The sequence below is a fragment of the Enterococcus sp. 5H genome (assembly GCF_028128615.1).
Lineage (GTDB): Bacteria > Bacillota > Bacilli > Lactobacillales > Enterococcaceae > Enterococcus_L.
Genome location: NZ_AMDP01000002.1, coordinates 1 through 57,671 on the forward strand (window position 1 = coordinate 1; position 57,671 = coordinate 57,671).

The window sequence follows — 57,671 nt, forward strand, 5'->3', positions numbered from 1 at the left end:
TGGGGAAATTCTATATAAAAGGTCGTGTTGATCCGGATCGTAATGAAAATAAAACGACAGTTGAAGCGATGGATGCTTGGATGTTTATGGAAGGGATTTATGAAAGTAAATTAAAATATCCTGCCCCATTAAGAAGTGTCGCGTTAGAAATTGCGAATTTATCTGGTGCAGAAATCAATGGACCGTCATTAAATGCGGTTAGTAGTACATTAATTGATAAGCCAATTGGTTATACCTATCGGCAAGCGTTGAGCATAGTGAGCCAAATTGAAGGGAAATACGCCAGATTTGATCGTGAAGGTTTGTTACAAATATCAGCTTTGGAAGATCCAAATTATTTAATCTCCACAAATGAATATTACATGAAGGGCCTCGTAAAAAACGAGGTTCTTTTTCGCGTCGGTGGGATTTCTTGTAAAGTAACGACTAACGATGCAGGTGGTAATGAGGTAACAAAGACGTTACAAGCCGGAAGTGACAAAGGTTCTCAGATCGTACTAGAAAATAATGTGATGACACAGGTGTTGCTAGACAGCTTGTATAACAAAATCAAATCCATCAATTTTTACCCCTATACGCTAAAGTGGCGTGGTAATCCAGCGTTAGAGGCTGGCGATTGGATTACGATGATTGATCGTAAAGGCAATAAGTTTAAGGTGCCTAATTTTAATTACAAATTAACCTATAGTGGTGGCTTAACTGCTATTAGCTCAGCAGACACGACACCCGCATCCGATGTGGCGTACAAATATAAAGGTCCATTAAGTCAGACCATTGACAATATGGACCAACGGATTGATGCGGCTGGAAAGAATACAGTTTATGAGGGCATTGACGAGCCACCATACCCTAAAGAAGGAGACCTTTGGTTTAAACCCAATGGACCTGATAAGGAATTATGGATATATATGCTCAAAGAAGATGGTTCATATGGTTGGGTGATGCAAACGTCTACTGCTCCTAATGACGAGCTACTAGCGGAAATAAAGGAATCATCCAATAAGGCTGACGAAGCTAAAAAAACAGCAGATAATGCAGTCTCTAAAGCCGATCAAGCAATCAAAGATGCAGGTTTTGCAAATGAAAATGTTGATTTTGCAAATGAAGAAATATCCAGTTTAAAAATAACCACAAAAGGTTTACAAGTTACAGTTGCTAATAAGGCTGAACAGTCTCAAGTGACACAGCTGGCCGGTCAAATCACTTCCGTAGTCGCCGATGTCGAAGGAAATAAGAGCCAAATTACACAACTGTCAAATGATATTAACCTGAAAGTGTCTACTGGTGATGTTATTAATCAGATCAATATTAGTCCAGAAAGTATTTTAATAAGTGGAAACAGAATACAAATAACTGGTGATACTTTTATTGAGAACGGGATTATTACCAATGCAAAAATAAAGGATTTAAGTGCCGATAAAATAAATGCTGGAACGATCAACGCAGCAAATGTAAATATTATTAATTTGAACGCTAGCAATATTTCTTCGGGATTTCTCAATTCAAATAGAATACAAGCTAATTCTATTACGTCAGATAAAATAAATGTCAACTCACTAAGCGCAATCTCTGCTGATCTTGGAAAAGTTACTGCAGGTACATTAGACGCAGTCAACATTATTGGTGGTGTCATTGATTCTCCATTATTCAGAGTGCCAACAATGGAAACTATAGTAGAATCAACATGGGACAAAGATAATTACAAAACTCAAATGAAATTTACTAAAAGGGGCATCTTTATGTTGACCTATGCATGGGAATATTATTATTCAAACCCATCTAGTAAAAGATACAACATTTTTCAAATTGAACTGACTGTAATTCGATCGCAAGAAGCGTATTACGAGAAGTGGACGGGTACAGGATATGGTAGTTCAATTGATACGGCCGTACCGACAGGTGGAAATACAATTAAGAAGAGCTTTGGGAGCAGTGTCTCTAGCTCATACGCCTCCCCGCCTAAAGAGTGGTCATACGCTCGGAGTGTGTATACTAACTGATACTAAGGAGGAGAATATGGAACAAGAATCTAGAGAACAAGCGATAGTAAATCAAATGGCATCTAATTTCGCAACTAAGGTCGCTGAGTTAGAAGCAGAAAAGGCAATTCTTCAAGTTGATAATCAGATCTTAAACAGAAAAATAGAACAGTTAGAAAAAGAAGGTGAGAAGTAATGGCGTATGAAAAGCAAACTTGGGTGAAGTATGACTTGAATAAATCCGAAGAAGAGAATATCCAAAATGGAGCAGTTGGCACAGCGGAACGATTAAACCATATGGAGTCTGGCATAGAAGCTGTAGATCAATTGGCAGATAAACATATTAAAGATAAAAGTAATCCTCATAGCACAACTGCCGCACAAGTTGGACTAGGAAGTGTTAGTAATTATGGTATTGCTACAACTGTAGAAGCAACTGCAGGTACCGTCAACAATAAATATATGACTCCTTTTCTAGTTTCAGAAGCTTTAAAAAGCACAAAAGAAAATTTAAATAAAGCTCAAATGAGCAAAGTCACGGCAAACAATGGGCAAGCATTTATGACGATAACCAACGCTATGTTATTAGATTCGTTTGTCAATCAAGGTCCCGGATTTTATACCTTTGTAACAGGAGGTACGGCAGATGCACCACCGGAAGTGCCGATTAGAGGGTTCGTCAATATGACACGAGAAGGAATTGCGAATGTGTTTGCTATATCTGATTCAGGTAAATATTATTTCCGATTTTTAGAAAATAATAAATGGAAGAATGACTGGCAACGGTTGGCATCTACGAGCGAATCTCATTTATACCAATCGACATTAATTACAACCCAAGATTGGGATACTGTTAAACAACCGGGTATTTACTATGTTAATGGAGCCTCTGGTGCAAATAAGCCTGACAAAGCAACAACAATGTATGGATATTTAGAAGTTTTTTCAGATGGCAAAACAGTTTTACATCGATTTAACAGTTTTAATGATGAGATTTGTACTAGAGCTTACTCTGGTAACCCCTCCATTTGGAAACCGTGGAAGGCGAGATAGTTATGGATTTTATCAAAGGGGTAAGGAATGGCTGTTTGATGGTCATTCCTTTTTGGATTGTCGTGATTTATATAGTATTTAAAATAATGAGAAGGTGGTAATTATGGAAATGATGACTTATTTAGAAAGATATGTGGTAGATGCGGATACGAAGGCAATCTATGTTTTGATGTTAATATGTATTGCGATGATTATTGATTTTTTAAGCGGGACGTTCGCAGCAAAGATCAATAATGAAATTGAATTTAAAAGCAAAGTAGGCATTAACGGCATATTGCGGAAAATCGCAAGTATGGCCTTGTTAATGTTTTTTATTTTACTTGCACCGTTGATTCCTGGAGGCGCAGGAGTAGCCTTAGTTTATGTGCTTTACATTGGATATTTGATGATGGAACTTAAATCAATTTTAGAAAATTATAAAAAAATGGGTATTGGTACAGAGTTGTTCGAAAACTTTATCAAAAATATTAACAGTGGAAAGGATGATAGTGATGAGTAGAGATGTGATCAAAGAAGAAGTTGTAAAAATCGTCAAAGAACAAACGGAACGCGATGTTCCGAATGAAGTTAAGAAAAGAACCGCTGTGGCGACGGTTAACCACTATTTGAATGAGAACAAAGATGTAACGCTAACAATCAAAGAAATTGATGATCTAATTGAGGAGGTTGTTTCTGATGTCACCAAATAAACAATTAAGTGTTAGATGGTTTGATGAGCGAAAAGGAAAATTGACTTATTCCATGTATGGTAGCCGTAACGGTTCCGATGGAACAGCGGATTGTTCTGGATCAATTACTCAATCGATCAAAGATGCAGGTGGAAAGACTTATGCTTTTTTATACAGTACAGTGACACTAGCGCCTTACTTAACTGAAAACGGCTATGAACGAATCGCGGTCAATCAAGAATGGGATGCAAAAGAAGGCGACATCGTGATGATGAGTTGGGGCAGAAGTATGGCTGATAGTGCAGGAGCTGGCGGACATGTTGGCGTAATGAAAAATGCTTGGGACTTCATCAGTGTAGACTACTGGACAGGTGGACAAAAAGGAACTGCAGTATCTGAACACAACATCGATAACTATTTAAATGTTAATCGCCCAAGCTATTTCGAGGTTTGGCGATTAAAAGATAGTGGAAGTGCTGTTAAACCTGTAGAACCAAGTAAGCCAAGTCAGAAACGCCGTTTCGGTTACAGAGTAGATGAAGTTAAATTTATCAATGGTTTGTGGCAAATCCGTTGTAATTCATTAGCCCCTGCTGGTTTTGATTGGACAGATAACGGTATTAATGCTACTGATGTGGATATGATCGATCCGGGAACTGGCGCAATGTTAGCTGATCAGCAAACTATTAGGCAAGGTAGGTACTTTGCGTTTAACGAGTCGAGAGTATCTGATACAGGCGTAGTAGTTAGTGATCATGGTCATAATTTTCGCAAGTTTAACTTTACACAGCCTACAGGTGATGTTTGGTTAGTTCGAGGTAGCAAGCAGCAGTTAGTTTATGGATAAAAATTGACTTCTCGAAGTTGAGAGGATATAAACAGAGAATAATTTAAACCACCAACTGAAACATTTTTCCCCGAGGCAAGTGTGTTTGTTGGTGGTTTTTTGTTTCATCGCTATAACTGTTTTTTTTCACAAAGGAAAGGTCAAGAACTTGTTCTATAAATTTAGTAGTTCTTTTTTCTTTTGGTCAAATTCTTCTTTTGTAATTATATCTAAATCCAATAGTTCTTTGTATTTTTTTATTTCATCAATACTGCTAATGTTACTAGGCGTATTAAACGCCTGTTGAGTTTTTGTTTGCATAGGTGAGTTTAATTGTTTTTTTACTAAATTCACAAATCTTTGCAACTCGGACGCAGTAAGCTTTTCAAAAGTATAATCTTGAGCGCTGTCTGTGATAATTGCGGTTCCATACAAGACTTGCTGTTTGGATCTTACAGAATTGATGTTTCTTAGCAATATTGTAATTTCAGTTAGCCCCACATGTTTTCCAAAGGATATAGACTTTGCATTTAGCTCCTTAGATAGATATAAGACTCTCTTATTGGTCAAGCAAAGCACACCTTGCGGTTTTCCGTTACTTTGTATAAAAGTAATTAAATCTTCATCATCCTCAATAATATCTGGTAACAATTTCAAATCTTTTTTTGTCAATGGTAAAGTTATTTTTTGTTCTTTTTTCATTTGTAATACTTCGTTATACGTAACACTCATTTCTTCACCCCATTTTAATTTTTTATCTCTTCAGCACTAATTCTCCTAAGATAACTTGCTTTATAAGTATATCAAACAAAACGTTAAGATTAAACCGATACCCTAATTTTAAGATTAATTAATTTATAAACAGAGCCCGCCGGAAGTAGCGGGCTAGAAGGAGGAAGGGAGTTAAGGTTGTTTAGCCTCCCTTCTTTATTAATGTGCGCAATTATTCGCGAAATATTTTTTATCTCTTATTCTTTTTTACTGAAATAATTAGTTCCAAGTTGTATGCTATATAATAGAAGGAAAAATTATTCAAAGAAATCTCCATCATCAAAATAAGCATCGCAAAACTCATCGATCTCTTTTGTCGTCTCAATCTCGCCAAAGGGATCATCTTTATCCGCGCTCATATTAGACCACTTTATAAAGTCTCTAATTTTAATATGTCGTATATCCATATAATCGATATACACATCACCGATCATAACTGTGTCCATGTCAGCAAATCCACGAAACGTACCTGTCACATGAGGTTTGACTTTGCCTAAATCATCTAAAGTGTTTAATTGGATATCCAGGAGCTTATTATATTTGATAGATTGATCCAAGTAGTGATCTATTTGGGCCGTTGATTGTTGGGGGAGACGTTCTATAATTCTTTCTTGCTCTATCTTCTTTTCTACTGCTGCAGTATGCTCAGACAAAAAGAAGCCAGTCCATTTTTTAATACCACGATCTTTGTACTCTAAAAAGTATGGGTCCAATTGATCTGCCATAATAATCACCTTCTTTCATTTAAAGGTGATTTAATTATACGAACGTTAGTTCTGTTTGTCTAGAGTTAGATACTTAGCTTTTCGTTATACATTTCATTATTGTTCATAGAATTTATAGATTTTGGATTAGAAGAAGAATAATTTAAACCACCAACTGACACATTGTTCCCCGAGGGCAAGTGTGTTTGTTGGTGGTTTTTTGCGATTAAATTGAATACCATTTGAATACCAAATTATGATTATTGAGTTATATTGAAAAGTAACTGACTTTAAATTGAACCTTGTTTTATAGGTTTTTTACATCGTATTAGATCGAATTAACAAATCATTTTAGATAACTATAATCTATTTTTTAAGATTAAGATAGCAATTTACTATTATTTTTTCACATAATTTCAAAAGTGTTGAAATAAATTTTCGATAAAAAATAAAAAAAGAATCGGTATCAAACAAGAGAAAACCAGTCTATTTATCACGATATTCAAATCGCTAAAATAAACTGTTAATGACATCCTTAACCTACGAAGAAATATTGGACTAATGAAAGTAAAATCATCATTAAAGCAATTAAAGCACAAACCATAAGATGTCGTCTTTTGTTCATCACAACAATAGCAATAAATTCTCTTAAAAAAGCATTTGGCAAATAATAAAAAGCTGTTTTAGCTCCAATTCCATCAGCATTTAAATGCGCCATTTTTGCAAATAAACCAGCTCTGAATAGGTGAAAGTTATTGGTTGTAAAAATTGCTCGATAATGAGTACTTCCAAAAGCTTGTTCCATTACTTCTTTTGAAAATTGCATATTTTCAAGAGTATTTCTTGAATTTGTTTCAGCTAAAATATCTTCTTCAGGAATCCCTTTTTCCACTGCGTAATTTTTCATTGCAGTTGCTTCGGCTAGATGCTCATCGTCACCTTTACCGCCTGACATGACGATTTTAGGCGGATTTTCTGTTGCTAAAACCTGTGCATGGTAAAATCGGATTGCTTTTTCTATTCTATTTGCTAGAAGTGTGGAAACTTTTTGTCCGTCAATTAAGCCTGCACCTAACACGATAATAAAATCTTGTTTGAATTTTGGCTGGTTAAATTGATAAATAATAGATATAGTTAAAAAATTATAAAAAACGATAAAGAAATAGAACATCGACATAGGAAGAATTGCAAAGAGCGCAGATGCCCACGAAGGCAATATCCTTGGAGAAAAATAAGTGAAAATTAGGAAAATAGTTAAACCAATCGCTAGCAGTAATGTCAGTAAATTAGCTAATGAATGTCCTTCTTTTCGCAAAACAACAAGTGCATTCCAATAAAGAAAAACCAATAATGCATAAACACCAATTAATAATAGCAATACAAAAACGACACCGGTAACACCAGCTAGCCCAATTAAGAGTGGGTTATACGTTCTGACCAGCAAAACACCCAAGTACATCAATCCCACAATCAAAAAGACGTTAAATAAAAAACCATTAATTAATCTGCGTTTTTCTTTGAAGTAATAAAATAAAAAGAGTAACAGCAAGCTCAAGGGAATGAAAAAATAAAATGTCCCTAATTGAACCTCTAGAAAAATAACATAACAGATAAAGCAAATGGAAAACCAAAGTAATTCGAAAAACTTCCAATTCTGATTAACTTTTTTACGACGCCAACGTGGAATAAAAAAAGCACCAATCAAATAACTCATCCCAATAAAAATAGTAAAATAATTGCCCATAATAGAACTCCTTTAATAATTGATCTCTTGTTAATTATAACGAAGATTGAAAGAAAAAAATAGCGGATAGGATTATCAAACGATAATTTCTCCGCTATTTCTAATTGATTATAGTTTATAAAACAAAAACCGGTAATGTAATGAAGAAACGTGTACCTGATCCGGGTTCTGAAATCAGTGAAAGGTGCCAATCATATTTAGCAACGATAGAGGCAACTGCGAAAAGACCTAAACCAGTGCCTTCGTCTGCTGATTTTGTTGTGAAAAAGGGCTCAAAAATTTGTTCTTGTAACTTTTTAGGGATACCTGGACCGTTGTCTGAAATTTCAAGTGTAATAAAATGATTTAGTTTACTTAATTGTTGCTTATTTTTTTTAATTAGTTCAATAGTTTCCTTAGTTGCGGGTCTTACTTTAACTTGAATTTCTTGAGATTTTCCTTGGTTTTCTCTGGTTGCTTGATAGGCATTTGTAATTAGATTATAGATTAAGCTTTGAAGATCAATCTCTTCCAATTTTGCGGTACCAAGATTTTCTTGAATTGAAATGTTGAGTTGAACTTTTTTTGGAATAATTTCTCTAATCAGATGAGTTGCGACTCCGATAGCTGCAGAAATATCCATGCATTCTTTAATGCTGTCCTGTGTTTTAGAAAAGCGCAACACGTTTAATGAAAGCTGCTTACCTTTTTGAGCAGAGTGGAGAATTTCTTCTAGATCTGTCGTTAATATAGGATTTTCAGCGTATTCTTCCAGTAACAATTGGGTGTTTCCAATAATTGGTGTTAAGAAATTATTCATATCATGAACGATAGATGTTGTTAAAAGACCAACTGTTTCCATTTTGTTTCGTTGATATAATTCACGTTCCAGTTGGTGCTGCATTTTTTGCTGTTTTTGTTTTTCAATTAGTTTTCGGTTTTCTTCAGCTATGGTTTCTTTTTTTCTAAAGCTATGAATAAATAGTGCGCACACAATAATCAGAAGCAATAACAAAATTAAAAGGAAAGAAAGAATAACAACAAAGTTAATAATATCATCGTTTCTTTCATTATAATCGGCATTAATGGCTACAACCCATTTAGCTAAGCCCACATCAATCCATTCAAAGGCGCTGATTTTTATAACTTCTGACGGTTTATCTTCATCCCACCAATAAGATTTATAGGTTAATTTTCCAGAAGAATGGCTTAACTGATATTGCTCAAGTTGTTTCAAATCTGAGTAATCAAAATCTGGATAGATTTTTTCTCGATCATTGACGATATCCAATCCAACTTGTTGTTCAACTGGATGCATGACAACCGTCATTGAGCGGTCTTTAATCATTGGGTAACCTTTATAATCCAATTCAAAATCTTGTAGAAAATTTTTATAGAATATATCAAGTTTTAGTGGTAAAACCAGGTAACCATCAAGTTCACCTGATGCGGTATGAATTTCTTGATAAAAATTTACAAATGCTTTTTTATTAATAAAATAAGAAGCTCCGTTTTGGGGAGTTGTTGTTGTAGCAGATAATTGTTTTACTGATGGATCGTTGAGAATAAATGGCTGAATCGATTGAATATCTGCAATAGAAACAGCTTGTTGACTGGCTTCCCAGTGAAAAGCATATAAAGCTGTGCCGTCAGGATCTATGTAAAAAAGTGTATCTGCTTCATTATTAAGTGAATCAAAAAAAGTATTCAATGAAGAGTGACTATTTTCTAAATAGGTTTCAGGATTATCGCTATTTTTCAGATTTCCATCAATAGCTAGATAATTTAGCGCTTGGTGTCGGTTCTTCATAGAGAGTTGAATCACTTTCCCAACATATTCGGTAGACTGCAATAAAAAATCTTGTCCGCTGGCAGTTGTTGTTTTCCTAATAACTGAAAAACCACGAATAGCAAAGAAAACGGATACAGCAATGAATATAGTCATTGCGATTATCATGATGTTGACAATTTTATTCGTACGTTTCATTAGTCTGGCTCCTTTTAAAAGTCTGTTCCTATCATAGCAAGTTCATGTTGAAATTTAAAGATAATTCCGCTATTGTATAGGTAATGCAAATAAGGATAACGAGGTGTACACGGTGCGGAACGAAAAAATATTAGTAGTAGATGATGATCCTGCGATTCGACGTTTAATTTGGAAATCGCTGCAATCTACTGGTTTATTGATTTATCAAAGTGATACAATTGAAAAAACCTTAGATATTATGGATCGAGTAGAGTTTCAGTTATTTTTATTGGACGTTAGTTTAGAACACGAGAATGATGGCTATCATTTGGCTCAGTTGATTCGAGAACGTCAGCCGCTTACACCAATTATTTTTGTTAGCGGTAAGAAAAGTGATCAGGATATTATCAGTGGTTTGGAGTCAGGTGGCGACGTTTATCTTTCAAAACCTTTTGCTCCCAATGTTTTACAAGCACAAGTAATCAGTACTTTAAATCGAACAGAACAATTATTAACGCTCAGTCAGCATCGAGAAGAAACGTTGTTGAAAGAAGGGATTTTTTCCTTTGATAAAAACCAATATCAGTTTAGTAAAAATGGTGAAATAGTGAGCATGACATCTAAAGAAATCATGATAATTTTATTTTTTATGGAAAATCCTTATCAAGTATTTAGCAAGGAACAGATATACGCTAGTGTCTGGAGTGATGGAGATCTAGATAAAAATTTAATTACCGTTTATATTAATTACTTAAGAAACAAAATAGAAGATGATCCCAAAAAACCAAAGTATTTACAAACGGTTTGGGGTATCGGTTATCTCTTTAATCCAGAAGAGAAAGAAAGTTAAGTTTAGTTAAAGAGGGTGAACAAAACATACTTGGTTTTGCTTACCCTCTTTTTAATTGTCCATCAAAAAAAATTAAATAAGTCCTTCCAATTTTGCGAAAAAGAAACTTAATGCTAATAAATCGGCAGATCCACCAGGGCTAAGATGATCTTGTATCAAAGCTTGATCGAAATTTGTCAAAGCTTGTTCAAATTGTTGTGGTGAAATAGCTTTTGAACAATTATCCAGAAGTTCGTTTGCTCGTTTTTTTACCTTTTGCCAAGCTTTAATGCCGCCTCGATTGATTAAATTTGCATCTTCAATTGTTGCCATTAGTTTTAGCAATAATAGTAAAAAAGTTGTTTGTTGATTTTTTTTTCGATTAGTTCGTAAGAAAGGGAGAGCAAGTTGGTGAAGTGCAGGGTAGCCAGCAGCAGCTTCACCACGGATTCCTGTGATTCCATGATTTAGAAAAAGTTTTTCACCATAGCTTAAAGTTTCTTTATTGTTTAAGTTGGTAAAATCGGTTTGGACTAAGTTAGCGGTCATTGCTTTTACGTATTCAAAAATTTGTGTGGTTTCTTTATCTGAAAAAGGTATTGAAACCTGTTCTTCTTGGATTACTTTACCAGTGGCACTTAGTAATAGCGCGAATGAAAAGTTAGCGCCTTTGTGTGTATTGATCCCGTTTGTCTGATCCAGCATTGCATTTTCCGCAAGTTGTCCGTGTTTTCGAACTTTCTTAAATAGCTGAATCGCAGTTCCTGTATGATTTAAACCGAGTTCAGTGTAGTCAATGAGAAAAGGAGCTAGTGCGTCACAACTTTGGAGAAATGTTTGATAATTCATATCAGTATGTGCACCATTACTTTGTGGATCAACCAATCCGGGTTTGGGATAAAGGGAAGCTTCAAAAATAAGTGCTTCTAAAGCCGCTTCACCAAGTAGCTGTGCCGATAAATCTTTACTTTGTTGTTTCATGTAGATGTTTTTCCATTTCTTTTATAATAAACTTTTGTGAGTAATCCAAGTGTTCAGTGATTAATAATGATAATTGCTCTTCTTTTTGGTCTAACATGCATTGGTAAATTAGCCAATGTTCATGTAGTGCTTTGTCCCGACGTTCTTTTGACCGAATAGAAATATCGCGGAAATAGACAAGATATTCACGTAGCTTCATAACAATTGATTTTAAACGCAACATTTTACTTTTTTCATATATTAATTCGTTAAAATCAGAAAATTTTTGCAACACTTGATCAATTTCATTTCGTTCATTTAAGGTTTCAGTTTCTTCAAGCAAATCTTTTAACTCTTTGAAATCATCAATAGACATTTCTTTCATCGCGGTAATCGTGGCTAGAACATCTAAGGATTTTCGAATAGCATAAATTTCATGAGCATCATTAATAGAAATCCCTTTTACTATAATGCCCACACCGAGTACATGGTCAACTAAGCCTTCTTCGACGAGTTTTTGCATTGCATAACGAATCGGCGTACGGCTGATATTCATCACTTCAGAAAATTCTTTTTCATTAATCCGTTGTCCAGCAGGAATTTCTCCAAGAATAATAGTTTTGCGAAAAGCTTTATAAACAAGTTCTTTTAATGGAAGATTTTCGCCTAAATCCAGATTTTTCCCAACTGCTTCGGAAATAGTACTCATATGATCGTGCCTCCTAAACTGTGAACTATTCATAATAGTACGATTATGATTGTTGATCTTAATTTTAAAATGGATTTAATACTATAAAGTGCGGCATAGATTAAGTGTTTGCTGCACTTTATAGTAAAGTATACTAGGTTATTATTATTTTTTACTGAGGAATATAAAGCGGCATATGACCTGTTAAGATAATCGTTACAACAAAGATAATAAAGATTCCTAGCGCCCATTTAGCCGATTCTTTTTGCCATTGCCCCATGTCTAATCCTGTTAAACGAAGTAATAAGTAGATAAAGGCAACCAGCGGACTTAATAAGTGGAATGCTTGTCCCATCAATGAAGCTAATGCCATTTGCATATCCGTAAAGCCATATGCGCGACCAGCTTCAGCTAAAACAGGCAATACACCGAAATAGAAACCATCATTTGAAATAAAGAAGGTACCTGGTGCAGAAATCAACGCAATCACTAAGCCCCAGAAACCAGCTAACTGATCTGGAATAAGTTTTGTGAAACTCTGAGCTAATGCATCTGCCATTCCAGTTCCTTGGAAAAGTCCCATAAAGACACCAGCTGCAAAAACTAGAATAACTACTTGAACAGCATCCCCGCCATTAGCTCCAATTCGTGAAGATTGATCTTTTAAGACAGGGTAATTGACTAGTAAGGCAATTACAGTTCCAGTCAAGAATAGGAATAAAGGAGGTAAGCCTAAGCCAACAAATGAATCAGTAACTAGTAAAGCGATCAATAGAATCGTTAAAAAAGCATTGAATAACCAAATCTTAGGACGACGGATAGCTAAAGTTTCTTCATCAGTCACAGTAGTCATCGCATCAATTTCAGCATCTGTTAATTCTTTAACTCCTAAACGTGCCCGTTCTTTTCTTCCCATAGAAGGTGCTACGATGAAAATGACATAAAGTAGTGCAACAATCATTCCAGGAATCAAATACGCTAAAATCTCAGCTCCGACATTTAGCACACTCATTGCACGGGCTGTCGGTCCACCCCAAGGAAGCAAATTCATGATTGTATTTTGTAAAATAACCAAAACACCTAAATTCATTAGTTTCATATCTAATTTTTTGTAAATAGGAATAAAAGCCGAACAACAGATCAATGTCGTTGTTGTACCATCACCATTTAACGAAACAGCAGCAGCAACAACAGCGGTAGCAATTAAAACTTTCATTGGATCGCCTTTAGCAATATGAATCATCTTTTTCGTAATCGGATCAAACAACCCAGCATCCAGCATAATTGAAAAATAAAGAATAGCGAACAATAACATAATTCCGGTAGTAGAAGTTGTTTTAATTCCTTCCATTACAAAGTCGCCAATAGATCCTTTCTTAGAAACACCACTAAACATTGCAATTAGAGCAAAAATCAATGGAATCAAAACTAGTGCGGTAAACGGTGACATTTTCTTTTTCATGATGACAAACATAAATACAATAATCATCACATAAGATAAAACAGTTAATAACATTTTTTTCTCTCCTTCAGTACTAAATTTATTTTTTTAACAAGCAGGGTTTCTGTATTGATTTAATAAAAAAATAACAGTAAAGAATATTTAAGAAAGCCCTTTCTTGTTTGTTTAACAAAACTTAGTGTAAAGGAATAAGATACAGATAAATAGAGAATCAATGGAAAAAGAACACCAAAAAAACAGGAATGATAGCGGTTTCTTAAAGAGATGTTAATAAGATGTTAATAAAATGTTAAATGTCTGTAAACGCTGTTATATAGGCGTTTTTTTTATTTTTTAAAGAAAATACCATCAGAGAAACAGCGAAAGAACAATTTTGAGCTAAGGATTTCATTTTATTGTTAGCGTTTTTACCTATAATGAAATCATAAACAGAAAGGATGTGAATTCATGGGTCTGTTTGAACGACTGTTTAGTAGAGAAAAACAACAACGAATAAGTGAAAAAGCTGTTGTTTCAAAGGCTGAAAAAACAGCAGATGAGTGGCAAGAACTTAGTGGCTATCTTCCGGCTGAAAATAGTGAGTATCAGTTAGTATCACTAGTTGCAACTGCGATTGCAGCAGGAAATCAACCAGAAAGCCAATTTACGATTAAACGTATTTCAAAAAGAAATCCAGAAGCACAGCTAGTCGGGGTCATTGCTACTAGCATTGCATCAACAGAGCAACCCCATAGTCAATTTGTAATCAAGTCAATCAAGGAAAAAAGATCGATTTAGTATGTTAAAAGAAACTATTTATTCAATTTAGGAGGAAAAAGTATGTTACGTAAATTCAAGATCACAATTGATGGAAAAGATTATTTAGTAGAAATGGAAGAAATCGGGGGAGTACCACAAGCTCCAATAGCGCCTAGTCCTGTAGCGTCACCTGTAACAGCAACTCCAGTAGTTGAGGCTGCTCAAGCATCTGTAGCAGAACCAGAAGCCGCAGCACCCAATATTGTGCCAGCTGGTAATGATGCGATGACCTCACCAATGCCGGGAACCATTTTGAAGATTTTAGTAAATGTTGGTGATGAGGTAAAAGAAAATCAACCGTTACTTATTTTAGAAGCAATGAAAATGGAAAACGAAGTTGTTGCATCTGCTAACGGAAAAGTGACGGGACTTCATGTCACGCTAGGACAAGTGGTAAATGCTGGTGATTCATTAATTACGATAGATTAAACAGAATTTATTTGGAGGAAGTGAAATCGTGGAAACATTAATTCAAGGAATTACATCAATAACGTTTGGACAAATTTTTATGATGGCTATTGGCTGTTTACTAATGTATTTAGGAATCAAAAAAGAATACGAACCGACTTTGTTAGTGCCAATGGGATTGGGAACTATTTTAGTAAACTTTCCGGGAACAGGTGTCTTAACTCAAGTGGTTAATGGATCAGAAGCAGAAGGAGTCTTAGATGTTCTGTTTAAAGCGGGGATTGCCACAGAATTATTCCCATTGTTAATTTTTATTGGCATTGGCGCGATGATTGATTTTGGTCCACTTTTACAAAATCCGTTTATGCTATTATTTGGAGCTGCTGCTCAGTTTGGTATTTTCTTTACAGTAATTGTAGCGGTTATGTTTGGTTTTAATATAGAAGAAGCAGCATCAATTGGGATCATTGGGGCGGCAGATGGACCAACGTCTATTTTCGTATCTAACCAACTAGCACCTAATTTACTAGGACCAATTACAGTTGCAGCATATTCCTATATGGCGCTTGTACCGATTATTCAACCAATTGCGATTAAAGCTGTAACAACGAAAAAAGAACGTAAAATCAGAATGACATACAAAGCTGATAGCGTATCAAAAATGACAAAAATTATTTTTCCAATCGCAATTACAATCGTTGCTGGTTTTATCGCACCCATTTCGTTACCTCTAGTAGGTTTCTTAATGTTTGGTAATTTGTTAAGAGAATGTGGTGTATTGGATCGTTTGTCTAATACAGCCCAAAACGAGCTGGTAAATATTATTTCAATTTTACTTGGTTTAACAATCTCTATTAAAATGCAGGCAGAATTATTCCTAAATGTACAAACGTTGATGATTATTGCCTTCGGTTTAGTAGCGTTTATTATGGATTCGGTTGGTGGTGTTTTATTTGCTAAGTTACTAAATCTGTTTAGAAAAGAAAAAATTAATCCGATGATCGGTGCAGCTGGGATCTCTGCATTTCCAATGTCTAGTCGCGTGATTCAAAAAATGGCTACAGATGAAGATCCGCAAAATTTTGTTTTAATGTATGCGGTTGGCGCAAATGTTTCAGGTCAGATAGCTTCGGTTATTGCAGGTGGATTGTTGTTGGCATTCTTCTCATAGTATATAGAAAGTTTAAATTAAGAAAGGGGCTTAAAAAATGGATACAGAAGCATTAAAAATTGCTGGAGAATTGATGGTTTTTGGAATGGGCGGCGTGTTTTTAGTTTTATTTTTACTCTATTTGATTTCAAAATTACTATTAAAAGTATTTCCAGCTAAATAAAATAGGAAGTGAAGCAAGATGGAAATCAAAAGATTGTGGTTGAATCGTGATCCGGATATGTATGCAAAGTGGGCAGAATTACTTGGAAGAGCATATTTGGTGGCGGATGACCAGGTCGATTTTAGTATTGGATTTTTTGATGGCGAGAAACTGATTGCAACGGGGGCAATTTTTCAAAATATCTTAAAATGTATTGCGATTGATCCAAAATACCAAAATGAAAATCTACTGACTCAAGTTATCCAAAAACTCCGCGAGCAATTGCAGGAGGTTGGATACACACACTACTTTTTATATACAAAACCCAGTGTTAAGTACTTGTTTAAATCTTTGGGATTTAGCGAAATTATAGCAACTGAAGAACTGATTTTTATGGAGCAAGGCTTTCCAGATTTTAACGATTACTTAAATGAAATCAAACAGTTCAAGCAGTCGACACATGAGAATGCAGGAATTGTTATGAACGCAAATCCTTTTACAAACGGACATCTGTATTTAATTACAGAAGCAGCCAAAAAAAATGAAACTGTTTATGTTTTTGTCGTTTCAGAAGATCGTTCCCTTTTTGACACGGCAACACGTTTTCGTTTAGTAGTAGAAGGGGTTAAAGAGTTAAAAAATGTTGTGGTCTTGCCAACGAGAGAATATATTGTTTCAAGTGCTACTTTTCCCTCCTATTTTCTTAAAGATCAGGCTAAAGCTTCAGTTGCAAAAGTTCAGGCAAAATTAGATGCAGCGCTTTTTAAAAATAGAATTGCGCCAATACTTGAAATCACCAGCCGTTTTGTGGGAGAAGAACCATTTTCTCCAGTAACGGAAATGTATAATCAAGCAATGAAAGATAGCTTTTTGGATAATCTTGATTTGGTGATTTTACCGAGAAAACAGGCTGCAGGTGAAGTTATTAGCGCATCTCGCGTCAGATCATTGCTTGTAAAAAAAGATGAACAAACACTTAAAAAATTAGTACCCGAAACAACGTTTAAAGAATTGATGAAATATAAAAAAATAAGAGGTGTACATTTTGGAAATTAAACAAAGCGCGTCGGCTGGTACGACTGAATCAAGCGATATTTTAATTACCATCGACAAAAATCAGTCAAATGACATTCAGATTAATTTAGAGAGTAGTGTAGAAAAACAGTTTGGTCGGCAAATTCGAGCAAAAATTCAAACTACTTTGGAAAAACTCAATGTAACAAATGCAAAAATCAAAGCAATCGATAAAGGTGCGCTTGATTGCACAATTGAAGCGAGAACGATTGCAGCCGTTTATCGAGCAGCAAATCAAGATACGATTGATTGGCAGGTGATACAAAAATGGAACGATTAAGAAGAACGATGATGTTTGTACCCGGAGCAAATGCGTCAATGTTAAGAGATGCGACGTTATATGGTGCAGATTCGTTAATGTTTGATTTAGAAGATGCTGTTTCACTAAAAGAAAAAGATAGCGCTCGTTTACTTGTTTATCATGCGTTACGAACATTTGATTACAGCTCTGTTGAAACAGTAGTCAGAATCAATGGTTTAGATACTGTTGGCCGCCAAGATGTTGAAGCGATGGTTATTGCAGGCGTTAATGTTATTCGTTTACCCAAAACAGAAACAGCACAAGATATTGTTGATGTAGATAAAGTAATCACAGAAATGGAAACCAAATATGGCATCAAAATCGGTACAACGAAAATGATGGCAGCCATTGAATCAGCGGAAGGTGTGTTAAATGCACGTGAAATTGCTCAAGCAAGTGAACGGTTAATTGGAATTGCTCTGGGTGCAGAAGATTATGTTACAAATATGAAAACTCATCGATATCCAAATGGTCAAGAATTATTTTTTGCCCGTAGTTTTATTTTACATGCTGCTAGAGCGGCTGGAATTGCTGCTATCGATACTGTTTACTCCGATGTTGATAATACACAAGGTTTTCTTGCTGAAGTGGAGTTAATTAAGCAGTTAGGCTTTGACGGAAAATCAGTAATAAATCCTCGCCAAATTCCCTTAGTTAACAGCGTTTATGAACCTACTGAAAAAGAAATTCAGCAAGCGAAAGAAGTTATTTGGGGAATTCGTGAAGCAGAAGCAAAAGGCTCAGGTGTTATTTCTGTGAATGGAAAAATGGTGGATAAACCAATCGTTGAACGGGCAGAGCGAGTGATTGCATTAGCAATTGCTGCGAAATTAATTTCTGAGGAGGAAGTCTAAAATGAAAAATAACGTAGGCAAAGAAATTCCAGAAAATTATGCAGATCAATATGGTTTATTTCAAGGAGAACTAGCCAATATTCACCAATACAAAGAAGCAAGTCGCGTGATTCAGCCTGTAAGACCAAGAGACCATAAATTATTAGGTAGTTTAAGAGAAGCAATAGAAAAAACCGGGTTAAAAGACGGTATGACTATTTCTTTTCACCATCATTTTCGTGAAGGTGATTTTGTGATGAATATGGTTCTAGCTGAAATTGCAGCGATGGGAATTAAAAATTTATCAATCGCCCCAAGTTCAATCGCCAATGTTCATGAACCTTTGATTGAGCATATTAAAAATGGTGTAGTGACAGCTGTTACTTCCAGCGGTTTACGTGACAAAGTAGGTGCTGCAATTTCTGAAGGTATAATGGAAAATCCAGTTGTTATTCGGTCTCACGGTGGGCGTGCCCGCGCGATTGCAACAGGCGATATTCATATTGATGTAGCTTTTCTTGGTGCACCTAGCTCAGATGCATACGGCAATGTTAACGGTACTAAAGGAAAAGCGACATGCGGATCGTTAGGTTACGCGATGATTGATGCAAAATATGCTGACCAAGTTGTAATCATTACAGATAGCTTAGTTCCATATCCCAATACGCCAATCAGTATTCCGCAAACTGATGTTGACTTTGTTGTAGAAGTAGAAGCAATCGGTGATCCTAATGGAATTGCTAAAGGAGCGACACGTTTTACTAAAAATCCCAAAGAATTATTAATTGCGGAATATGCTGCAAAAGTCATTACTCATTCGCCGTACTATAAAAATGGTTTTTCTTTCCAAACAGGGACTGGTGGGGCAGCACTTGCTGTTTCAAGGTTTTTAAAAGAAGCAATGTTAAAAGATGGAATAACAGCCAGTTTTGCGCTAGGTGGTATCACGAATGCAATGGTTGAACTATTAGAAGAAGGCTTGGTTGAAAAAATTATTGACGTACAAGATTTTGACCATCCTTCTGCAATTTCTTTAGGTGAAAATGCCAATCATTATGAAATTGATGCGAATATGTATGCTTCTCCCTTAAGTAAAGGTTCAGTCATTAACCAACTCGATACAGCCATTCTTTCAGCTCTAGAAATTGATACGAATTTTAACGTCAATGTTATTACTGGTTCAGATGGCGTGCTCCGTGGCGCATCTGGCGGACATTCTGATACAAGTGCTGCTTGTAAAATGAGTTTGGTTATTGCTCCGCTAATTAGAGGCAGAATTCCAACAATTGTTGAAGAAGTCAACACTGTTGTGACACCGGGAAGTAGTATCGATGTTGTTGTTACGGAAGTCGGTATTGCGATAAATCCAGAACGCCAAGATTTAATTGAACACTTTAAGGCTCTGGACGTTCCGCAATATACAATGAAGGAATTACAAGAGCGAGCTTATAGTATTGTGGGGCAACCAGATGATATCAAATATGGTGAAAAAGTAGTTGCCTTGATTGAATATCGTGATGGAACAATTATTGATGTGGTTAGAAATGTCTAAACAGTTTTTCCAAGGTCAAGAAATTGATTTACTACAAATGCTTGCGGCACGTGAAAAAAGAGCCGATAATCAATACAGTTTTTTAGAAAAACATCCAAGTTGTGTACTTTTAAGTGCAACAATGACAATTCCGGGACCGATTAAAACCAACGAGCAGCTTAAAAATATTTTTTTAACTGTCGTAACTAAGATTGATGATCTCTTTCCTCCTAAACTTCAAGTTGCTCTTAAGTATTGTGATTTAGTTACAGGACCAGAATATTATTTAGTACTTAAGACAACACCGAAAGATTTAAAAAAACAGATGATTCAATTAGAAGAAAATCATTTGTTTGGAAGACTAGTTGATTTAGATGTGCTTTATATGGACAAGAATCAATTACGAACAATTAGCCGAACGGAATTAGAGCAACAGCCTAGAGGCTGCTTTATTTGTGAAAATGATGCCAAAATCTGTGGTAGACAACGCAGACATAGTATCGAGGAAATGCAAGAAAAAATCACTCAACTGATTGAGAAAGGACGGGTGACATGACAAAAGAAATTCTTTTTACAGAAACAGTTTTACGAGACGGTCAACAAAGCCAAATTGCAACAAGAATGTCAACAAGTGAGATGCTGCCAATCATTCAAACAATGGATGAAGCAGGATTTCATGCACTAGAAATGTGGGGTGGAGCGACGTTTGATGCTTGTATCCGTTTCTTAGATGAAGATCCATGGGAGCGATTAAGAGCAATCCGAAAAGTAGTCAAAAATGCCAAACTTCAAATGCTGTTGCGGGGTCAAAATCTACTCGGTTATAAAAACTACGCCGATGATGTGGTTGAAGCCTTCGTCCAAAAATCAATTGAAAACGGCATTGATATTATCCGTATCTTTGATGCGTTAAATGATACTAGAAATTTACAGACCGCAATTACAGCAACAAAAAATTTTGGCGGACATTGTCAACCGGCGATTTCTTATACGACTAGTGAGTTTCATACGAATGATTATTTTGTTAGCCTCACGACTGAATTAGAGAAAATGGGTGCAGATTCAATCTGTATTAAAGACATGGCAGGAATTCTAACACCAGACAATGCTTTTCGTTTAGTTTCAGAAATTAAAAATAAAATCCAAGTACCACTGGAAATCCATACCCATGCAACGAGTGGAATCGCTGAGATGACCTATCTGAAAGCTGTTGAAGCAGGTGCAGATATTATTGATACAGCAATCTCATCATTTTCAGGTGGAACTAGCCAGCCAGCAACCGAATCAATGGCTTTAGCTTTAGAAAATTTAGGCTATAATACGCATTTAGATATGAAAAAAGTAGCTGAAGTAGCTGAATATTTTAATCCGATTCGGGACAAGTTTAGAGATGAAGGAATATTAAATCCTAAAGTGAAAGACACAGAACCAAAAACACTGATTTATAAAGTTCCCGGTGGTATGCTGTCCAATTTATTAAGTCAATTAACGGAACAAGGTCTAGCAGATAAATACGAAGAAGTTTTAAAAGAAGTTCCCCAAGTTAGAGCGGATTTAGGCTATCCTCCATTAGTTACCCCTTTGTCACAAATGGTAGGAACTCAAGCCGTGATGAATGTTATTAGTGGTGAGCGCTATAAAATGGTACCTAAAGAAATCAAAGATTATGTCAAAGGACTTTACGGCAAACCACCTGTAGCAATCTCTGAAGAAATGACAAAATTAATTATTGGAGATGAAGAAATTATTACCGTTAGACCCGCTGATTTACTAGCTCCAGAACTTCCTAAATATGCAGCAGAAATTAAGGAGTATGCTAAATCAACAGAAGATGTGCTAATGTATGCGTTGTTTCCACAACAAGGAAAAGACTTCTTGGGAAGAAGAGAAGATCGCTTTTATGACGTTCCGATACAGGAAGTTAGCGTTACTTTAGATATTTAATTTAGACTTGAGCAATTGGACTAAAAGCCGCACGATGCGTTTTATGCATTGTGCGGCTTTTAGTAATTTGTTGAGGAGTTTGACTTTTTCACAACGTTTATTCGGATTTTCGGCGATGTAGATACAACTCCGAGAATTATGTCTACGTCCCATTTTTAGTTTGAAAATAAAAAAATTCTTTATAACATGAAATCGGTCAAAACGACATAAAAGTCTGTAAATATTACCTAACTAGTGTCATGTTCCTTTAGCAAAAATCATTATGTCTAAACATTTTATTTTAATTAAAATAAAATGTGAAAACGATGCATTTTTATTTAGTTTTTGTATCGTTATAAAATTAAATCCTTATGAATAAAGAGGAAATAATCATTTTTTCACCTTACATACTTATGACATTAACAAGTTAACTAACATAACTTTTCTCATAAACTTACATGTTTACTTTTAATTATTATGTAGGTATAATAGCGGAAATTAACATTGTACATAAACTAGACAAACGACATGGTTCTATTAATGGTTAAATCAATTAACTAAAATTGATTTGAGATGAATTTATTTTCTTAGTTAAGATTGAGATAGACAGACTAGGTCTTTTTAAATTGGGAGGGATGGTTTTGATTACTAGTAAACAATCAGCAGCAACCGTTTTTGAAATGAATAATCAAAAATATCATTATTATTCATTAGCTTCTTTAGAAACAGATGAGGATCGTTTCATTGCTAAATTACCATTTAGTATTCGGGTGTTGCTAGAATCTTTATTACGTCAAGAAAATGGTGTCGGCATTACAAAACAGCATATTGCAGATCTGGCGAAGTGGTCATCAAATCAGCCAAATGAAGGAGAAGTTCCTTTCAAACCTGCTCGAGTGATCTTGCAAGATTTTACAGGAGTTCCTGCAGTGGTTGATTTGGCTTCTTTACGTAAAACGATCGCTGATTTTGGTGGAGATCCTACAACTATTAATCCAGAAGTTCCAGTTGATTTAGTTATTGATCACTCAGTTCAAGTTGATGTAGCAGGTGTTAAACAGGCGCTGCAGCTTAATATGAAAATGGAATTCCAACGAAATCAGGAACGTTATCAATTTTTAAGTTGGGCACAAAAAGTATTTGATAATTATCGTGTAGTACCACCAGCAACTGGAATCGTTCACCAAGTCAATATTGAATATTTAGCCTCTGTTGTGACACAAAAAAAATTAGACGAACACAATGTTTTACTTTATCCAGATACATTGGTTGGTACTGATTCTCATACGACGATGGCCAATGCATTAGGTGTACTTGGATGGGGCGTTGGCGGCATTGAAGCTGAAGCAAGTATGCTTGGAGAGCCTTCTTACTTCCCAATACCAGAGGTTGTCGGCGTTCGTTTTATTAATGAGTTATCCCAAGGCGCAACGGCAACTGATTTAGCATTAAAAGTCACTCAAGTGCTTAGAAAACAAAAAGTAGTTGGGAAATTTGTTGAATTTTTTGGTTCTGGATTAACTAGTTTAAGTTTAGCTGACCGGGCAACTGTAGCAAATATGGCTCCAGAATATGGTGCAACCTGTGGCTTTTTCCCTGTTGATGATGAAACACTTCGTTATCTACGACTAACAGGAAGGGAAGAAGAAACAGTAGCAGTTGCTAAACATTATCTAAAAGAAAATCAACTATTTTACCATCCATTAACTGATCCTGCACCAAATTATACTGAGGTAATCGAAATTGACTTGAGTAAAATCGAAGCCAATTTAGCGGGACCAAAACGACCGCAAGATTTGATTCCTTTGTCAGCTATGAAAACAGAGTTTGAACAAGCAATGAAAGCACCAGCTGGCTTGCAAGGGTATGGACTTCCAGAAGAAGATCAGCAAAAAGCAGTTGCTTTAGACCTGGATGGTGAACAACATCAATTAAAACCAGGCGCGGTTACCATTGCTGCAATTACATCTTGTACCAACACTTCAAATCCATTTGTCATGCTGAGTGCGGGATTGATTGCAAAAAAAGCAGCCTACTTAGGTCTTAAAGTGCCTAACTATGTAAAAACGTCCTTAGCACCTGGATCAAAAGTTGTAACTGCTTATTTAGAGAAAGCAGGTTTACTACCATATTTAGAACAACTCGGCTTTCATTTAGTTGGATATGGATGTACAACGTGTATCGGAAATTCTGGAGCGTTAAAACCAGAAATTGAAGAAGTGATTCAAGCAAATGATTTATTGACAGCTGGGGTTTTAAGTGGAAATCGGAATTTTGAAGGGCGTATCCATCCTTTAGTGAAAGCTAATTATTTAGCTTCGCCACCATTGGTTGTTCTATACGCCCTAGCTGGAACAGTTAATCTTGATGTGATGAACGAACCAATCGGTATTGGTGACAATGGGATGCCTGTTTACTTTGATGAACTTTGGCCAACGAGAGATGAAATTCAATCTTTGATTGATGAGTATGTGACGCCGGAACTTTATCAAGCTGAATATGCGCGGGTTTTTAGTGACAATGAAGAATGGAATAATATAGAAACAACTTCGGAACCTTTATATGCTTGGGATGAGGCTTCAACCTATATTGCCAATCCGCCATATTTTACAGGTATGACTAAAGAAAGAGTACCTAGAGAAGCTTTGAAAAACTTAGCTGTTTTAGCCAAGTTTGGTGATTCGGTAACAACGGACCACATTTCACCAGCTGGAAATATTCAGAATAATAGTCCGGCTGGAAAATATTTAACTGAACATGGTGTTCCTATTCGTGAATTTAATTCTTATGGTGCCAGACGTGGTCATCATGAGGTAATGATGCGGGGAACACTTGCGAATATTCGGATTCGTAATCAGTTAGTTCCTGATATCGAAGGTGGTTACACAATTTATTTCCCAACGCAAGAGCAAATGCCGATTTATGATGCCGCAATGAAATATCAACAAGACGGAACAAAAACAATTATTTTAGCTGGCGATGATTACGGAATGGGATCTTCAAGAGACTGGGCGGCAAAAGGTGTTCAGCTTTTGGGAGTAGAAGCAGTGATTGCGAAAAGTTATGAACGGATTCATCGGTCAAATTTAGTGATGATGGGGGTTCTACCTTTGCAGTTTAAAAATGGTCAAGATGCAGATTGTTTAGGTTTAACAGGAACTGAGCGATTTGATATTGGCATTGACGAAACAAAAGGAATTTTAGATACAGTTACTGTTACTGCAACTAAAACAACTGGAGAAAAAATCGTTTTTGATACACTTTTACGTTTTGATTCAGCTGTTGATATTACTTATTACCAACATGGTGGAATTTTGCCTATGGTTATTCGTAAAAAACTTTTAAACAATTCGGGAGAAACTAAGTAATAAGCATTTTTAGTTATTGGTGTTTATTTGAAGGAGGGACTTGGATGGAGATTCATAAAGGATTAGATGGTGTTGTCGTCTCTGAAACAAAAATTAGTTCAATTGTCGAAAATCAATTGTTATTTGCAGGTTTTAACATCGATGATCTAGTGGCTGAAAATGTTCAATATGAAGAAGTAATTTATCTTCTCTGGTATTTGAGAATCCCAACAAATCAAGAATTAGCTGATTTTAAGCAAGATTTAGCTGTACAAATGTCTATTTCAGAAACAATCGTAACTTGTTTAAAAATCCAAACACGGCAAAATCTTCATCCAATGAGCGTATTGCGTTCGACGATTTCACTATTAGGAGTTTTTGATCCGAATGCTGAAGAAACAGATCTTATATCAACGTACAAACAAAGTATTGCGTTGCAAGCGAAGATGCCGACGATTATTGCGGCTTATGCACGCTTAAGAAAAGGTTTAGATCCAATTGAACCCAAAGCCGAATTATCAATTGCTGCAAATTTTTTGTATATGCTGACTGGAACAGAACCAGATGAAATTCAGATTACTGCTATGAATCAAGCCTTGGTTCTACACGCAGATCATGATTTAAATGCTAGCACATTTACGGCTAGAGTTTGCGCTTCCACATTATCAGACGTTTATTCTTGTATTACAGCGGCGATTGGATCATTAAAAGGTCCACTGCATGGCGGCGCAAATGAACGAGTTTTCGATATGCTGACAGAAATTAATGCTGGAAATTTAAGTGTCGAAGAATACTTGAATCAAAAACTGGATCGTAAAGAAAAGGTGATGGGATTTGGTCACCGTGTATACAAAACGGAAGATCCCCGCAAAAAGCATTTAAAAAAATTAGCAAAAGAACTATCAGCCTTAACCCAAAAAGAACAATGGTATTTTCTATCATGTCAGGTAGAGCGGTACTTAAAAGACAAAAAAGGTCTGATACCGAATGTCGATTTTTATTCTGCTACGGTTTATCATTGTTTAGATATTGATAGTGACTTGTTTACACTAATTTTTGCAATGAGCCGTGTGTCGGGCTGGTTAGGTCATATTCACGAGCAAAAGGAAGAAGACTGCTTAATTCGTCCACGTTCACACTATGTAGGCCCAAAGCATCTAAGTTACAGTAAAATTGATACTGAATTGCAATCAGGAGGAATGGAAGCATGAAAAGTGGTGAGAAGGTTGTTTTTGAAAATGGTAAGTTAGTTGTACCCGATTATCCGGTTATTCCATTTATTGAAGGAGATGGAATTGGACCAGAAATATGGCAGGCAGCAAAAAATGTTTTTGATGCGGCAGTAGAAAAGTCATATGGAGGAAAACGCAAAGTTATCTGGAAAGAAATTTTGGCTGGAGAAAAAGCGTTCAATCAAACTGGTAACTGGCTGCCGGATGAAACACTGGAGAACATAAAAAGTCATTTGATTGCAATTAAAGGTCCATTGACCACACCGATCGGCGGGGGTATCCGTTCCTTGAATGTTGCCCTTAGACAAGAGTTAGATTTGTATATCTGTTTTCGCCCAGTACGCTATTTTGAAGGCGTGCCTTCCCCATTAAAACATCCTGAAAAAACAGATATGCTTATCTTTCGTGAAAATACAGAAGACATTTATGCGGGAATTGAATTTCCAGCGGAGAGTATTGAAGCAGAAAAAGTGATTGCATATTTAAAAGCAGAATTTGGTGTCGAAAAAATCAGATTCCCAAAAACATCTGCCATCGGTATTAAACCAGTTTCCAAAGATGGAACAGAACGACTGGTTCGCGGAGCAATTGAACATGCTCTATCAAATAATCGTGAATCAGTCACTCTTGTCCATAAAGGCAATATCATGAAATTTACAGAAGGTGGCTTTAAAAAGTGGGGTTATGCTTTAGCTGACCGAGAATTTGGTGATAGAACTTTTACATGGGAAAAATATAATAAAATTAAGACTGAAAAAGGTAAAGAAGAAGCTGAGTACCAACTTGAACAAGCGAAAAAAGACGGAAAATTAATTATCAAAGATCGGATCGCTGATATTTTTCTTCAGGATATATTACTGCACCCAGAAGACTATGATGTGATTGCTACTTTAAACCTAAATGGTGATTATATTTCAGATGCGTTAGCTGCACAAGTGGGCGGAATTGGGATTGCCCCTGGCGCTAATTTGAACTTGCAAACAGGTCACGGTATTTTTGAAGCTACCCATGGAACCGCACCAGAATTTGCAGGTTTGAATCAGCTTAATCCATCTTCATTATTACTGTCTGGGGCATTAATGTTTAATTATATAGGCTGGCAAGAAGTAGGGCAATTAATCGTTGAAAATATTGAGTCCGCTATAGCAAATAAAACCGTAACAAAAGATTTTTACGAGCAGATGCATGATGCAAATTTATTAAGTTGTTCAAGTTTTGGTGAAGAATTGGTTCGATTGATTAAAGAAAATTGAAAAAGCTGAGTTCAGGATAATTGCATCCTGAACTCAGCTTTTATTAAATAAAAAAACCTGACGATTAATCGTCAGGTTTTGAGAATACTAAAGTTAAATTAAGCTTTGTTAACGTTAGTAGCTTGAGGTCCGCGTTGGCCTTCTTCAACGTCGAAAGTCACTGCTTGACCTTCTTCTAAAGTTTTGAATCCGTCGCCTTGGATAGCTGAGAAATGTACGAATACATCATTACCGTTTTCTGCAGTGATAAATCCAAAACCTTTGTCTGAGTTAAACCATTTTACTGTACCTGTTTCCATAATAAAAATCCTCCTTGTGTCTAAACACGTATTTTGCAATTACTTGAAAGGTGAAAATGTGGAAGATGTTTATTTGAAACAGCTACACATATATTACCGAACAAAAACTACTCTCTTACTATAGCATATTCTGGAATGTTTGCATAGTGATAACCCTTTAATAAATAAAGAATTTGTTAAGAAAAAAAGATTAATTGTCACAAAAAATTTATTTCTGTTATAGTATAGATGTATTGAGCATTAAATATGAAAGTAATGACAGAGTTATATCGCAGAAATCTATTCCGAAGGCGCAGTCTTGGAACTGCATAGATTTGAAAGTAGGAAGGGTTCAAATTGTTTAGATGAGAATGGTTTTGTCTCTACTAATAGATAGTTTTACATGGTTTTTAGCTAATAAAATATTTAATCAACTTAATTAAAGAGCCGCCCAACAATGATTGTTGGCGGCTCTTGTCCATTGTCCGATTAATAACGAAGAATCGCTACTAACGTTTTTTCATCGGGAGAAGCTTTTTGATCTAATACAAAGACTTTTCCACCAGTTGTTAAAACAGTATTTGTAACTTTGTTTAAGACTTTTCTGCGGTCAAATTCTTCATTAGACATTTCTGTTGCTTCGTCAATTAAATTGGCAGTAGAAATAAATAAATGTGAAATTTTTCCTTCTTCAGCTGCTGGAACAATGTCAGTAAATTGGTCAGCGAATTTTTTATCTAGTAAACGGTTGTAACTGTTTGTTTCAATTTCTTCCAATGTGGAATTGATTTTTTCAACGCCTTTTTCAATATCCTTAAATGATACTTGTGCTGGAGAAGATGTTACACTGGCATCATCTTTCAAATAGGGATTTTTAGCTAGTTTTTTAAATAATGTTTGGTTTTCAGGTAATGCATATAGACGTATCGGTAAATTGTCCGGATTTGCAAAAGTATCTTTAAGATAACTGTCTATTGCTTGGTAGTAGTTCGTCCAATCAATTTTGACTTCTTCATCTTTTGTATTAACACCATGATAGGCCACCCCTTCTTTGGAAGAACCGTTATAACCTGTTCCACCTTGAATAGAATAGTTCATACTGCCACCTGTTAACTCATCACCTAGTGTACTAACCAAATCAGTTGGCGCATCTTTCGGTAGGTCTAGCAGTCTTACCGAATTATTTTCAACCAGATAGAGCTTCATTGAATCGCGATTCAATGCCATCAAATAATAATTATAGTTAAATTGATTGTTTTTTATAATTCCTAATAAATAAGGTTGGTCATCAACATAATACTGATCGCCAACTGGAACATGTAATCGATGAATAAAAATATCGTTTTCGCTAAGTATGATAGACACACTCTTTGTTGCATTTCGCCAGAATGAAGCATCTGCAAGCAGCACATCAATTTTATCTTGAAAAGGTGCCCAAGATAAATCTGTATACTTTTTTTCAAAGCGAATTTTAGCAGCTTTACCAGAATTTTTAAATGCAAGAGAGTCTTTTTCAACATCTTGGTGAGCGACATGTGTGTTTAGAATAAATGTTACAAAGGGACCTTGGACTTCGTCAGAGAACAGAACAGATACATTGTCTTTTTCTTGATCTAACATAATACATTCCTCCTAAATTGAAACATTTCCTTACTACTAATAAAAGTGTAGCACAGGCAGAAAAATGTTGGAACTAAAATGGTTTGAAAGTGAAGGAACTTTATAAAGATTTATATGAGTAATTCCTCATAGTTTTTTTATGAAATACAAAATGGCTATTCATTTCTATTTTAAGTAGTGATGGTAGTATGTCTTCATGCCAATTATCCCGAATTGGTTTTTCATACTTACTCCTACCAAGAGTAAATAACAACCTTCATTTCCACCACGTGCGACGGCAGTGGTGGTTTTTTTATGTTTTTAAAGCTAATTATGACGATTTTCATTTATAATCAGCATTTTCACAGCTGATTATACGTATCTAATACTGAGACGATTTTCTTCTGACCTAAGTGTTTGATACATATTTATTTTGAGAGCTTAGGGATAAAATTACAGTGCAAAAATTAAATTACTTGGATGAATGTTCAATCCAATATTTATACCGATTTCTGTACTTACCATTAAGGTTGTTGTAACTAATTGATATAGGTCAGTCACCATCTGTCATTACTAAAAAGTGCTTAAAAACACCTCCATATTTGGTTTTAATGTTTTTTACTATGCCCCAAAAATCAAACAAATAAAACCTCTATACATCAACATAATTACTGTTAATGTACAGAGGTTGGGGAAATAATTTAAATTTTACCACTACAACTTATAAATAATCCTTTGTACTAGTTTAGTAAGATACACTATAATTAGTTTTTTTATGCCCAAAAATCAATTTATTAGGATTGTTGGTTTGAGTTAAGTTTTTCGTATCTTTAAAAGCACTCACAATAGGCTTATAGTTTGTTACTTTAGAGTCTGAGCTTCCAAAAGCAATAACGGATACATCGTTCGTTTTATTTACAGGTGTTTTCAACCAAGCACTTAAGAAAGTACCACCAAAAGAACTGTTAACTTCAAGATTGTATTGGAATGATAATTTAAAACCTTTGTATTCTGTACCATCAAATACGCGATTTTCCAAATCGGTCAAAATAACTTTATCTGGATCCAGATTAGTTATCTGAACTAAAGGAGCCCAATCAGTGCCATTCCCCATAGTGAATGAAGCAATTTCCATATCTTTTTGATAATAGAAATAAAATTCAGGCTTGATCCATTCGGCTGTAGGGATTGTTTCAGAACCTAAACCAAATTCATCTTTAAAACCATAATTTCTAAACGAAGTTTGGAATCCAACATTTTCACCAGGAGTAGCACTTAATTTATCTGAGTATTGACCGATAAATGGTCTTGAGAAACCGTTTGGATTAATGGTAACATTGAAACGGCCGATCCCTGCACCAGCGGCATTTAGCACAGCAATTTTTACATCATCGTCTAGTGATTTGATTGTTTTAGCAGATAGGCTAAATGTGCCATCAGCTTTTAAATTTAAAGCATTTCCCTGACGTCGATTATTGACATAGAGAATAACTTTAGCTGCACCTTCACCATTAACAGTGCCTTCAATTAATCGATTACCAAAAGTAAAATCTTTTAGTTGCATATCTAATTTGATCGGATTCACATTTACTGTAATACGTTTTAACTCTTTTCCGGAATCGTCGTAACCAATTACTTCAACAATGTCATCTAAAAATAGAATAGATTGTTTAGCATCTAAGGTAAACTGTTCATCAAAATCAACAACTTGCTGGTCAATAACGCTACCGTTCAATGCTAGTTCAACAATTGCTATATCAGAATCAGCATTTCCAGTTACAACTTGATCTTTCATCAGAGTAAACTCATTTGCGATTAGTGTATATGAACCTTCTTGCAATACACATTCCGCTTCATCAACAATTTCTTTGGATTTTGTTAATCCGACTACTTTGACTTTGTCATTCAAAGAATGAATACTATCGTTGATCGGTAATTCAAAGAAAAAGTTACCTTGATCCGGCACATTATCAATCACTTTGTTTTCACTAATTAAGGTGCCTTTGACCCAAAGTTGTACATAGTAAATACCAGCCGTTCTATCAATAGTTCCAGAAACAAAAATATCTTGTTTTTCACCAACATTGACTGCTTCACTCATAATTACTTCGCCATGATTTTTAAATGTTGCCATAGAGCTCACAGATGTTGCAGCATCTGCTTGTATTGTAGTTAGAGCTAGTCCGCCAGGTAAAACGATACTGCCTACGCTAAGACAAAAAACAGAATAAGCAGCCAAAACCAAATGTCCTTTTTTCATAAATATCTCCTTTTGGTAATTTATTTATTACTTATTATAACATATGATTTTGTTTTATCTATTGAAGAAACTATTATAAAAAAATACTGTTGACAAAACTTTTAGAGTTTCATCGACAGTATCAAATTTTAAATATACATAATAAACTTTTTTTATCAAAAGAGAAGTGATCTAAAGACCAAAAAATATTTTGGATTTTTTTTACAAGGCTTCGATAAATCGGTTTGTTTTGTAAAGTTTATTCTCCAAATTTGTACCGAGTTCGGTTGCACAATATTGTCCTTTACCACTAAATTTATACCGAATATTATCCGCATTTATTTTTGCCGCGACAAAAGAGACACCGAAATTAGCCTGCATTGTCTGAATTAAACGGACATAAAGCGCACTTTCGGAAATGCCAAATTTACTAGAGAGCTGGGCTAAATTCCATCCTTGTTTCAAATAGCGGAACAAGACAATATCTGGTATTAAGATGGCAGATGCGCCAATATTTGCTTGAAACTCATGCAGAACTTCATTATATGAGTAATGAAGACTGCGCTCGGTATCTGTAAAAATAGTGTTGTTTTCATTCATGTGGAACAAAAAATGAGTGATTTCATGGCTGATAGTAAAGTTTTTTCTTTTTTCACTCATATTTTGATTAAAACCAATTGTAGTTTCTAAGGGATCTTTGACAATCATACCCGAAATACGATCTCTTGCTACACCATCAAAAGGGAATCCACGCATTGAAACGCCTTTAGCTTTTACGAAATCCCAAATATACGAATACTCATAATCTTCATAACCGATAGCATTTGCAACCATAACTGCTGAAATATAATCATTTATTTTATCTGAAAAACTAAGATATTCATCAATTTGCTCTGTCATCCAATCACGCCTTGTCGTCTTGTTTTCGTTCACGTTCACGTTCGATTTCAGATCTTCTAAAACGTAAGAATCGATCTACTTCATCTTTTAATTCGTCTACTTCATCTTCTGATAGACCTTCAGTATTCATCCGAAACATAATTTGAGAAGAAAGACTTTCTTCCTGAACAGTTCCTTCAATAGAAGTGTTACTTGATCTTCCTAATAAGTAATCAGTAGAAACATCGAAGTAATCAGCTACTTTTTGAATATTTTCAATTTTAGGAGAAGAAGTGTCCCAGCGCCGAATTTGACCATTAGAAATACCAACTTTACGTTCAATTTCTGCAAAAGTAACTTTTTTCTGGTCAGCCAGCTCTTTAATTCTGTTAGTTAAACTCATGTTTTTCAACCTTTCATAAGCTTAAATGAAAAAAACATTAGCTTTTAAGCTATTTATTGTTGACAATTAGCTTTTAAGCTATTAATATAGTCTTATAAGCTAATTTATCAGTGAATAGTTAATCAAGACTGTTCTATCTGCTATTTTCTAAAAAGAAATAGAGAATATTAGAAGAGAGCTTATTTAACTATACATATATAATAGCGTAGATGCTAATAACAGTCAATGTTTTTATCTTAATTGCTAATTTATTCTTAAAGAAAGGAGGAGAGTATATGAAAATAGTTTCTGAACGGAAAATGAAAAGTAAACTGTTAATCCATTATTTAAACTTAGCTGAACAAGGTGATTTAGAAGCTGAGAAAAAAGTAAAAGAGATCAGCCATTCAATTTTTCAAGAAGATGAACTTGAGCAAACAAACGATCAAATAATTACAGTAACTTTTCCTAGTGGTAAATGTAAAGAATATCAAAATATGAAAGAAGTTCAGTACAAATTTAATTTTTCTAGCGATCAATTATTTGACTATTTAGAAACAGGGAATAGTGATAAATATGGTCGAAAATACGAGTTTAAGTAATACCGAGTTGCTAAAAAAATAAAAGGAGTCGATATATGATGTTGTTATTTCCAGAAGTTGATAGAAAGAAAACGAAAAAACAAGCGCATGAACTATTGAATAATTATAGGGCATTAGCAAGAATCGCAGGAAGAAATCATATTCCAAAAATCACTACAACATATTTTTTTGAAATGGAAAATATCAGCCGCAAAGTTGAACAAACTAATACAACTATCCTGAATCGAAAAGCATTAGCAGAAAATGAACTATGTAAAATAATGGAAGCAATGAACCAATTAGATAGTTATGATCGCGAATTGTTATATGACAAATATATGGATCGCAGCTACACAACGAATATTGCTATTTATATGAAACATCATATGAGTGAGAGTAAATTTTATCGGGAAATAGACAAAGCCCTGATTCGATTTGCTGAAGCATATGAAAACGGAGAGCTCTTAATAGAAAAGTGACGAATTATTGGGAGGAATTTGAGTCTTCAATTAACTGGAATCATCGTAAAATGTAATCACTTAGTAGTTAAAAGCTGTTCAATCATAACGTGAAATCGACATTTCTATTTAACTACTAAGCATTTAATAAAAAAGGAGGTGCTGAGGAGTAATTTTGATTCTTGATTTATTCAATAATAAGTCAACAACAACAACTATTGAAATTTTTCAACAAAAAATATAGGAAAAGAAAAGGGGTTATTACTAAAATGTTTGACTTTTTAGAACATTTTTTAGTCGATGCAGATCATAAAGCAATTTATGTTTTAACGTTAATCTGTGTGGCGATGATTATTGATTTTTTGAGCGGCAGTTTGGCTGCAAAAATTAATTCAGAAATAAAGTTTTTAAGTAAAGTTGGAATTAATGGTATCCTGCGAAAAATAGCGAGTATGGTGTTATTGATGTTCTTTGTTCCGCTTGCACCACTGATACCTGGTGGAGCTGGGGTCGGATTGCTCTATGTTTTATATGTAGGTTATTTATTGATGGAACTTAAATCTATTTTTGAAAACTATCAAAAAATGGGCATTGGAACAGAATTGTTTGAAGACTTTATTAAAACAATTAAAAAAGGAAAGGACGACGAATAATGAGAAGCGATGAATCTGTGATTAATTGGTTTGTCCCACAGACTATCCTTGAATAAACAGTGAAGGTTGAATCAAAATCTGCTTATTTCTTGAGGTTTAGAACTTCTGTCCCGGCCTTTCAAATAAATGTGATTGCAATGACTTAATTTATTATACATTTATAAATGTAGGACTTTTGTTAGCTGTAATAAGGGAACAGAGATAAATTTTAGATGTTCAAATCAGCATCACGATTCTTGAGATTTACTAACAGGTTAGAAGGAGGCGATAGAGGTGGTAAAAGCAACAATTCATAATGCAGATACTAAAAATCTAGCTACCCTTAAATTTTATAATGATGATTTGCAGGAAGAAACTGTTGAAAGCTTATCTGATATAAAACAGGCTGATCTAGATTATGAAAGTAAGGATTTTATTTCCATAGGAGGAAATAGCAGTAGTATTTTGGATGTTACTAAAGAAGGAATTAAAAATGTTCTTTCCAGATGGCGAATATAATTTAACTCAAACTATAGATCTTCCATGGCGATATGACCATAATGTAAATTTAGTGCTAAGCCCCAATGCGGTACTGAAAACAGAACAGAGTTTGGGTAGTATTCTAAGGATTGGTTTTGTAGATGTTGATTTGACCTTTGATAAATCTTTAAGACGGTTTAGCTATATTTCGGGTGGACAGATTGATTGTACTAATGTGGGTGTGGGAATAGAAATAAATGGATTGAAGCAATTGGTATTTATTAAAGATGTAAATTTATTTAAAGGTAAAGATAAGCACATATACATTCATTGCTCTAATCACTTTAAAGGAACAGGATCTGCAGATACAAAAATATCAGATGTTCACATACAAGGTCTATCATCAAATGAAAAAAATTATGGCATATATATCGCTGAAGAGTGCATGTATTGTAAAATTTCAGATGTTTTCATATATGGCTGTAATACTTCAATATATACTTTATCAGGTGGTCATTATATTACCCAATGTCACTTTTTGTAGCAAGTAACCGATGGTGCAAAGGATATGGGAGTAGATAATTTTTCAGATACAGTTGGTATTAGAATTGGCTGTAATGCTACGTTTTATTTGGATAATGTATATTTTGATACCATTGACACCTGCATTTATACAGGTGTCAATAAACCGAGTCTCTTAATCAACAATAGTTTTGTATTTTCCTATCTCGACTCAGTAGGATCAAGTTTCTTTAAAAGAGACCGATCATTGATAAACAGTCAGGAGCTAGTAGTTAACAACATATTGTTTGATATTAAAAAAGACAACTACAAGTTGATTAATGCAAATATTCCTGTAGGGTATGATACTTTTATGCGAACACAGTTTAAGAATTCTATTTTGAAAAATCATAATATATATTTTTTTGATCCATATCTATCTCAATATATTAGGGATTCGAATGATGATTTCTTAATTAGAACGGACATGCAGAATTTTGAAGACAATTGGTTCGTATTAGGAGTAATGCCCAATTTTGCTGGAGAACTGTCACTCAATATTAGCTTCTCTCTAAATCGTTCCATTAAAATCTATTGTGGATCAGGACTTTCTAATTTCACTTATGATATTCGTGATCCTAAAAACGGATTTCACTTTCAATTTGGATATGGGAAAGTAATCGTTGATAATTCTGTTTATTATGTGTTATGTATGCGTACAAAAGGACCAGCGACAGGATTTCCTGTAATAACAACTAAAAGCGGCAGCAGATGCTTTATGCGCACACCAAATGACGATATACTCTATAAGCCAATTGATTATGGCGTTTCAGAAGAGGATATCAAGATAATGGTTGATATTTAAATCATAGGTTTCTTGCAGGAACACCAACTAAAGTTTTGTTATCAAGTGCATCTTTAATAACAACCGCATTTGCTCCAACTCGCACATTATTTCCAATATTTAATTTACCAATGATCTTAGCACCAGCACCGATATAACAATTGTTTCCAATAGTTGCTACTCCATATGATTCGCCAGTAGCAAATGAATCAACACCAATTGTTACTTGATGGAAAATACGGCAATTTTTCCCCATTCTAACATCGGGATGTATAACGATACCGTTTCCATTGTGATCTATTCGTAAACCGCTTCCGATAATTGCTTTTGCCGGGATCTCACAGTGAGTAAAAAATCTGAAGATGAAATCTATTATTCTGTAAATGATCCAAAATATTTTTTTTAATACTGGAACATTGAATCTGTAGTAGATAAAATTTCCAAATCTATATACTATAATTATTAATTTACTGACTACACTTTCATTAGTATGAAAGTCCCGTTTGATACTTTCAAACATCAAATCACCTCACTCCTTTTTATCAATTATAAGTCATCACTAGAAAAAAATATATAACATAAATGAACTATATTGAAAATGATGATTGAAGAGTTGAGTTTAGTTTAGTAATTGGGATCACTATAGACAGAAAATTAAATCACCATAAAGGAGGAAAATAAAATGAGATTTTCAAACGTAACTTATAATAAAATAAAATGGATTATATTAGCAGTTTTGTTTGCTTGTGGACTGTTGTTAGATATAGCCTACGAATGGGAAGGAACTGACCGTATAATCAAAAACGCCACTATTGTTACCATAATTCTAGGATCGATTATGTTTTATAGTATGGTACATTACAAAAAATCAGACAAAAGGAGTGGTAGGGTTGGCTAGTATAGAAGCTATGATTAAATGGATGTCAGATCGGCAAGGAAAGGTAACCTATTCGATGACTTCACGCAATGGACCTAATAGCTATGATTGTAGTTCTGCTGTTTATTATGCATTAATTACAGGTGGGTTTTTACCAGCAAATACGGCTATTGGAAATACAGACAGTCTATATCGCTTAGAAGGTAAGTTATTGCAATCAATTACTCGTCAGCAAGTCCAACGTGGGGATCTGTTTGTTGCAGGTCATAAAAACGGCAGCGGTGGAGCTGGGGGTCATACAGGTATTTTTACTTTTCACGATCGAATTATTCATTGCAATTATGCATCGAATGGAATTGCTGAAACGCAAGCAGCTGGCAGAATGGGTGATGCAAGTGGACTACCTGTTTATTATTACCGACTAGTTAATACAACTTCCCAAACAAGTACTAAAACAGTGTCTTTATCCCAAAATCTTCATGGATTTACATCAGCAGATGATGCTATTCAAGGAAAAAATGTGAAGACAAGCGTCACGGCTGGTACGTATTATGTATTTAATACATTTAAAAATGCAACAAATGTAACCAAACAAAGCGGAATTCCCGGTACTTGGGTTGTCATTCCGGCTGTACAAAGTGAATCGAACTTTCAAGTAGGTCAAACAGTAACTTTGTTACCTAAAGCCACTCATTATCAGACAGGACAAGCAATTCCAAGTTGGGTCAAAAATAAGAAGTACACTATTTCCCAAGTTAAACAAGTCAAACAATCAAATTCTAAACAAGCTTATCTTTTAAAAGAGATTATGAGCTGGGTATTGGAACAGGACTTGGGTTAAAAAACTGAGAACCAATCATAAGTGATCTTCAACTATTAGATTATTTTCTCTAACAGTTGAAGGTTACTAGACTAGTTCTCAGTTTTTTCTATTTTTTCTTCATTTTAGTTGAGCGGAGCAAGGTTAATCCTAACGCAGTTAAACAAAGGATAAACGAACCTAAAAAGGTAATTCTCATCCCGAAAATAAAAATATCTGGACGTTCACTAATATAAGTAGTTACACGCTGACCGTAGACACTACTCATTGCGTTGTACAGGATTGTTGTTGCCAAAGCAATCCCTAAAACCATACCCAAATTTCGAGCGAATGAATTCATACTACCTGCTACCCCTAAATCTTCTTTGGAAACACTACTCATTACTGTCGTGTTATTTGGTGATTGAAATAAAGCATTTCCAAGCCCCATAATTGCGGTAGCTAAAATATAATACCAAATAGGTGTTCCTTGATTTAAAAACATATACATCAAAGAAGTGATGGATAACAAAACCAAGCCTGCAAAAGTCAAAAGTTTGGTTCCAATTTTATCTGTTAAATAACCGCTAATCGGTGAGCCGACAACCATCAATAAAGGAAAGACCATCATCAGTAAACCAGCTTGATTCGCTGGTAAACCTCTAGAGTTTTGAAGATAAAAAGGAATCACAACATTTACAAAAAAGTTTGAAGCAAAAATTAAAACAGCTGTAATCAAACTCATGGTAAAAATTTTATTTTTAAAAATTGAGAAAGTAATAAGTGGATTGCTGATTCGTTTTTCTACACGAATAAAAATGACAAAAGAAATTAATGCCGATGCAAATAAAATTAAAGATAATAATGCAGAAAAGCCCATTTCTTGTCCAATAAAAATTGCACCAAAAAAAGCCATAATAAATACTGCGAATAAACTAAACCCAGCCATATCAACCGACTTACCACTTTTGATAATGTCTTTCGGCAAGAATTTTTCACTTATAATAATAGTAATAATCCCAACAGGTACATTAATCCAAAATATATAAGGCCAAGAAAATTGTGAAAGAATTAAACCGCCAATACCGGGACCAGCAATTGAACCTAGCGAAACAAACGCACCAATCGAACCCAATGCTCTTCCACGCTCTTTAAATGGAAAAACTTCTGTGATGATCCCTGAATTAGTTGCCATTGTCATACTAGAACCGAATCCTTGGACAATACGGGCAAACAAAAGAAAAGCCAATGAGTGGTTAAATCCACATAATAAAGACCCAATTGTAAAAATCACGGTACCGATTCGATAAACTTTAATTTTGCCAATGCTATCGCCAATTTTACCGAACAACAATAAACAAGAACAAACAATCATTAAATAGATTGAAACGATCCACTCTGATTGATTCATCGGAACATTCATATCCTTAGAAATCGTCGGTAAGGCAATATTTACGATACTTGCATCTAATGTTGACATAAAAGTAAACATCGCCACCGAGACCAAAATCCACCAACGATTTTTTTGTACAACAGGATTTTCTTGAAAACTATTCACTGATTCCATATACTTCATCTCCTTAAAAATGTAAACAGTCCTTTAATATCATACTCTTTTTTTTGAAAAAATGTCAGTGAAAAAACACTGAAAATTAGTGGAGAACTCATTTTTATTGATAAACGGACGTCATCCATCTCTGATTGTTTAAGAACTGTTATACTAAATTGAGATTAACTGTACTAAAATCTTTGCTTTTTTGTTATACTTTTTAATAGAGCCAATTGACATGAAAGAAGTTACTGTCCTGATTAGGATAGATTTGTTTAGAATTAAGACAGATATCAATGAGATCAAGAAATTTGAAAACGCCGTCAGATAAATAGAAGGCTGTAGTAAATGTTTAGACGCATAAGGAACAACTGAAATAGGAGGACGTTATGGCTACAAAGCATGATCAAATTTTAAAGTATATAGAAGGATTGCCAATTGGTGATCGTATTTCGGTTAGAAGTATTGCCAAAAATCTTGGTGTGAGTGAAGGAACTGCCTACCGAGCGATTAAAGACGCTGAGAATATTGGTTTAGTTTCAACGATTCAACGAGTCGGTACTATTCGGATTGAGCGAAAATTAAAAAAACATATTGAAAAACTAACTTTTGGCGAGGTTGTACGAATTATTGAGGGCGATGTCCTAGGCGGATCAGCTGGTTTGGATAAAGTCTTAAACAAGTTTGTTATTGGAGCAATGACCGAAAAAGCGATGACACGCTACATTACTCCTGGGTCTTTAATGATTGTTGGGAATCGCCAAGGTGTTCAAAAATTGGCTTTGGAAAATGGTGCAGCTGTATTAATTACGGGTGGTTTTGACACTGAAAATGAAATTGCTGAGTTGGCAGATGAACTTGGAATGCCGGTTTTAAGAACGACTTACGATACATTTACAGTAGCCACAATGATTAATCGCGCTTTAAGCGATCAGTTGATTAAAAAAGATATTATGCTTGTTAGCGATATTTATACAACGCTTGAAAAAACCAATTATTTATATACAACGAATACTATTGCTGATTATCAAAAATTATCTGAAAAAACGCAGCATTCTCGTTTTCCTGTTGTAAATAAAAGCTTAAGATTAGTTGGGATTGTTACAGCAAAAGATGTTCTAGGAAAAAATGAAACATTGATGATGGATAAAGTCATGACGAAAGATCCAATTGTGGTCAAAAAAATGATGAGTGTAGCTAGTGTTAGTCATCAGATGATCTGGGACGGATTAGAAGTGATGCCAGTTGTCGAAGATGATTTATCTTTAGTCGGTTTTGTTTCTAGGCAAGATGTGATGAAAGCAATGCAACTGGTTCAGCGGCAGCCGCAAATTGCTGATACGATTTCTGACCAAATTTCAGGTGAAGTGATGCCGATTGAAGAGCGGATAGAAGGCAGCAAAGCAGATGAGCCTCATTTTAAATTTACAGTTGCACCACAAATGGTAAACAGTGTTGGGACAATTTCCTTTGGTGTATTGAGTGAAATTATTGCAAATGTGACCCAACGGACAATGATTACTAATCAGCGCAGAAATGTATTAATTGAACAAATGAGTCTTCATTATTTACGATTGATTCAGTTAGAAAGTGAATTAGATATTCGTCCACGAGTAATGGAAATCGGGCGTCGTTCGGCAAAATTAGATATTGAAGTCTATTTAGAAAATGCATTAGTTGCCAAAGCGATTGTTGTTTGCCAAGTGATGGAGCGGACTTAGGAGGAAGTAAAATGAATGTTACAGATCAAATTTTAACTGAAATTAAAGCATATCAAACGATTATTATTCATCGACATCAAAGACCTGATCCAGATGCATTAGGTTCCCAAGTTGGACTTGCTGAGATTTTGAGAACTAGTTTTCCTGACAAAGATATTTATCAAGTTGGCGGACCAGTTGAAGGTTTGGAATTTTTAGCGTTAATGGATGAGGTAGCTGATGATGTTTACCAAGGTGCATTAGTGATAGTCACCGACACCGCAAATTCTCCAAGAATAAGTGATGATCGCTATACTTTAGGAGCTAAGTTAATTAAAATTGACCATCATCCTAACGACGAACCCTATGGTGATCTAGTTTGGGTGAACACTGAAGCCAGCAGCTGTAGTGAAATTATTTATGATTTTTATAATCATCATCAAGATGAATTAGTGCTGAATGATGCAGCGGCTCGCCTTTTATATGCTGGAATTGTTGGAGATACGGGACGTTTTTTATATCCTGCTACCACTTCACACACGTTAAAAGTTGCAGCTGAATTGATGAGCTATGATTTTAATCCAACAGATTTAAATCGGGAATTAGAGCAAATTCCAATGAGTGTAGCAAAATTAGCAGGTTATGTTTATCAAAATATTGAAGTTGATCAAAATGGTGCTGCAAAAGTCATTTTACCGCAATCATTGCTATCTGAATATGGAATTGTCGATTCAGAAACGGCAGCGATTGTTTCGTTACCAGGCGTGATTGATGAAGTTCTTGCTTGGGGTATTTTTGTGCAACAACCTGAAGGATATTACCGTGTGAGATTGCGTTCTAAAGGACCAGTGATTAATGAGTTGGCAAAAAAACATCATGGTGGAGGACATCCTCTAGCTAGCGGTGCTAATGCTAAAAACCTGGACGAAGTTGCAGAAATATATCAAGAAATCCAACAATTATGCAAAAATCATAAAAAATAATTCATGAAAGTGTTTACAACGTCATCTTCGTCCGATATACTTTACTTAGTTGAATAACGGATAGTGATTGTTTCAGTACAAGCTAAACCTAGTTATGCCAGATCATTTATTTGGTATAGTTAGGTTTTTCTTTTTGAAGACGGTTGGTCTATTGTTTAACAAAAAAGGAAATGATAGAGGAGAGAATAGGATGAAAATGAAAAAAATGGTTGTTGGTGTAGCAATGATGGCGCTGGTATTGGCTGGATGTAGCAGTGGGACAGCTAATGAAGAGAAAAAAGCAGAAACAAAACCGAAAGAAAGTTCTGAGGTTGTTATTTACTTGGCTAGACATGGTAAAACAATGCTAAATACAGTAGATCGTTCTCAAGGCTGGATTGATGCACCATTAACCCCTGCTGGCGTTGAAGTTGCAGAACAATTAGGCAAAGGTCTGACGGATGTAACTTTTGATAAAGTCGTAACAAGCGATAGCGGGCGCGCTATTGAAACAGCTGAACTTGTCTTAAAAAATAATGGGCAGGAAGATCTAATCAAAGCGATGACCAAAGATAAACGTTTAAGAGAATACAATTTTGGTACGTATGAAGGACAAATGAATGAAGATATGCAAGCAGCGGTAGCCAAAGTTAAAGGTCAAAGCTATGAAGAATACAGTGAGTGGATGAAAGAAGTTGGTTTTTACAAAGGGATTATTGACTTTGCAGATATTTTATCTGATTTAGATAAGAAAAATGTTGAACCTGGAGTGAATTGGCCTGCAGAAGATAGCCAGACAATTGTAACTCGTTTAACAGAAGGTTTAGATGATCTTGTAAAGGATGCGCAAAAAGAAGGTGCCAAAAATGTTCTTGTCGTTTCGCATGGAATGAGTATTATCACTTTACTAGGTGAATTAGATGCAAAGGCTGATTTACCGGATGGTGGGTTAAAGAATGCTAGTGTCTCTAAAGTAACGTATAAAGATGGTAACTATACAATTGATAGTGTGAATGATCTTTCGTATGTTGAAAAAGGAGCAGAAAGCAAATAAACATTGACGGACTGATTTAATTTCAGGCTTTTAACTAGGGCTTTCCTTTCATCTGGAAGTGCGATAGAATGAGATGACAATAGTTTAAAGGAGAATCTAAATGGAAAATTTACCAAGTTGCCCAGAATGTGGCTCAACCTATACTTATGAGGATCGCGGCATGATCATTTGCCCAGAATGTGGACATGAGTGGTCACCAGCGGAGTCAAAAGAAGAAGTGGCGGCTGCCATTAAAGACTCAAACGGCAATATTTTAGCTGATGGTGATAATGTAACAGTCATCAAAGACTTGAAAGTCAAAGGTGCGAGCGGCGCAATCAAGCAAGGAACGAAAGTTAAAGGTATTCGTTTAGTTGTAGATGCAGCGGATGGACATAATATTGATTGTAAAGTTGACGGATTTGGTCCGATGAAATTGAAATCTGAATTTGTGAAGAAGAATTAGACTAAAAGAGTGGGACAATAATCAGAATTTTTCTGACAATTGTCCCTTTCTTGATTTTCCGCTGATTTTACGTATTTTCCCGAAACGAATGAACTCTTTTCACCCCACGCCAAAGATTCACAATCGCTAACACACCACCCAAAAACAAAGGCAGCCACAACCATTCTGGTGAATAACCTAATTGATTCAATTGCTCAGTAGAGTGGTTATCTTCCAAAGTCCACAAACCTTGTAAAACCTGAAAACTAAACGCCATCATAAAAGTGGCAATCAATAAGAGTACAAAACCAATATAGTGAAGTTTACTTTTTTTTCGAATAATAGCAAAAATAATATATAAAAACACCAGAAAAGCTGGAACACCAAACGCAAAATATGGATTTAACATATCAAAACCTCCTGACCTAAAATACAAAATTAACTACTGTAATCATACTGCAAATTGATCTAATTGCAAAATATATATTTTTGATAAGAATTCAACTTTTTGAAATGACAAACCTGTTTTTTTCCTCTAAACTAAAAAGTGAGGGAGTGAAACAAGATGTCAGCTTATGCAGAACCAATCAAAACAGCAATGCTTATTTTTCCGTTTTTAGCATTTGCAGTATCTTTTATTTTTATTATCTATGAATATCGAAAATATGGCACTTTTTTATTTAGGAAAGCACTAATACTTTATTCCTTTGTTTTTTACTTACTGTGTGCTTATTTTTTGGTTATTTTACCATTACCGCCGCGTGATGAAGTGGCCCAATACACGAGTCAAATAATCGAACTACGGCCCTTTTATTCAATTGTTCATTTTTTAGATGAAACGGTTTTGAATATTCATGATCCTAGTACCTTCGTCCCAGCGTTAAAACAAGGAGTAGTGTTAGAGCCGCTTTTTAATGTATTATTGTTAGTACCTTTTGGTGTTTATCTGCGCTACTTTTTTAAGCTATCTTTTAAAAAAGTTATTTTGGCTAGTTTTTTGCTATCATTATTTTTTGAGTTGACTCAATTAACTGGACTATATTTTATTTACCCAAGACCCTATCGCTTAGCCGATGTCAATGATTTAATCAATAATACACTTGGCGGGATTGTCGGTTATGCAGTGACGCCGATGTTGACCTTTTTATTTCCTAGTAGAGATGAATTGGATCAAGCCGCCTATAAAAAGGGGCAATCAGTTAGTCTATACAGACGTTTGGCAGCTTTCTTGATTGATTGGTTCGTGATTGGTATTGTTCAAATGATTCTGATGATCTTAGCCAATTTAATTCCTTCCTATCGAGCGTGGTTTGCAGGTTATTCAGAGTTAGAAAATCGACTTTGGTTTTTCATCATGGTCTTTCTAGTCTTTATGTTGATGCCGACATTCACTAATGGCAAAACGCTTGGTAAAAAAATTGTCCGTATTCAAGTAGTTGAGGAAGGTCGTGAGAAAATCCGTTTTAGAGCATTGTTTGTTCGTTATGGCTATCTGTATTTTGTTTATGGTTTGATAACTACTTACATGAGTGATTCAGCGGACTTACTGAATTCAAGTAATCGGATGCTGCAGCTGGTCAGTTTAATGTTATTTTTATTCTGTGCTTTATTACTGGGTTTGTTTATACTCAATGTGCTAGTTGTATTAATTCGGCGGAAAAGACGATTGTTTTATGAAAATGCCAGCCATACGTATACGATCAGTACAATAAAAAGAGAAGAAAATGCAGAAAACGACTAAGGAATTTTGATTTTTATGTTATAATGCATGAGGACTTACACAACAAGTTTGAAAGAGGTGAGGAAAATGAGTTCATTTAAACAATTTCAGTTCAACGACTTTATTATGAACGCATTAGCAGATAAAGGGTTTGAACAGCCGACAGAAGTACAAGAAAAACTGATTCCAGTGATTAAAAAAGGAAAAAGTGTGATTGGGCAATCACAAACTGGTAGTGGAAAAACCCATACTTTTTTATTACCATTAATGAATAAAATTAATCCTCAACTAGATGAAGTACAAATTGTGATTACAGCACCTAGTCGAGAATTAGCCAATCAAATCTATCAAGAAGCCATTCAAATTGGTAAATTTAGCCAACCTGAGATTCGTGTGACAAATTTTGTCGGCGGAACGGATAAACAACGCCAAATTTCGAAATTAAAAAACCAACAACCTCATGTGGTGATTGGTACTCCAGGACGAATTTTAGATTTGATGAATGAACAGGCATTAAAAGCACATACAGCTTTTGCTTTTGTTGTTGATGAGGCAGATATGACCTTGGATATGGGCTTCTTAGAAGAAGTGGATCAAATTGCTGGTCGTTTGCCGGATCGCTTACAAATGCTGGTTTTCTCTGCAACGATTCCTGAAAAGTTAAAACCTTTCTTGAAAAAATATATGGAAAATCCTGTTGTAGAACATATTAAACCTAAGAATATCATCTCTGAAACCATCGATAATTGGTTGATTTCTACTAAAGGAAAAGATAAAAACCGTTTAATTTATCAACTATTGACGATTGGACATCCTTACTTAGCGATTGTTTTTGCCAACACAAAACAACGTGTGGATGAAATTACAGAGTATCTTAAAGGTCAAGGATTAAAAGTTGCGAAAATCCATGGCGATATTACACCTCGTGAGCGCAAACGTGTGATGCGTCAGGTTCAGGATCTAGAGTTTCAATATGTAGTGGCGACTGATTTAGCTGCTCGCGGAATTGATATTGAAGGGGTTTCTCACGTGATTAATGCAGAAGTTCCTAGTGATTTGGATTTCTTTATTCACCGAGTCGGAAGAACGGGTAGAAATGGTTTAGAAGGAACAGCAATTACGCTATATTCACCAGCTGATGAAGAAGCGATTTCTGAAGTTGAGCAGTTAGGTATTGAGTTTCATCCAAAAGAAATCAAAGATGGCGAAATTGTTGATACCTATGACCGTAATCGTCGTACCAAGCGCGAAAAAAGTCAAGAAGTTTTAGATACTACGTTAGTTGGCTTAGTTAAAAAGAAAAAGAAAAAAATTAAGCCGGGCTATAAAAAGAAAATTGACCGTGCGATTTCCGAAAGTAACCGACAAAAACGGAAAGTTGAACGTCGTCAGCAAACGAGAACGGCTAGAAAATCGAAAAAAAATAGCAATAAATAAAAATCAGCAGCAAGATGTTTTATTCATCTTAGCTGCTGATTTTTTTTGACATTTTTACACATAGAATTCCGTCTTCCAAGTATTCATCAGAATGAATAGAATAACCTAAGTTTTCGTAAAACAAAATAGCAGAAGTTTCTGCTGAGAGTAGGCTAAACTGGCAGCCTTCATTAATCGCTTTTTGTTCCAATAATAATAGTAATTTTTTCCCAAAACCTTTTCCACGAAAATTCTTTTTTATACATAAGCGATCAGGTTGAATGGTTATGTCGTCTTTTTTTTGATAACGAATGGTTCCGATAACAAGAGAGTCTTCATAGGCAACAAAATAATTTCTATCAGATATATCTAATGAATCAAACTCATCTTGCGGTAATATACCTTGTTCCAGTACAAAAACCTCATAGCGTAAGGCGAAAGCTGCAGCTTGATGCCAGCGCTCACTGCCAAAGTGAATATGCATAGGTAACCTCCGGATAATATTTTTAAGAAATGGTACATTCAGTGGTATACTTAATCATAACAGATATTTTTGAAATGTACGAGGAGGGTTTTATGTGGACCTGTTTGAACAAATTGAATGGACAAATTGGAAAAAGTTGAAAGATCCTGAAAAAGAAGCATTACTGCAGCAATTATTAATGTATTTTGTTCCTCCGACGATGGAAGTTACTACGGTTGACTTGGTTGATTTTGAATTATACGGAATCAAATGTCGAACGTTTGAGCTGGAGTTAGATGGTGAATTATTTGTTTTTATACCGGGAAATACAGAGGCAATTCTTGGTTGGGATTTAGGAGCTGAAGGTTTGAGACCTCATGAACTATTGGGCTATGATTCAGATAAATTAGAGAGAAATACCTTTAAAACCTCGCTTACCAATGATGCGATCATTCCCTCGGATTCATGGGATGAAGAAGATGAACGCTATGATTTGGCTTCTTTAGAAGGTGTTTCTAATTATATAAATGATCGTACAACTCCGTTACGAAAGGTTGAAATTCCTGCAATGATTGTTCAGAAATATGCATTGCCGGCAGGGACGACGTTTTTAGGGATTTTTGATACGGTCTCTGGCACGTTTGAGGGAGAATTGGACCAATTTACGCCTTATGAAGAATCGATTTGTGAAAAGCTATTTCCTGTTTTAACCGCGGCTGAAAGTTTCCAATGGTCGTTCCCTAAGACAGTTTTAGAGGAAAATATGTATTATTTAGAATTTTTACCAGAATCTGATTATTATTTTGTCTATCATCACAAGGACTATACGCATGAATCATTAAAATTGGCGCTTAAAAGACAAGGCTTTGATTTGTTGACAGAAGATCAATGGGAATTTTCAGTTGGTGCAGGAACACGACGGTTATTTCGCTGGGGCAATGAATTACTGATTCAAGAAAATGAATCAGGTCGCCAAATTAAAGGGAAAATGAATGGTTCTAATATGTTCGGTTTATTAATTGATACGCAGCAAAAACGGTTTGAATTGACTGCTGACAAGGAAATTTCTAAACTTGGCTATATTCAGGAAGAGAAAGAAACGTTGATTGAAAAAATGTTGCCACTGTCAACTTATTTTCGTCCGAATCATTCAATTGAAACAGAGCAATTATTGGATCCAAATCTGTATAGTTACCGTAAGGCAATTATTATAGGAAAGTAAAAATTAGATACTTATTGACAATTGTGCAAAAAATCCTTATAATTCAACATGTCTGAAAGAAAATATAAACTAAAAAATGAAGATTAGAGACATTTCTCTTGGCTGAAAAGAAATGCTTTATTGTGTTTATATGCTCCCTTTCTATAAATGTGATAGAAATATCACCGCTACTCCAGCGTTAACTGGAGGCTTAAGAGGTAATGAATTCAAACGATGTTCATTGCAAACAAGGTGGTACCGCGTTTTTGTCGTCCTTGTATTGCAGTGGCATCGTTTTTTTATTGTTAACATTGAAAAAACAGAAAGAGGTTACGTAAAATGAAACAATTAACAAGCAGTCAAGTGCGTCAAATGTATTTAGACTTTTTTAAATCAAAAGGACATTCAGTTGAACCAAGTGCATCTTTAGTACCAGTAAATGATCCAACATTATTATGGATTAATTCAGGTGTAGCAACGTTAAAAAAATATTTTGATGGTTCGGTTGTTCCAGAAAATCCAAGAATTACCAACGCGCAAAAATCAATTCGAACGAACGATATCGAAAATGTTGGGAAAACAGCTCGTCATCATACAATGTTTGAAATGTTAGGGAATTTTTCTATCGGTGATTATTTTAAAAATGAAGCAATTCATTGGGCGTGGGAATTTTTAACATCTCCCGAATGGATGGCTTTTGATCCGGAAAAATTATATGTAACAGTTTATCCAAAAGATACAGAAGCTAAACGAATTTGGCATGAAGAAGTAGGCTTATCAATGGATCATATCATTGATATTGAAGATAATTTTTGGGATATTGGTGCGGGTCCTTGTGGTCCGGATTCAGAAATTTTCTATGATCGTGGTGAGTCATTTAATGATGTGGCTGAAGATGATCCGGAAAATTATCCTGGTGGTGAAAATGAACGTTATCTTGAAATTTGGAATCTAGTATTTTCTGAATTTAATCATCAAGCTGATGATACGTATGAACCTTTACCACATAAAAATATTGATACGGGCATGGGCTTAGAACGTATGGTTTCTATTGTTCAAGATGCGCCAACCAACTTTGAAACAGATTTATTTTTACCAATTATTGATGCAGTTGAAAAATTAAGCGGACAAGTAAAATACGGTCAAAACCCACAAACAGATATTTCGTTTAAAGTAATTGCTGACCATATTCGTGCGTTATCTTTTGCGATTGGTGATGGTGCTTTACCATCAAACGAAGGCCGCGGTTATGTATTACGTCGTTTATTACGTCGTGCCGTTATGCATGGAAAAAAATTAGGGATTAACGAAGCATTTTTATATAAATTAGTTCCAGTTGTTGGTGAAATCATGGTGAGCTATTATCCGGAAGTTTTACAACAAAAAGAATTTATTGAAAAAGTAGTCCGTACTGAAGAAGAACGTTTCCACGAAACAATTAATGAAGGTTTGGAAATCTTAAACGAAGTTATTGCTAAAGTTAAAACAGCTAACGAAGATACTTTGAACGGTAAAGACATTTTCAAATTATATGATACTTATGGTTTTCCGGTTGAATTAACAGAAGAAGTCGCTGAAGATGAAGGTTTAAAAGTTGACCATGCTGGTTTCGAGAAAGAAATGGAAGCCCAACGTGAACGCGCTCGTTCAGCTCGTAGCAAAGAAACGTCAATGGGAGTTCAATCAGCTGTTTTAACGGATATTAAAGTTGAAAGTAAATTTGTTGGGTATACAGAACTTGAAATCAACAGTCAGTTGTTAATCTTGTTAAAAGATGAAGAAATTGTTAGTGAACTTTCAGAAGGAACAGCACAATTGATTTTCGCTCAAACACCATTTTATGCTGAAATGGGTGGACAAGTTGCCGATCATGGAACAATTACTGATGAAAATGGAACGATTGTCGCACACGTAGAAAATGTTTTAAAAGCACCAAATGGTCAATTTTTACACACGGTCCAAATAACTGGGAAGTTAGCAGAAGGTGCAAATTATACATTGCATGTAGATGAAAAAATGCGTAATCGTATTTTGAAAAATCATACAGCTACTCATTTATTACACCGTGCATTAAAAGATATTTTAGGCGATCATGCGAATCAAGCAGGTTCACTAGTTGCTCCGGGACATTTACGTTTTGACTTTACTCACTTTGGACAAGTAACACCAGAAGAATTAGTTCAAATGGAAGCTATTGTTAATGAAAAAATCTGGGCAGCGATTCCAGTTGAAACGGTTGAGACTGATATTGATACAGCCAAAAACATGGGAGCAATGGCACTCTTCGGTGAAAAATATGGTAAAGAAGTCCGTGTTGTTAATATTGGTGGTTACTCAATCGAGCTTTGCGGTGGAACACACGTGAATAATACAGAAGATATTGGTATTTTCAAAATTGTTTCCGAATCAGGTATTGGTGCGGGCGTTCGTCGTATCGAAGCTGTGACAAGCAAAGAAGCTTATGAATTAATGAACGAAGAAGAAAAACAACTAAAAACAATTGCAAGTATTGTTAAATCACCACAATTAAAAGAAGTTGTTTCTAAAACAGAACAATTACAACAACAATTACGTGAATTACAAAAAGAAAATGAACAACTTGCAGGAAAATTAGCGAATCAACAAGCTGGAGATATTTTCAAAGATGTAAAAGAGGTTAATGGTACAACTTATATTGCAGCTCAAGTGAACGTAAAAGACATGAATCAATTACGTCAATTGGCTGACCAATGGAAACAAAAAGAATTATCTGATGTGCTGGTTTTAGCGACTGCACAAGAGGAAAAAGTTAGCTTATTGGCTGCTATGAGTAAATCAGCAAATGAAAAAGGTTTAAAAGCTGGTGATTTGATTAAAGCAATTGCGCCGAAAGTTGGCGGCGGCGGTGGCGGTCGTCCAGATATGGCGCAAGCTGGCGGTAAAAATCCGGCTGGAATTTCAGATGCCTTAAATGAAGTTGATAGCTGGTTATCAAAGTAAATAAACCAAGATAAATGAAAGCGAAAAAGCAAAACAGAGTTGTGTTTTGTTTTTTCGTTTTTTTTACGTTCAAAGTCCTAATTCTTTCTTTTTTTTCATTTTGTTGTTAGATTTATTTTATAGTCATATTCATTTAATTTTAATAACCCATTGGAAGAAGGGCAGATACCTGTATTAATAAGTAAATTTTCAAAGAAGATATTATCAGGAAAATAGTTCGTTACTTAAAAATAAAGCAGTGTATACGCTTTTGAAAGGGGGCAGGGTGTTATTATCACACCCGTTGACAATGAAAACAGAAATGCTTGCGATGATCTTAGCAGGGGGACAAGGAACACGTTTAGGTAAATTGACTAAAAACATTGCAAAACCTGCAGTTCCTTTTGGCGGTCGATACCGAATTATTGATTTTACATTGAGTAATTGTGTGAATTCAGGGATAAAAAATGTAGGTGTCGTTACGCAATATCAACCTCTGGCATTAAATAATCATATTGGAAATGGTGCTAGTTGGGGATTAGATGGGATTGATTCTGGGGTCACTATTTTACAGCCGTATTCTAATGCAAATGGAGAAAAATGGTTTGAAGGAACAGCACATGCGATCTCACAAAATATTTCGTATATCGATCAAATGAATCCAAAGTATGTTTTAATTCTCTCTGGGGACCATATTTATAAAATGAATTATGAAAAAATGCTAAAGGAACATATTGCGAATCAAGCGACTTTAACGGTTGGTGTCATCGAAGTACCGATTGAAGAAGCATCACGGTTTGGCATAATGAATACAGATGAACAAGATCGTATCATTGAGTTTGATGAAAAACCAGCTGAACCCAAAAGTAATTTAGCCTCAATGGGAATCTATATTTTCAATTGGGATTGTTTAAGAAATATTTTGGTGAACGGCGATTCCACAGACGGTCAAATGCTGGATTTTGGTAAACACGTGATTCCTTCTTATCTTAAAGCAGGAGAAAAAGTGTATGCTTATCGCTTTAAAGGCTACTGGAAAGACGTGGGAACCATTGATTCTTTATGGGAAGCTAGTATGGAATTTATTAAGCCGGAAAATGATTTGCATATGAGAAATAAAAATTGGCGGATCTTTTCTAAAAATACAATTTCACCCCCTCATTTCATTACAAAAACAGCTTCTGTTAGTCAATCGCTGATAGTCGATGGCTGTTATGTAGCTGGGTCAATTAAGAATACGATTCTTTCGACAGATGTACACATTTCTGAAGGTGCAGTTATTGAAAATAGCTTGATTATGTCAGGTGCAAAAATCGGTGAAAATGTAACAGTTAAAAATGCGATAATCGGTGAAAATGCAGTAATTGAAGCTGGTTTAACAGTCTACAAAGAAGACGAAATTGAAGTTGTCGGCTATGCTGAAGTGAGAGGAGCGAAAAACGATGAAAGCCAATAATATTTGTGCGATTTTAGGAAATGTTCCCCGTTTTGATGGATTATTGCCGTTAACAGAAAACCGACCGTTGGACACTTTACCCTTTGATTGTAAATACCGTTTAATCGATTTTCCGCTATCAAGTATTGCTAATGCCAATGTTCATTCTATGTTTATGGTGTTTAATGAAGGCGAAACTCGTTCGCTCTTCGATCATATCGGTGGCGGAAAAGAATGGAATCTGGATTCAGTTCAAAATAGTTTTTTTATCTATTTTCACCAAGACTTTTTAAAACAAAAAAAAGAAGGCTTACCTTACTATGCATCAATTATAGATTATCTTGAGAAATCAGAAGCTGAGTATACTGTTTTTCTTGGCAGTAATATGCTATGTGCAATTGATTTACGTGATGTTCTAAAATTTCATGAACAGAAAAAAAATCAACTAACAGTTGTGTATAAAAAGACCGATCGTGGTACTGTGTCATTAAAAGATTATGTTGTGGATATAACAGAATCAGAAACTGCTCAAAATGTTCAATTGTTTGATGAACAAGACAAAGCCGAAACATTTAATCTATGTATGGATATTTATTTAGTTCAAACTAAATGGTTAATTGAGCAACTAGAAATTGGGCAGCAAAATGATAGTCCAATTAATATTCAAAAGTATTTAAGATCGAAAATTGGAGAAGTAGAGACTTCGGCCTATGAGTATACTGGATACTTGGCTAATATTTATGATCTGCAGTCCTATTTTAAAGCGAATATGGATATGCTGGAACAAAAAAACTATCAGTCTCTTTTATATTCAAATCAAAAAATTTATACAAAACTAAAAAATGAAGTGCCAACCTACTATTCAGAAGAGTCAAAAATAAAAAATAGCCAATGTGCAACAGGTTGTATTATCGAAGGTAGTTTAGAAAATAGTTTAGTTTCAAGAAGAACCAGTGTTAAAAAAGGTGCATCAATTAAGCATGCTATAATTATGTCCAGTGCGACTATTGGTGAGAATGCAAAAGTGGAATATGCTATTTTAGATAAAAATGTCACCGTAGAAGCTGGTGTAACAATCTGTGGAACTCCTGAATTTCCAGTGATTATTGAAAAAGGTCAAACAGTTTCTAAGGATGTGCTTGGAGGGATCGACGAATGAATGTCTTTTTTGCATCGGCAGAATGTGCTCCTTTTTTTAAAACAGGAGGATTAGGTGATGTGGCGGCTTCGTTGCCCAAAGCATTAGCCAAAAAAGCAACAGATATTTCGGTGGTTTTGCCATATTTCACAAAAATGCCCGAAATATACCAATCACAATGCCAAACACTTTGTAATTTTACAGTAGAGGTTGGCTGGCGAAAACAAAGCTGTCAAGTTAAGCAATTAAAACAAAGCAGTGTTACGTATTACTTTATCGAAAATGCCTATTATTTTGATCGCGAAAATCTATATGGGTATGGTGATGATGGCGAACGTTTTGCTTTCTTTTCTTTGGCAATCATTGAAATGATCAACAAACTGGAATTACAGCCAGAGATTATTCACGTAAATGATTTTCATACAGCGATGATTCCATTTTTGTTAAAAGAAAAATATGCAGCAATCAAAAATTTTCAATCGATACGTACAATTTTAACAATCCATAATATTGAATTTCAAGGGAATTTTGCTAAAGAAAGCTTACCTGATTATTTCGGAATTCCTTTGGAACCATATACGGATAGAAAAGAACTTTTCAGTGATGGGCTTAATTATCTTAAAACAGGTATTTTATTTGCAGATCATGTGACAACGGTTAGTCCGACATATGCCAAAGAGATTCAAACTCAAGAATTTGCTTTTGGTTTAGATCGGATATTAAGTTATCGAAAAAATAAGTTAAGCGGGATTTTAAATGGCATTGATTATGAACTGAATAACCCTGAAACAGATCAAGCAATTCCCGCACCGTATTCAGTTGATAATTTAGCGGACAAAAAGAAAAATAAGCAAGTATTACAAGAAAAAATGAATCTGCCAGTTAGGGATGAAATTCCACTGATTGGCATTGTTAGTCGATTGACTGCTCAAAAAGGTTTTTTGCTCGTATTAGATGAACTAGCTGAAATTCTTGATAAAGATGTTCAATTAGTGCTGCTAGGAACAGGTGACAAGGAAATCGAACGGTCTTTCCAGCAATTTGCTGAGCGTCATCCTGACAAGTTTAAAGCGAACATTACTTTTGATGTAGATCTTGCACAATTGATCTATGCTGGAGCGGACTTATTCCTAATGCCATCAAAAAGCGAACCTTGTGGCTTGTCGCAAATGCTGGCAATGCACTATGGAACACTTCCTATTGTTCATGAAGTCGGTGGTTTAAAAGATACAGTCATTCCATTTAATCCCATTGCAAAATCAGGAACAGGATTTGGCTTTACTAAATTTGATACAGCTGATTTAATAAAAAGTATTCAAGCGGCGATTGATTTATATTGGCAAAATCAAGAAGTTTGGCAAATTCTGATGAAAAATGCCATGGAGAAAGATTTTAGCTGGGAAAAATCCAGTCGTTTATATCTGGATCTTTATCAAAAAGCTATCTCCAGTTGACGAATAAACAAATTATTTGTATAATTTCTATGAGTATTGAATAACCAAAGAAAATAACTTTGAGGTGTTTTTTGTGAGTGTAAGTATCTAACTTAAGGAAATGAATAACTGAAGAAAAAATGACCAGAAGCATGGTTTCTTTAGTGTACCTAAGTTTGATGCCTATCTTAACTCATAAAATTAGTAGATAAACCTTTTTTACTATATCTATTTATTGATGATTGAGCGATGAGGGAAACTTCATCGTTTTTTATTTTTATTTTGTGTTCATCAATAAAAGGTTATTCAACAAGGTGGGTATCTCTATAAAGAAGGAGATACAAAATGAATAAACAAACATATGAAAAAACACAATTTAACCAAATAAAAGAAAAACTAATAAGCTATGCTATTAGCTCTTATGGAAAAGAAAATATTCGTAAGTTACAACCGAGTAGCCGCTTGGATGTTGTTCAAAAACGCCTGCAAGAAACTGCTGAAGCTAAAGCTTTATTGATGGCTAATTTACATGTTCCTTTTATGGGCTTAAATGCAATTGAGCACTTAACACAGCAAGTCGAAAAAGGCTTTATTTTAGAACCAGGTGAACTTGTTAATTACGCTGACTTTTTAAGAAGCAGCCGTTTAATCCAGAACTTTATGCAGAAAAATCAGTTTATCACACCTCTTTTGGCTAAATACAGCGAAACATTACAGGTTTTTCCTGCTATTGAAGATGAAATCTATCAAACGATTCGAAACAATCAGGTTGATACGGATGCCAGTCGAGAACTTCGTAAAATTCGCCGCGGGATACAAGAATGTGAAAAAGAAATTGAAAGCAAACTAAATTCATTCATTCGAAATGCACAAAACAAACCTAAAATCCAAGAAGCAATCGTAGTGAAGAAAAATGATCGTTTTACGGTACCTATTAAAGCAACATACAAAAATCAAATTTCAGGAACGATTGTGGAAGCTTCATCAAAAGGAACGACAGTATTTGTTGAACCAACTTCTGTAACGAAATTGAACGATAAATTGTATCAATTAAAAATGGAAGAAGCGACCGAAGTTTACCAAATTTTATCAACCTTAACAGGTTTGATTTCTGAGCAAATGGTACTAATTCAAGGGAACTTAGAAGTTGTTGCTCAGTATGATATGATTTTCGCTCGAGCAAAATATAGTCGGGAAATCAACGGTATAGAACCAAAAATCAATCAAGAGGGTGTTATCAAATTTGTTAATGTTCGTCATACTTTATTAGGTGAGAAAGCTGTGCCGCTGAATTTAACTTTAGGAGACGATTATCGAGGTCTAACAATCACCGGTCCAAATGCTGGTGGGAAAACGGTCGTCTTAAAAACAGTTGGTTTGATTTCCTTACAAACGATGATAGGGATGCAAATAACAGCAGATGAAGGAACAAATATTAGTATTTTTGATCAAATTTTTGTCGATATTGGTGACCAACAAAGTTTAGAGAATGCTTTAAGTACTTTTTCAGGTCATATGCAAAATATTTCAGAAATTTTGACTCAAACCAAAAAGAATAGCTTAATTCTACTAGATGAAATCGGTAGTGGAACAGAGCCGAATGAGGGAGCTGCCCTAGCGATTGCGATTATGGAAGCTTTCTATCAAAAAGGTAGCATCCTGATAACGACAACACATTATGGCGAAATTAAACGCTATTCTGAACAACATGAAGATTTTACCACTGCTGCAATGGCCTTTGACTCAGAAAATCTTACACCAAAATATCAATTAATTTTAGGTGAAACAGGTGAAAGTAACGCATTTTGGATCGCCAATAAAATGCAACTGAATCCGAACGTAGTTCAACAAGCGCAACAGTATTTAAAAACTAGAGAATATAATACTGCAAAAAAACAGTATGTGTTAATTCAACCAAAAGACAAAGAGCCAGCGAACTATCCCAGTTACGAAAAAGGTGATCGTGTTTTCTGGACAGAAAAGAAACAAATCGCTTTAGTTTATGAAGAAACCGAACTATCAAATGA

Annotated in this window: 56 protein-coding genes (1 of these 56 running past the window's edge); 40 read left to right on the forward strand and 16 right to left on the reverse strand. The window is 35.0% G+C overall.

Annotated features, from left to right (window positions below):
- From C240_RS00175 to C240_RS00200, 6 genes are all read left to right on the forward strand, one after another.
- On the forward strand, nt 1-2,000 hold a 2,000-nt coding region (locus tag C240_RS00175; protein ID WP_271489041.1), incomplete at its 5' end, for a gp58-like family protein.
- A 16-nt stretch (nt 2,001-2,016) separates the two neighbouring features.
- Nucleotides 2,017-2,175 carry a hypothetical protein gene (locus tag C240_RS00180; RefSeq protein ID WP_271489044.1) on the forward strand — a complete coding sequence of 53 codons (159 nt, stop codon included), beginning with the start codon at nt 2,017-2,019 and terminating at the stop codon, nt 2,173-2,175.
- On the forward strand, nt 2,175-3,032 hold the full coding sequence (locus tag C240_RS00185; protein ID WP_271489046.1) for a pyocin knob domain-containing protein: 858 nt from the start codon (nt 2,175-2,177) through the stop codon (nt 3,030-3,032). The genes C240_RS00180 and C240_RS00185 overlap by 1 nt, the downstream gene beginning before the upstream one ends.
- Nucleotides 3,033-3,141: 109 nt before the next feature.
- Nucleotides 3,142-3,531, forward strand: coding sequence for a phage holin family protein (locus C240_RS00190; protein ID WP_442896568.1), 390 nt, complete (start codon nt 3,142-3,144; stop codon nt 3,529-3,531).
- On the forward strand, nt 3,524-3,721 hold the full coding sequence (locus tag C240_RS00195) for a hypothetical protein (RefSeq protein WP_271489051.1): 198 nt from the start codon (nt 3,524-3,526) through the stop codon (nt 3,719-3,721). The genes C240_RS00190 and C240_RS00195 overlap by 8 nt, the downstream gene beginning before the upstream one ends.
- Nucleotides 3,708-4,547, forward strand: coding sequence for a lytic exoenzyme target recognition domain-containing protein (locus C240_RS00200; RefSeq protein WP_271489053.1), 840 nt, complete (start codon nt 3,708-3,710; stop codon nt 4,545-4,547). Before C240_RS00195 ends, C240_RS00200 begins: the two co-directional genes overlap by 14 nt.
- 153 nt (nt 4,548-4,700) lie before the next feature.
- Here C240_RS00200 and C240_RS00205 read toward each other — a convergent pair whose 3' ends face one another.
- The 4 genes from C240_RS00205 to C240_RS00220 all read right to left on the reverse strand — a co-directional run bounded on the left by C240_RS00205 (nt 4,701) and on the right by C240_RS00220 (nt 9,711).
- On the reverse strand, nt 4,701-5,228 hold the full coding sequence (locus C240_RS00205) for an SHOCT domain-containing protein (protein ID WP_271489055.1): 528 nt from the start codon (nt 5,226-5,228) through the stop codon (nt 4,701-4,703).
- A 326-nt stretch (nt 5,229-5,554) separates the two neighbouring features.
- Complete coding sequence (locus C240_RS00210; protein WP_271489058.1) at nt 5,555-6,022, reverse strand: hypothetical protein; 468 nt, start codon at nt 6,020-6,022, stop codon at nt 5,555-5,557.
- A gap of 514 nt (nt 6,023-6,536) precedes the next feature.
- Complete coding sequence (locus C240_RS00215) at nt 6,537-7,745, reverse strand: YdcF family protein (RefSeq protein ID WP_271489061.1); 1,209 nt, start codon at nt 7,743-7,745, stop codon at nt 6,537-6,539.
- A 115-nt stretch (nt 7,746-7,860) separates the two neighbouring features.
- Nucleotides 7,861-9,711 carry a sensor histidine kinase gene (locus tag C240_RS00220; RefSeq protein ID WP_271489064.1) on the reverse strand — a complete coding sequence of 617 codons (1,851 nt, stop codon included), beginning with the start codon at nt 9,709-9,711 and terminating at the stop codon, nt 7,861-7,863.
- 112 nt (nt 9,712-9,823) lie between these two features.
- On the opposite strand from C240_RS00220, the gene C240_RS00225 reads away from it, so the two are divergent.
- On the forward strand, nt 9,824-10,540 hold the full coding sequence (locus C240_RS00225) for a response regulator transcription factor (protein WP_271489067.1): 717 nt from the start codon (nt 9,824-9,826) through the stop codon (nt 10,538-10,540).
- A 72-nt stretch (nt 10,541-10,612) separates the two neighbouring features.
- On the opposite strand, the gene citG is transcribed toward C240_RS00225, so the two are convergent.
- The 3 genes from citG to C240_RS00240 all read right to left on the reverse strand — a co-directional run bounded on the left by citG (nt 10,613) and on the right by C240_RS00240 (nt 13,683).
- Complete coding sequence (gene citG / locus C240_RS00230; protein WP_271489070.1) at nt 10,613-11,500, reverse strand: triphosphoribosyl-dephospho-CoA synthase CitG; 888 nt, start codon at nt 11,498-11,500, stop codon at nt 10,613-10,615.
- Nucleotides 11,484-12,188 (reverse strand): GntR family transcriptional regulator, encoded by a 705-nt coding sequence (locus C240_RS00235; RefSeq protein ID WP_271489074.1) that lies wholly within the window; start codon nt 12,186-12,188, stop codon nt 11,484-11,486. The genes citG and C240_RS00235 overlap by 17 nt, the downstream gene beginning before the upstream one ends.
- A 151-nt stretch (nt 12,189-12,339) precedes the next feature.
- Entirely contained in the window at nt 12,340-13,683 is a 1,344-nt protein-coding gene (locus C240_RS00240) for a CitMHS family transporter (protein ID WP_271489077.1), read from the reverse strand.
- Nucleotides 13,684-14,076: 393 nt separating this feature from the next.
- Here C240_RS00240 and C240_RS00245 point away from each other — a divergent pair, with 393 nt between their 5' ends.
- The 13 genes from C240_RS00245 (at nt 14,077) to icd (ending at nt 27,642) form a co-directional block, all read left to right on the forward strand.
- Nucleotides 14,077-14,406 carry a hypothetical protein gene (locus C240_RS00245; RefSeq protein WP_271489080.1) on the forward strand — a complete coding sequence of 110 codons (330 nt, stop codon included), beginning with the start codon at nt 14,077-14,079 and terminating at the stop codon, nt 14,404-14,406.
- A 42-nt stretch (nt 14,407-14,448) separates the two neighbouring features.
- On the forward strand, nt 14,449-14,856 hold the full coding sequence (locus C240_RS00250) for an acetyl-CoA carboxylase biotin carboxyl carrier protein subunit (RefSeq protein ID WP_271489082.1): 408 nt from the start codon (nt 14,449-14,451) through the stop codon (nt 14,854-14,856).
- Nucleotides 14,857-14,884: 28 nt separating this feature from the next.
- Nucleotides 14,885-16,006, forward strand: a complete 1,122-nt coding sequence (locus tag C240_RS00255; RefSeq protein ID WP_271489084.1) for a sodium ion-translocating decarboxylase subunit beta — start codon at nt 14,885-14,887, stop codon at nt 16,004-16,006.
- Between the two features lie 37 nt (nt 16,007-16,043).
- Complete coding sequence (locus C240_RS00260; protein ID WP_271489086.1) at nt 16,044-16,169, forward strand: OadG-related small transporter subunit; 126 nt, start codon at nt 16,044-16,046, stop codon at nt 16,167-16,169.
- An 18-nt stretch (nt 16,170-16,187) separates the two neighbouring features.
- Nucleotides 16,188-17,204 carry a [citrate (pro-3S)-lyase] ligase gene (gene citC, locus C240_RS00265; protein WP_271489088.1) on the forward strand — a complete coding sequence of 339 codons (1,017 nt, stop codon included), beginning with the start codon at nt 16,188-16,190 and terminating at the stop codon, nt 17,202-17,204.
- Nucleotides 17,194-17,502 carry a citrate lyase acyl carrier protein gene (citD, locus tag C240_RS00270; protein WP_271489091.1) on the forward strand — a complete coding sequence of 103 codons (309 nt, stop codon included), beginning with the start codon at nt 17,194-17,196 and terminating at the stop codon, nt 17,500-17,502. Before citC ends, citD begins: the two co-directional genes overlap by 11 nt.
- Nucleotides 17,490-18,377, forward strand: coding sequence for a citrate (pro-3S)-lyase subunit beta (gene citE, locus C240_RS00275; RefSeq protein WP_271489094.1), 888 nt, complete (start codon nt 17,490-17,492; stop codon nt 18,375-18,377). Before citD ends, citE begins: the two co-directional genes overlap by 13 nt.
- A gap of 1 nt (nt 18,378) precedes the next feature.
- Nucleotides 18,379-19,908, forward strand: a complete 1,530-nt coding sequence (gene citF, locus C240_RS00280; RefSeq protein WP_271489097.1) for a citrate lyase subunit alpha — start codon at nt 18,379-18,381, stop codon at nt 19,906-19,908.
- On the forward strand, nt 19,889-20,443 hold the full coding sequence (gene citX / locus C240_RS00285) for a citrate lyase holo-[acyl-carrier protein] synthase (RefSeq protein WP_271489101.1): 555 nt from the start codon (nt 19,889-19,891) through the stop codon (nt 20,441-20,443). Before citF ends, citX begins: the two co-directional genes overlap by 20 nt.
- Nucleotides 20,440-21,831, forward strand: coding sequence for an oxaloacetate decarboxylase subunit alpha (locus C240_RS00290; protein WP_271489104.1), 1,392 nt, complete (start codon nt 20,440-20,442; stop codon nt 21,829-21,831). Before citX ends, C240_RS00290 begins: the two co-directional genes overlap by 4 nt.
- Before the next feature lie 620 nt (nt 21,832-22,451).
- Nucleotides 22,452-25,178, forward strand: a complete 2,727-nt coding sequence (gene acnA / locus C240_RS00295) for an aconitate hydratase AcnA (protein WP_271489107.1) — start codon at nt 22,452-22,454, stop codon at nt 25,176-25,178.
- Nucleotides 25,179-25,222: 44 nt separating this feature from the next.
- Nucleotides 25,223-26,368 carry a citrate synthase gene (locus C240_RS00300; RefSeq protein WP_271489111.1) on the forward strand — a complete coding sequence of 382 codons (1,146 nt, stop codon included), beginning with the start codon at nt 25,223-25,225 and terminating at the stop codon, nt 26,366-26,368.
- Nucleotides 26,365-27,642 (forward strand): NADP-dependent isocitrate dehydrogenase, encoded by a 1,278-nt coding sequence (icd, locus tag C240_RS00305; RefSeq protein WP_271489113.1) that lies wholly within the window; start codon nt 26,365-26,367, stop codon nt 27,640-27,642. The genes C240_RS00300 and icd overlap by 4 nt, the downstream gene beginning before the upstream one ends.
- Nucleotides 27,643-27,740: 98 nt before the next feature.
- Here the strand turns inward: icd and C240_RS00310 are convergent, their stop codons facing one another.
- The 5 genes from C240_RS00310 to C240_RS00330 form a co-directional block, all read right to left on the reverse strand.
- Nucleotides 27,741-27,941 (reverse strand): cold-shock protein, encoded by a 201-nt coding sequence (locus C240_RS00310; protein ID WP_010760878.1) that lies wholly within the window; start codon nt 27,939-27,941, stop codon nt 27,741-27,743.
- A 468-nt stretch (nt 27,942-28,409) separates the two neighbouring features.
- Nucleotides 28,410-29,540, reverse strand: coding sequence for a baeRF6 domain-containing protein (locus C240_RS00315; protein WP_271489133.1), 1,131 nt, complete (start codon nt 29,538-29,540; stop codon nt 28,410-28,412).
- A gap of 724 nt (nt 29,541-30,264) precedes the next feature.
- Entirely contained in the window at nt 30,265-31,779 is a 1,515-nt protein-coding gene (locus C240_RS00320; protein WP_271489135.1) for an immunoglobulin-like domain-containing protein, read from the reverse strand.
- A 201-nt stretch (nt 31,780-31,980) separates the two neighbouring features.
- Nucleotides 31,981-32,658, reverse strand: a complete 678-nt coding sequence (locus C240_RS00325) for an ImmA/IrrE family metallo-endopeptidase (RefSeq protein ID WP_271489137.1) — start codon at nt 32,656-32,658, stop codon at nt 31,981-31,983.
- A 4-nt stretch (nt 32,659-32,662) separates the two neighbouring features.
- Nucleotides 32,663-33,040 carry a helix-turn-helix domain-containing protein gene (locus C240_RS00330; RefSeq protein ID WP_271489139.1) on the reverse strand — a complete coding sequence of 126 codons (378 nt, stop codon included), beginning with the start codon at nt 33,038-33,040 and terminating at the stop codon, nt 32,663-32,665.
- Nucleotides 33,041-33,315: 275 nt separating this feature from the next.
- Here C240_RS00330 and C240_RS00335 point away from each other — a divergent pair, with 275 nt between their 5' ends.
- From C240_RS00335 to C240_RS00360, 6 genes are all read left to right on the forward strand, one after another.
- A complete protein-coding gene (locus C240_RS00335; RefSeq protein ID WP_271489141.1) occupies nt 33,316-33,621 on the forward strand; it encodes a hypothetical protein in 306 nt (101 codons plus the stop codon).
- 35 nt (nt 33,622-33,656) lie between these two features.
- Nucleotides 33,657-34,079 carry an ArpU family phage packaging/lysis transcriptional regulator gene (locus C240_RS00340; protein ID WP_271489143.1) on the forward strand — a complete coding sequence of 141 codons (423 nt, stop codon included), beginning with the start codon at nt 33,657-33,659 and terminating at the stop codon, nt 34,077-34,079.
- A gap of 248 nt (nt 34,080-34,327) precedes the next feature.
- Entirely contained in the window at nt 34,328-34,711 is a 384-nt protein-coding gene (locus tag C240_RS00345) for a phage holin family protein (protein ID WP_271489145.1), read from the forward strand.
- A 273-nt stretch (nt 34,712-34,984) separates the two neighbouring features.
- A complete protein-coding gene (locus C240_RS00350; protein WP_271489148.1) occupies nt 34,985-35,209 on the forward strand; it encodes a hypothetical protein in 225 nt (74 codons plus the stop codon).
- On the forward strand, nt 35,184-35,714 hold the full coding sequence (locus tag C240_RS00355; protein ID WP_271489150.1) for a hypothetical protein: 531 nt from the start codon (nt 35,184-35,186) through the stop codon (nt 35,712-35,714). Before C240_RS00350 ends, C240_RS00355 begins: the two co-directional genes overlap by 26 nt.
- A gap of 24 nt (nt 35,715-35,738) precedes the next feature.
- Complete coding sequence (locus C240_RS00360; RefSeq protein ID WP_271489152.1) at nt 35,739-36,536, forward strand: hypothetical protein; 798 nt, start codon at nt 35,739-35,741, stop codon at nt 36,534-36,536.
- A gap of 1 nt (nt 36,537) precedes the next feature.
- Here the strand turns inward: C240_RS00360 and C240_RS00365 are convergent, their stop codons facing one another.
- Complete coding sequence (locus C240_RS00365) at nt 36,538-37,035, reverse strand: serine O-acetyltransferase (protein ID WP_271489154.1); 498 nt, start codon at nt 37,033-37,035, stop codon at nt 36,538-36,540.
- A 162-nt stretch (nt 37,036-37,197) separates the two neighbouring features.
- Here C240_RS00365 and C240_RS00370 point away from each other — a divergent pair, with 162 nt between their 5' ends.
- Both C240_RS00370 and C240_RS00375 read left to right on the forward strand, forming a co-directional pair.
- Nucleotides 37,198-37,413 carry a phage holin gene (locus C240_RS00370; RefSeq protein WP_271489157.1) on the forward strand — a complete coding sequence of 72 codons (216 nt, stop codon included), beginning with the start codon at nt 37,198-37,200 and terminating at the stop codon, nt 37,411-37,413.
- Entirely contained in the window at nt 37,397-38,233 is an 837-nt protein-coding gene (locus C240_RS00375; RefSeq protein WP_271489160.1) for a peptidoglycan amidohydrolase family protein, read from the forward strand. Before C240_RS00370 ends, C240_RS00375 begins: the two co-directional genes overlap by 17 nt.
- An 88-nt stretch (nt 38,234-38,321) precedes the next feature.
- Here C240_RS00375 and C240_RS00380 read toward each other — a convergent pair whose 3' ends face one another.
- Nucleotides 38,322-39,758: an MFS transporter gene (locus tag C240_RS00380; protein ID WP_271489163.1), complete on the reverse strand. Its 1,437-nt coding sequence runs from the start codon at nt 39,756-39,758 to the stop codon at nt 38,322-38,324.
- A 371-nt stretch (nt 39,759-40,129) separates the two neighbouring features.
- Between C240_RS00380 and C240_RS00385 the strand changes: the two genes are divergently transcribed.
- The 4 genes from C240_RS00385 (at nt 40,130) to C240_RS00400 (ending at nt 43,901) form a co-directional block, all read left to right on the forward strand.
- Nucleotides 40,130-41,461 carry a DRTGG domain-containing protein gene (locus C240_RS00385; RefSeq protein WP_271489166.1) on the forward strand — a complete coding sequence of 444 codons (1,332 nt, stop codon included), beginning with the start codon at nt 40,130-40,132 and terminating at the stop codon, nt 41,459-41,461.
- 11 nt (nt 41,462-41,472) lie between these two features.
- Nucleotides 41,473-42,423, forward strand: coding sequence for a DHH family phosphoesterase (locus C240_RS00390; RefSeq protein WP_271489169.1), 951 nt, complete (start codon nt 41,473-41,475; stop codon nt 42,421-42,423).
- A 190-nt stretch (nt 42,424-42,613) separates the two neighbouring features.
- On the forward strand, nt 42,614-43,456 hold the full coding sequence (locus tag C240_RS00395; RefSeq protein ID WP_271489172.1) for a histidine phosphatase family protein: 843 nt from the start codon (nt 42,614-42,616) through the stop codon (nt 43,454-43,456).
- Nucleotides 43,457-43,556: 100 nt separating this feature from the next.
- A complete protein-coding gene (locus C240_RS00400) occupies nt 43,557-43,901 on the forward strand; it encodes a zinc ribbon domain-containing protein YjdM (protein ID WP_271489174.1) in 345 nt (114 codons plus the stop codon).
- Between the two features lie 67 nt (nt 43,902-43,968).
- Here the strand turns inward: C240_RS00400 and C240_RS00405 are convergent, their stop codons facing one another.
- The gene (locus C240_RS00405) at nt 43,969-44,289 is read right to left on the reverse strand and encodes a hypothetical protein (protein WP_271489176.1); all 321 of its coding nucleotides are present in this window, start codon (nt 44,287-44,289) and stop codon (nt 43,969-43,971) included.
- A gap of 156 nt (nt 44,290-44,445) precedes the next feature.
- On the opposite strand from C240_RS00405, the gene C240_RS00410 reads away from it, so the two are divergent.
- Nucleotides 44,446-45,621: a VanZ family protein gene (locus C240_RS00410; protein WP_271489178.1), complete on the forward strand. Its 1,176-nt coding sequence runs from the start codon at nt 44,446-44,448 to the stop codon at nt 45,619-45,621.
- A gap of 66 nt (nt 45,622-45,687) precedes the next feature.
- Nucleotides 45,688-47,037, forward strand: coding sequence for a DEAD/DEAH box helicase (locus C240_RS00415; protein ID WP_271489181.1), 1,350 nt, complete (start codon nt 45,688-45,690; stop codon nt 47,035-47,037).
- 28 nt (nt 47,038-47,065) lie between these two features.
- Here C240_RS00415 and C240_RS00420 read toward each other — a convergent pair whose 3' ends face one another.
- The gene (locus tag C240_RS00420; RefSeq protein ID WP_271489183.1) at nt 47,066-47,500 is read right to left on the reverse strand and encodes a GNAT family N-acetyltransferase; all 435 of its coding nucleotides are present in this window, start codon (nt 47,498-47,500) and stop codon (nt 47,066-47,068) included.
- 94 nt (nt 47,501-47,594) lie between these two features.
- On the opposite strand from C240_RS00420, the gene C240_RS00425 reads away from it, so the two are divergent.
- From C240_RS00425 to C240_RS00450, 6 genes are all read left to right on the forward strand, one after another.
- Nucleotides 47,595-48,701 carry a DUF7278 family profilin-like fold-containing protein gene (locus C240_RS00425; RefSeq protein WP_271489185.1) on the forward strand — a complete coding sequence of 369 codons (1,107 nt, stop codon included), beginning with the start codon at nt 47,595-47,597 and terminating at the stop codon, nt 48,699-48,701.
- A 318-nt stretch (nt 48,702-49,019) separates the two neighbouring features.
- Entirely contained in the window at nt 49,020-51,659 is a 2,640-nt protein-coding gene (alaS, locus tag C240_RS00430; RefSeq protein ID WP_271489187.1) for an alanine--tRNA ligase, read from the forward strand.
- A 289-nt stretch (nt 51,660-51,948) separates the two neighbouring features.
- Nucleotides 51,949-53,094: a glucose-1-phosphate adenylyltransferase gene (locus C240_RS00435; RefSeq protein WP_271490712.1), complete on the forward strand. Its 1,146-nt coding sequence runs from the start codon at nt 51,949-51,951 to the stop codon at nt 53,092-53,094.
- Nucleotides 53,081-54,232 carry a glucose-1-phosphate adenylyltransferase subunit GlgD gene (gene glgD / locus C240_RS00440; RefSeq protein ID WP_271489189.1) on the forward strand — a complete coding sequence of 384 codons (1,152 nt, stop codon included), beginning with the start codon at nt 53,081-53,083 and terminating at the stop codon, nt 54,230-54,232. Before C240_RS00435 ends, glgD begins: the two co-directional genes overlap by 14 nt.
- A complete protein-coding gene (gene glgA / locus C240_RS00445) occupies nt 54,229-55,665 on the forward strand; it encodes a glycogen synthase GlgA (RefSeq protein WP_271489192.1) in 1,437 nt (478 codons plus the stop codon). Before glgD ends, glgA begins: the two co-directional genes overlap by 4 nt.
- 324 nt (nt 55,666-55,989) lie before the next feature.
- A protein-coding gene (locus tag C240_RS00450) for an endonuclease MutS2 (RefSeq protein WP_271489196.1) crosses the window boundary here: on the forward strand, nt 55,990-57,671 show its 5' portion. The gene runs 232 nt beyond the window's last position; the window shows 1,682 of its 1,914 coding nt (coding positions 1-1,682); the start codon lies at nt 55,990-55,992; the stop codon falls past the right edge of the window.

What these genes read in the sequence shown, in the direction of transcription:
- C240_RS00180 (WP_271489044.1), top strand. Translation starts at nt 2,017, where the DNA reads ATGGAACAAGAATCTAGAGAACAAGCGATAGTAAATCAAATGGCATCT.
- C240_RS00185 (WP_271489046.1), top strand. Translation starts at nt 2,175, where the DNA reads ATGGCGTATGAAAAGCAAACTTGGGTGAAGTATGACTTGAATAAATCC.
- C240_RS00190 (WP_442896568.1), top strand. Translation starts at nt 3,142, where the DNA reads ATGATGACTTATTTAGAAAGATATGTGGTAGATGCGGATACGAAGGCA.
- C240_RS00195 (WP_271489051.1), top strand. Translation starts at nt 3,524, where the DNA reads ATGAGTAGAGATGTGATCAAAGAAGAAGTTGTAAAAATCGTCAAAGAA.
- C240_RS00200 (WP_271489053.1), top strand. Translation starts at nt 3,708, where the DNA reads ATGTCACCAAATAAACAATTAAGTGTTAGATGGTTTGATGAGCGAAAA.
- C240_RS00205 (WP_271489055.1), bottom strand. Translation starts at nt 5,228, where the DNA reads ATGAAAAAAGAACAAAAAATAACTTTACCATTGACAAAAAAAGATTTG.
- C240_RS00210 (WP_271489058.1), bottom strand. Translation starts at nt 6,022, where the DNA reads ATGGCAGATCAATTGGACCCATACTTTTTAGAGTACAAAGATCGTGGT.
- C240_RS00215 (WP_271489061.1), bottom strand. Translation starts at nt 7,745, where the DNA reads ATGGGCAATTATTTTACTATTTTTATTGGGATGAGTTATTTGATTGGT.
- C240_RS00220 (WP_271489064.1), bottom strand. Translation starts at nt 9,711, where the DNA reads ATGAAACGTACGAATAAAATTGTCAACATCATGATAATCGCAATGACT.
- citG (WP_271489070.1), bottom strand. Translation starts at nt 11,500, where the DNA reads ATGAAACAACAAAGTAAAGATTTATCGGCACAGCTACTTGGTGAAGCG.
- C240_RS00235 (WP_271489074.1), bottom strand. Translation starts at nt 12,188, where the DNA reads ATGAGTACTATTTCCGAAGCAGTTGGGAAAAATCTGGATTTAGGCGAA.
- C240_RS00240 (WP_271489077.1), bottom strand. Translation starts at nt 13,683, where the DNA reads ATGTTATTAACTGTTTTATCTTATGTGATGATTATTGTATTTATGTTT.
- C240_RS00245 (WP_271489080.1), top strand. Translation starts at nt 14,077, where the DNA reads ATGGGTCTGTTTGAACGACTGTTTAGTAGAGAAAAACAACAACGAATA.
- C240_RS00250 (WP_271489082.1), top strand. Translation starts at nt 14,449, where the DNA reads ATGTTACGTAAATTCAAGATCACAATTGATGGAAAAGATTATTTAGTA.
- C240_RS00260 (WP_271489086.1), top strand. Translation starts at nt 16,044, where the DNA reads ATGGATACAGAAGCATTAAAAATTGCTGGAGAATTGATGGTTTTTGGA.
- citC (WP_271489088.1), top strand. Translation starts at nt 16,188, where the DNA reads ATGGAAATCAAAAGATTGTGGTTGAATCGTGATCCGGATATGTATGCA.
- citE (WP_271489094.1), top strand. Translation starts at nt 17,490, where the DNA reads ATGGAACGATTAAGAAGAACGATGATGTTTGTACCCGGAGCAAATGCG.
- citF (WP_271489097.1), top strand. Translation starts at nt 18,379, where the DNA reads ATGAAAAATAACGTAGGCAAAGAAATTCCAGAAAATTATGCAGATCAA.
- citX (WP_271489101.1), top strand. Translation starts at nt 19,889, where the DNA reads ATGTGGTTAGAAATGTCTAAACAGTTTTTCCAAGGTCAAGAAATTGAT.
- C240_RS00290 (WP_271489104.1), top strand. Translation starts at nt 20,440, where the DNA reads ATGACAAAAGAAATTCTTTTTACAGAAACAGTTTTACGAGACGGTCAA.
- C240_RS00300 (WP_271489111.1), top strand. Translation starts at nt 25,223, where the DNA reads ATGGAGATTCATAAAGGATTAGATGGTGTTGTCGTCTCTGAAACAAAA.
- icd (WP_271489113.1), top strand. Translation starts at nt 26,365, where the DNA reads ATGAAAAGTGGTGAGAAGGTTGTTTTTGAAAATGGTAAGTTAGTTGTA.
- C240_RS00310 (WP_010760878.1), bottom strand. Translation starts at nt 27,941, where the DNA reads ATGGAAACAGGTACAGTAAAATGGTTTAACTCAGACAAAGGTTTTGGA.
- C240_RS00315 (WP_271489133.1), bottom strand. Translation starts at nt 29,540, where the DNA reads ATGTTAGATCAAGAAAAAGACAATGTATCTGTTCTGTTCTCTGACGAA.
- C240_RS00320 (WP_271489135.1), bottom strand. Translation starts at nt 31,779, where the DNA reads ATGAAAAAAGGACATTTGGTTTTGGCTGCTTATTCTGTTTTTTGTCTT.
- C240_RS00325 (WP_271489137.1), bottom strand. Translation starts at nt 32,658, where the DNA reads ATGACAGAGCAAATTGATGAATATCTTAGTTTTTCAGATAAAATAAAT.
- C240_RS00330 (WP_271489139.1), bottom strand. Translation starts at nt 33,040, where the DNA reads ATGAGTTTAACTAACAGAATTAAAGAGCTGGCTGACCAGAAAAAAGTT.
- C240_RS00335 (WP_271489141.1), top strand. Translation starts at nt 33,316, where the DNA reads ATGAAAATAGTTTCTGAACGGAAAATGAAAAGTAAACTGTTAATCCAT.
- C240_RS00340 (WP_271489143.1), top strand. Translation starts at nt 33,657, where the DNA reads ATGATGTTGTTATTTCCAGAAGTTGATAGAAAGAAAACGAAAAAACAA.
- C240_RS00345 (WP_271489145.1), top strand. Translation starts at nt 34,328, where the DNA reads ATGTTTGACTTTTTAGAACATTTTTTAGTCGATGCAGATCATAAAGCA.
- C240_RS00355 (WP_271489150.1), top strand. Translation starts at nt 35,184, where the DNA reads ATGTTCTTTCCAGATGGCGAATATAATTTAACTCAAACTATAGATCTT.
- C240_RS00360 (WP_271489152.1), top strand. Translation starts at nt 35,739, where the DNA reads ATGGGAGTAGATAATTTTTCAGATACAGTTGGTATTAGAATTGGCTGT.
- C240_RS00365 (WP_271489154.1), bottom strand. Translation starts at nt 37,035, where the DNA reads ATGTTTGAAAGTATCAAACGGGACTTTCATACTAATGAAAGTGTAGTC.
- C240_RS00370 (WP_271489157.1), top strand. Translation starts at nt 37,198, where the DNA reads ATGAGATTTTCAAACGTAACTTATAATAAAATAAAATGGATTATATTA.
- C240_RS00380 (WP_271489163.1), bottom strand. Translation starts at nt 39,758, where the DNA reads ATGGAATCAGTGAATAGTTTTCAAGAAAATCCTGTTGTACAAAAAAAT.
- C240_RS00385 (WP_271489166.1), top strand. Translation starts at nt 40,130, where the DNA reads ATGGCTACAAAGCATGATCAAATTTTAAAGTATATAGAAGGATTGCCA.
- C240_RS00390 (WP_271489169.1), top strand. Translation starts at nt 41,473, where the DNA reads ATGAATGTTACAGATCAAATTTTAACTGAAATTAAAGCATATCAAACG.
- C240_RS00395 (WP_271489172.1), top strand. Translation starts at nt 42,614, where the DNA reads ATGAAAATGAAAAAAATGGTTGTTGGTGTAGCAATGATGGCGCTGGTA.
- C240_RS00400 (WP_271489174.1), top strand. Translation starts at nt 43,557, where the DNA reads ATGGAAAATTTACCAAGTTGCCCAGAATGTGGCTCAACCTATACTTAT.
- C240_RS00405 (WP_271489176.1), bottom strand. Translation starts at nt 44,289, where the DNA reads ATGTTAAATCCATATTTTGCGTTTGGTGTTCCAGCTTTTCTGGTGTTT.
- C240_RS00410 (WP_271489178.1), top strand. Translation starts at nt 44,446, where the DNA reads ATGTCAGCTTATGCAGAACCAATCAAAACAGCAATGCTTATTTTTCCG.
- C240_RS00415 (WP_271489181.1), top strand. Translation starts at nt 45,688, where the DNA reads ATGAGTTCATTTAAACAATTTCAGTTCAACGACTTTATTATGAACGCA.
- C240_RS00420 (WP_271489183.1), bottom strand. Translation starts at nt 47,500, where the DNA reads ATGCATATTCACTTTGGCAGTGAGCGCTGGCATCAAGCTGCAGCTTTC.
- alaS (WP_271489187.1), top strand. Translation starts at nt 49,020, where the DNA reads ATGAAACAATTAACAAGCAGTCAAGTGCGTCAAATGTATTTAGACTTT.
- C240_RS00435 (WP_271490712.1), top strand. Translation starts at nt 51,949, where the DNA reads ATGAAAACAGAAATGCTTGCGATGATCTTAGCAGGGGGACAAGGAACA.
- glgD (WP_271489189.1), top strand. Translation starts at nt 53,081, where the DNA reads ATGAAAGCCAATAATATTTGTGCGATTTTAGGAAATGTTCCCCGTTTT.
- glgA (WP_271489192.1), top strand. Translation starts at nt 54,229, where the DNA reads ATGAATGTCTTTTTTGCATCGGCAGAATGTGCTCCTTTTTTTAAAACA.